This window comes from Cellulomonas pakistanensis (assembly GCF_016862755.1).
In the GTDB taxonomy this organism is placed as follows: domain Bacteria; phylum Actinomycetota; class Actinomycetes; order Actinomycetales; family Cellulomonadaceae; genus Cellulomonas; species Cellulomonas pakistanensis.
This window is the reverse complement of the sequence record NZ_BONO01000029.1, coordinates 1-55,802: the sequence shown is the minus strand read 5'-3', so window position 1 is coordinate 55,802 and position 55,802 is coordinate 1. Positions and strand designations below refer to the sequence as shown.

At 76.6% G+C, this 55,802-nt stretch carries 50 protein-coding genes, 1 other RNA gene and 1 pseudogene (1 of these 52 running past the window's edge); 26 read left to right on the top strand and 26 right to left on the bottom strand.

Annotated features, from left to right (window positions below):
• A protein-coding gene (locus Cpa01nite_RS18760; RefSeq protein ID WP_239068854.1) for a winged helix-turn-helix domain-containing protein crosses the window boundary here: on the top strand, positions 1-1,940 show its 3' portion. The gene continues 592 nt to the left of window position 1, outside the view; only the last 1,940 of its 2,532 coding nucleotides appear in the window; the start codon falls outside the window, past its left edge; it ends in the stop codon at positions 1,938-1,940.
• 75 nt (positions 1,941-2,015) lie between these two features.
• Here Cpa01nite_RS18760 and Cpa01nite_RS16290 read toward each other — a convergent pair whose 3' ends face one another.
• Together Cpa01nite_RS16290 and Cpa01nite_RS16285 are read right to left on the bottom strand one after the other, a co-directional pair.
• Positions 2,016-2,447, bottom strand: a complete 432-nt coding sequence (locus Cpa01nite_RS16290) for a DUF7144 family membrane protein (RefSeq protein WP_203669875.1) — start codon at positions 2,445-2,447, stop codon at positions 2,016-2,018.
• Positions 2,448-2,493: 46 nt separating this feature from the next.
• Positions 2,494-2,991 carry a DUF1269 domain-containing protein gene (locus Cpa01nite_RS16285; RefSeq protein WP_203669873.1) on the bottom strand — a complete coding sequence of 166 codons (498 nt, stop codon included), beginning with the start codon at positions 2,989-2,991 and terminating at the stop codon, positions 2,494-2,496.
• A gap of 200 nt (positions 2,992-3,191) precedes the next feature.
• Here Cpa01nite_RS16285 and Cpa01nite_RS18990 point away from each other — a divergent pair.
• The 6 genes and pseudogenes from Cpa01nite_RS18990 to Cpa01nite_RS16265 form a co-directional block, all read left to right on the top strand.
• Positions 3,192-3,890 (top strand): annotated as a pseudogene (locus Cpa01nite_RS18990) (histidine kinase); the annotation flags it as partial.
• 46 nt (positions 3,891-3,936) lie between these two features.
• Entirely contained in the window at positions 3,937-4,386 is a 450-nt protein-coding gene (locus Cpa01nite_RS18755) for a sensor histidine kinase (RefSeq protein ID WP_239068853.1), read from the top strand.
• Positions 4,383-5,048, top strand: a complete 666-nt coding sequence (locus tag Cpa01nite_RS18750) for a response regulator (protein ID WP_239068852.1) — start codon at positions 4,383-4,385, stop codon at positions 5,046-5,048. Before Cpa01nite_RS18755 ends, Cpa01nite_RS18750 begins: the two co-directional genes overlap by 4 nt.
• Before the next feature lie 147 nt (positions 5,049-5,195).
• Positions 5,196-6,371: a hypothetical protein gene (locus tag Cpa01nite_RS16275; protein WP_203669870.1), complete on the top strand. Its 1,176-nt coding sequence runs from the start codon at positions 5,196-5,198 to the stop codon at positions 6,369-6,371.
• A gap of 58 nt (positions 6,372-6,429) precedes the next feature.
• Complete coding sequence (locus tag Cpa01nite_RS16270) at positions 6,430-6,975, top strand: NUDIX domain-containing protein (RefSeq protein ID WP_203669868.1); 546 nt, start codon at positions 6,430-6,432, stop codon at positions 6,973-6,975.
• A gap of 109 nt (positions 6,976-7,084) precedes the next feature.
• Positions 7,085-7,927: a siderophore-interacting protein gene (locus Cpa01nite_RS16265; RefSeq protein ID WP_203669867.1), complete on the top strand. Its 843-nt coding sequence runs from the start codon at positions 7,085-7,087 to the stop codon at positions 7,925-7,927.
• Positions 7,928-7,936: 9 nt separating this feature from the next.
• Here the strand turns inward: Cpa01nite_RS16265 and Cpa01nite_RS16260 are convergent, their stop codons facing one another.
• Positions 7,937-8,650 carry an SOS response-associated peptidase gene (locus Cpa01nite_RS16260; RefSeq protein WP_203669865.1) on the bottom strand — a complete coding sequence of 238 codons (714 nt, stop codon included), beginning with the start codon at positions 8,648-8,650 and terminating at the stop codon, positions 7,937-7,939.
• 56 nt (positions 8,651-8,706) lie between these two features.
• Positions 8,707-10,701 carry an HNH endonuclease signature motif containing protein gene (locus Cpa01nite_RS18920; protein WP_203669863.1) on the bottom strand — a complete coding sequence of 665 codons (1,995 nt, stop codon included), beginning with the start codon at positions 10,699-10,701 and terminating at the stop codon, positions 8,707-8,709.
• A 278-nt stretch (positions 10,702-10,979) separates the two neighbouring features.
• Between Cpa01nite_RS18920 and Cpa01nite_RS16250 the strand changes: the two genes are divergently transcribed.
• From Cpa01nite_RS16250 to Cpa01nite_RS16235, 4 genes are all read left to right on the top strand, one after another.
• Entirely contained in the window at positions 10,980-12,026 is a 1,047-nt protein-coding gene (locus tag Cpa01nite_RS16250) for a zinc-dependent alcohol dehydrogenase family protein (RefSeq protein ID WP_203669860.1), read from the top strand.
• Positions 12,027-12,107: 81 nt separating this feature from the next.
• A complete protein-coding gene (locus Cpa01nite_RS16245; RefSeq protein ID WP_239068851.1) occupies positions 12,108-13,358 on the top strand; it encodes a Nif3-like dinuclear metal center hexameric protein in 1,251 nt (416 codons plus the stop codon).
• Positions 13,355-14,095: a zinc ribbon domain-containing protein gene (locus Cpa01nite_RS16240; protein WP_203669857.1), complete on the top strand. Its 741-nt coding sequence runs from the start codon at positions 13,355-13,357 to the stop codon at positions 14,093-14,095. The genes Cpa01nite_RS16245 and Cpa01nite_RS16240 overlap by 4 nt, the downstream gene beginning before the upstream one ends.
• The gene (locus Cpa01nite_RS16235; RefSeq protein ID WP_203669855.1) at positions 14,095-14,892 is read left to right on the top strand and encodes a histidine phosphatase family protein; all 798 of its coding nucleotides are present in this window, start codon (positions 14,095-14,097) and stop codon (positions 14,890-14,892) included. Before Cpa01nite_RS16240 ends, Cpa01nite_RS16235 begins: the two co-directional genes overlap by 1 nt.
• Before the next feature lie 27 nt (positions 14,893-14,919).
• Here Cpa01nite_RS16235 and Cpa01nite_RS16230 read toward each other — a convergent pair whose 3' ends face one another.
• A complete protein-coding gene (locus Cpa01nite_RS16230) occupies positions 14,920-16,830 on the bottom strand; it encodes a threonine/serine exporter family protein (protein WP_203669853.1) in 1,911 nt (636 codons plus the stop codon).
• A gap of 132 nt (positions 16,831-16,962) precedes the next feature.
• Positions 16,963-17,748 (bottom strand): YaaA family protein, encoded by a 786-nt coding sequence (locus Cpa01nite_RS16225; protein WP_203669851.1) that lies wholly within the window; start codon positions 17,746-17,748, stop codon positions 16,963-16,965.
• Positions 17,749-17,861: 113 nt separating this feature from the next.
• Here Cpa01nite_RS16225 and rnpB point away from each other — a divergent pair.
• Positions 17,862-18,248, top strand: an RNA gene (gene rnpB / locus Cpa01nite_RS16220) — RNase P RNA component class A.
• A 62-nt stretch (positions 18,249-18,310) separates the two neighbouring features.
• On the opposite strand, the gene Cpa01nite_RS16215 is transcribed toward rnpB, so the two are convergent.
• Positions 18,311-18,817: a CAP domain-containing protein gene (locus tag Cpa01nite_RS16215; RefSeq protein ID WP_203669850.1), complete on the bottom strand. Its 507-nt coding sequence runs from the start codon at positions 18,815-18,817 to the stop codon at positions 18,311-18,313.
• A gap of 305 nt (positions 18,818-19,122) precedes the next feature.
• On the opposite strand from Cpa01nite_RS16215, the gene Cpa01nite_RS16210 reads away from it, so the two are divergent.
• Positions 19,123-19,350, top strand: a complete 228-nt coding sequence (locus Cpa01nite_RS16210) for a hypothetical protein (protein ID WP_203669848.1) — start codon at positions 19,123-19,125, stop codon at positions 19,348-19,350.
• 13 nt (positions 19,351-19,363) lie between these two features.
• Here Cpa01nite_RS16210 and Cpa01nite_RS16205 read toward each other — a convergent pair whose 3' ends face one another.
• Positions 19,364-19,642: a hypothetical protein gene (locus Cpa01nite_RS16205; protein WP_203669846.1), complete on the bottom strand. Its 279-nt coding sequence runs from the start codon at positions 19,640-19,642 to the stop codon at positions 19,364-19,366.
• A gap of 116 nt (positions 19,643-19,758) precedes the next feature.
• Between Cpa01nite_RS16205 and Cpa01nite_RS16200 the strand changes: the two genes are divergently transcribed.
• On the top strand, positions 19,759-20,286 hold the full coding sequence (locus Cpa01nite_RS16200; protein WP_239068850.1) for a GNAT family N-acetyltransferase: 528 nt from the start codon (positions 19,759-19,761) through the stop codon (positions 20,284-20,286).
• Between the two features lie 119 nt (positions 20,287-20,405).
• Positions 20,406-20,726, top strand: coding sequence for a hypothetical protein (locus tag Cpa01nite_RS16195; RefSeq protein ID WP_203669842.1), 321 nt, complete (start codon positions 20,406-20,408; stop codon positions 20,724-20,726).
• Between the two features lie 76 nt (positions 20,727-20,802).
• On the opposite strand, the gene Cpa01nite_RS16190 is transcribed toward Cpa01nite_RS16195, so the two are convergent.
• The 4 genes from Cpa01nite_RS16190 to map all read right to left on the bottom strand — a co-directional run bounded on the left by Cpa01nite_RS16190 (position 20,803) and on the right by map (position 23,201).
• Positions 20,803-20,976 carry a CsbD family protein gene (locus tag Cpa01nite_RS16190; RefSeq protein WP_203669840.1) on the bottom strand — a complete coding sequence of 58 codons (174 nt, stop codon included), beginning with the start codon at positions 20,974-20,976 and terminating at the stop codon, positions 20,803-20,805.
• Positions 20,977-21,068: 92 nt separating this feature from the next.
• Entirely contained in the window at positions 21,069-21,467 is a 399-nt protein-coding gene (locus Cpa01nite_RS16185) for a VOC family protein (RefSeq protein WP_203669838.1), read from the bottom strand.
• Between the two features lie 67 nt (positions 21,468-21,534).
• Complete coding sequence (gene ppgK, locus Cpa01nite_RS16180) at positions 21,535-22,332, bottom strand: polyphosphate--glucose phosphotransferase (protein ID WP_203669836.1); 798 nt, start codon at positions 22,330-22,332, stop codon at positions 21,535-21,537.
• Entirely contained in the window at positions 22,329-23,201 is an 873-nt protein-coding gene (gene map, locus Cpa01nite_RS16175; protein ID WP_203669834.1) for a type I methionyl aminopeptidase, read from the bottom strand. The genes ppgK and map overlap by 4 nt, the downstream gene beginning before the upstream one ends.
• A gap of 33 nt (positions 23,202-23,234) precedes the next feature.
• Here map and Cpa01nite_RS16170 point away from each other — a divergent pair, with 33 nt between their 5' ends.
• Positions 23,235-23,444 carry an SPOR domain-containing protein gene (locus tag Cpa01nite_RS16170; RefSeq protein WP_239068849.1) on the top strand — a complete coding sequence of 70 codons (210 nt, stop codon included), beginning with the start codon at positions 23,235-23,237 and terminating at the stop codon, positions 23,442-23,444.
• Positions 23,445-23,469: 25 nt separating this feature from the next.
• Here the strand turns inward: Cpa01nite_RS16170 and Cpa01nite_RS16165 are convergent, their stop codons facing one another.
• From Cpa01nite_RS16165 to Cpa01nite_RS16150, 4 genes are all read right to left on the bottom strand, one after another.
• A complete protein-coding gene (locus Cpa01nite_RS16165; RefSeq protein ID WP_203669832.1) occupies positions 23,470-24,216 on the bottom strand; it encodes a M15 family metallopeptidase in 747 nt (248 codons plus the stop codon).
• A gap of 89 nt (positions 24,217-24,305) precedes the next feature.
• A complete protein-coding gene (locus Cpa01nite_RS16160) occupies positions 24,306-25,643 on the bottom strand; it encodes an endonuclease/exonuclease/phosphatase family protein (protein ID WP_203669830.1) in 1,338 nt (445 codons plus the stop codon).
• A 56-nt stretch (positions 25,644-25,699) separates the two neighbouring features.
• Positions 25,700-26,551 carry a 3-methyl-2-oxobutanoate hydroxymethyltransferase gene (panB, locus tag Cpa01nite_RS16155; RefSeq protein WP_203669828.1) on the bottom strand — a complete coding sequence of 284 codons (852 nt, stop codon included), beginning with the start codon at positions 26,549-26,551 and terminating at the stop codon, positions 25,700-25,702.
• Positions 26,551-28,287, bottom strand: coding sequence for an NAD+ synthase (locus tag Cpa01nite_RS16150; RefSeq protein WP_203669827.1), 1,737 nt, complete (start codon positions 28,285-28,287; stop codon positions 26,551-26,553). The genes panB and Cpa01nite_RS16150 overlap by 1 nt, the downstream gene beginning before the upstream one ends.
• A 95-nt stretch (positions 28,288-28,382) precedes the next feature.
• Here Cpa01nite_RS16150 and Cpa01nite_RS16145 point away from each other — a divergent pair, with 95 nt between their 5' ends.
• Together Cpa01nite_RS16145 and Cpa01nite_RS16140 are read left to right on the top strand one after the other, a co-directional pair.
• Positions 28,383-29,720, top strand: coding sequence for a glutamine synthetase family protein (locus Cpa01nite_RS16145; RefSeq protein ID WP_203669825.1), 1,338 nt, complete (start codon positions 28,383-28,385; stop codon positions 29,718-29,720).
• A gap of 38 nt (positions 29,721-29,758) precedes the next feature.
• Positions 29,759-32,872 (top strand): bifunctional [glutamine synthetase] adenylyltransferase/[glutamine synthetase]-adenylyl-L-tyrosine phosphorylase, encoded by a 3,114-nt coding sequence (locus Cpa01nite_RS16140; RefSeq protein WP_203669823.1) that lies wholly within the window; start codon positions 29,759-29,761, stop codon positions 32,870-32,872.
• 91 nt (positions 32,873-32,963) lie between these two features.
• Here Cpa01nite_RS16140 and Cpa01nite_RS16135 read toward each other — a convergent pair whose 3' ends face one another.
• Together Cpa01nite_RS16135 and Cpa01nite_RS16130 are read right to left on the bottom strand one after the other, a co-directional pair.
• Positions 32,964-33,149 (bottom strand): hypothetical protein, encoded by a 186-nt coding sequence (locus tag Cpa01nite_RS16135; RefSeq protein WP_203669822.1) that lies wholly within the window; start codon positions 33,147-33,149, stop codon positions 32,964-32,966.
• Between the two features lie 52 nt (positions 33,150-33,201).
• On the bottom strand, positions 33,202-34,434 hold the full coding sequence (locus Cpa01nite_RS16130) for an AI-2E family transporter (protein ID WP_239068848.1): 1,233 nt from the start codon (positions 34,432-34,434) through the stop codon (positions 33,202-33,204).
• A gap of 233 nt (positions 34,435-34,667) precedes the next feature.
• Here Cpa01nite_RS16130 and Cpa01nite_RS16125 point away from each other — a divergent pair, with 233 nt between their 5' ends.
• The 7 genes from Cpa01nite_RS16125 (at position 34,668) to Cpa01nite_RS16095 (ending at position 44,142) form a co-directional block, all read left to right on the top strand.
• Positions 34,668-35,687 (top strand): glycoside hydrolase family 43 protein, encoded by a 1,020-nt coding sequence (locus Cpa01nite_RS16125; RefSeq protein ID WP_203669820.1) that lies wholly within the window; start codon positions 34,668-34,670, stop codon positions 35,685-35,687.
• Positions 35,684-37,027, top strand: coding sequence for an oligosaccharide MFS transporter (locus Cpa01nite_RS16120; protein WP_203669819.1), 1,344 nt, complete (start codon positions 35,684-35,686; stop codon positions 37,025-37,027). The genes Cpa01nite_RS16125 and Cpa01nite_RS16120 overlap by 4 nt, the downstream gene beginning before the upstream one ends.
• Positions 37,028-37,198: 171 nt before the next feature.
• Entirely contained in the window at positions 37,199-39,784 is a 2,586-nt protein-coding gene (locus Cpa01nite_RS16115; RefSeq protein WP_203669817.1) for a SpoIIE family protein phosphatase, read from the top strand.
• A gap of 101 nt (positions 39,785-39,885) precedes the next feature.
• Positions 39,886-40,854: a glycosyltransferase family 2 protein gene (locus Cpa01nite_RS16110; protein ID WP_203669815.1), complete on the top strand. Its 969-nt coding sequence runs from the start codon at positions 39,886-39,888 to the stop codon at positions 40,852-40,854.
• Positions 40,855-41,030: 176 nt separating this feature from the next.
• Positions 41,031-42,434 (top strand): hemolysin family protein, encoded by a 1,404-nt coding sequence (locus tag Cpa01nite_RS16105; protein ID WP_203669813.1) that lies wholly within the window; start codon positions 41,031-41,033, stop codon positions 42,432-42,434.
• On the top strand, positions 42,431-43,468 hold the full coding sequence (locus Cpa01nite_RS16100) for a hemolysin family protein (protein ID WP_203669811.1): 1,038 nt from the start codon (positions 42,431-42,433) through the stop codon (positions 43,466-43,468). The genes Cpa01nite_RS16105 and Cpa01nite_RS16100 overlap by 4 nt, the downstream gene beginning before the upstream one ends.
• Positions 43,469-43,578: 110 nt before the next feature.
• Positions 43,579-44,142 (top strand): dihydrofolate reductase family protein, encoded by a 564-nt coding sequence (locus tag Cpa01nite_RS16095; protein WP_203669809.1) that lies wholly within the window; start codon positions 43,579-43,581, stop codon positions 44,140-44,142.
• Between the two features lie 24 nt (positions 44,143-44,166).
• Here Cpa01nite_RS16095 and solA read toward each other — a convergent pair whose 3' ends face one another.
• The 4 genes from solA to Cpa01nite_RS16075 form a co-directional block, all read right to left on the bottom strand.
• Positions 44,167-45,351 carry an N-methyl-L-tryptophan oxidase gene (solA, locus tag Cpa01nite_RS16090; protein ID WP_203669807.1) on the bottom strand — a complete coding sequence of 395 codons (1,185 nt, stop codon included), beginning with the start codon at positions 45,349-45,351 and terminating at the stop codon, positions 44,167-44,169.
• A gap of 59 nt (positions 45,352-45,410) precedes the next feature.
• Positions 45,411-46,367, bottom strand: coding sequence for a PfkB family carbohydrate kinase (locus Cpa01nite_RS16085; protein ID WP_203669805.1), 957 nt, complete (start codon positions 46,365-46,367; stop codon positions 45,411-45,413).
• A 135-nt stretch (positions 46,368-46,502) separates the two neighbouring features.
• Positions 46,503-47,717 (bottom strand): alpha/beta hydrolase family protein, encoded by a 1,215-nt coding sequence (locus Cpa01nite_RS16080; protein ID WP_203669804.1) that lies wholly within the window; start codon positions 47,715-47,717, stop codon positions 46,503-46,505.
• A gap of 141 nt (positions 47,718-47,858) precedes the next feature.
• A complete protein-coding gene (locus Cpa01nite_RS16075) occupies positions 47,859-49,613 on the bottom strand; it encodes an alpha/beta hydrolase (RefSeq protein ID WP_203669802.1) in 1,755 nt (584 codons plus the stop codon).
• A gap of 199 nt (positions 49,614-49,812) precedes the next feature.
• Between Cpa01nite_RS16075 and Cpa01nite_RS16070 the strand changes: the two genes are divergently transcribed.
• Complete coding sequence (locus Cpa01nite_RS16070) at positions 49,813-50,220, top strand: TIGR03618 family F420-dependent PPOX class oxidoreductase (protein ID WP_203669799.1); 408 nt, start codon at positions 49,813-49,815, stop codon at positions 50,218-50,220.
• A gap of 34 nt (positions 50,221-50,254) precedes the next feature.
• On the opposite strand, the gene Cpa01nite_RS16065 is transcribed toward Cpa01nite_RS16070, so the two are convergent.
• From Cpa01nite_RS16065 to Cpa01nite_RS16050, 4 genes are all read right to left on the bottom strand, one after another.
• The gene (locus Cpa01nite_RS16065; RefSeq protein WP_203669797.1) at positions 50,255-50,875 is read right to left on the bottom strand and encodes a GNAT family N-acetyltransferase; all 621 of its coding nucleotides are present in this window, start codon (positions 50,873-50,875) and stop codon (positions 50,255-50,257) included.
• A gap of 69 nt (positions 50,876-50,944) precedes the next feature.
• Positions 50,945-52,087 carry a GNAT family N-acetyltransferase gene (locus Cpa01nite_RS16060; protein WP_203669796.1) on the bottom strand — a complete coding sequence of 381 codons (1,143 nt, stop codon included), beginning with the start codon at positions 52,085-52,087 and terminating at the stop codon, positions 50,945-50,947.
• 82 nt (positions 52,088-52,169) lie between these two features.
• On the bottom strand, positions 52,170-53,381 hold the full coding sequence (locus tag Cpa01nite_RS16055) for an alpha-hydroxy acid oxidase (protein ID WP_203669794.1): 1,212 nt from the start codon (positions 53,379-53,381) through the stop codon (positions 52,170-52,172).
• Positions 53,382-53,395: 14 nt separating this feature from the next.
• On the bottom strand, positions 53,396-55,447 hold the full coding sequence (locus Cpa01nite_RS16050) for a bifunctional aldolase/short-chain dehydrogenase (RefSeq protein ID WP_203669792.1): 2,052 nt from the start codon (positions 55,445-55,447) through the stop codon (positions 53,396-53,398).
• Between the last annotated feature and the right edge of the window lie 355 nt (positions 55,448-55,802).

Sequence of the window (55,802 nt, the reverse complement as noted above, 5' to 3'; positions counted from 1 at the left end):
TCCGCGCGCTGTGGGAGGTGACGCGCGGCTGGCCCGTGGCGGTCCGCCTCGCGCTGGCCGCGGACGTGCTCGCGTCCTCGGGCGAGCCGCTCGCGCACCTGCGCGACCGCGACGTGCCGATCACCGGCTACCTGGTCGAGGAGGTCATCGGCTCGCTGCCCGACGACGTCGCCGACTTCCTGCTGCGCGCGAGCGTCACCGACCAGGTCGACCCCGAGCTCGCCGAGGCCCTGGTGCCGGGCGGCGCGCGGCTGCTCGACGAGTGCGCCGCCCGGGGCCTGTTCCTGACGGAGGTCGGGAACGGCGCGGACGGCCCGGTCTACCGGTGGCACGCGCTCGTCGCGGCCCACGCCCGCGCGGTGCTGACCCGCCGGGACCCGATGGCCGCGCGGCTGGCGCACCGGGTGGTCGCGGCGCACCTCGGGCCGCGGGACCCGGCCGCGGCGATCCGGCACGCGCTAGACGGGCACGCGCCGGACCTGGCGGCGCAGGTGCTCGGCGAGCGGTGGCCGGACCTCGTGGTGCGCGGCGACGTCGGGCAGGTCCGCGGGCTGCGCGCCGCGCTGCCCCCGCGGTACCGGCGGGACCCGGACGTCCTGCTGGCGCTCGCGGCCGCGCACGCCTCCGACGCGGAGGGCGCCGGCGACGCGGAGGGCCGCCCCGCGCGGGCCGGCGAGCTGGTGCGGACGTTCCTGGGGCCCGGCCGGCTGCCGCTCGAGCAGTCTGTCCGCGTGGGCCGGGCGCTGCTGGACGAGGTGGCGGACGACGCGACCCGCGGCCTCGGCCTCTACCTGGTCGGGCGCGCGGAGCTGCAGCGGTACGGGCCGGACCCGGAGGCGCTCGCGCACCTCGCGGAGGGCGGCGCGCTCGCCGCCGAGCGCGGGTGGGTCGCCCTCGAGCTCGGCTGCCGGGCGGAGGAGGCGCTCGCGGCGGCGCTCCGCGGGGAGCTGGCCGACGCCGTCGATCGCGCCCGGGCCGTGCTGGCCGCGGCGGCGCTGCACGACTGGCAGGGCGCGAGCATCGTCGCCACCGCCCACCTCGCCTGCGGGTTCGCGGCCTACTGGCGCGACGAGCTGTGCGCCGCCGCCGGCCACCTGCGGGCGACGATCGAGGCGGCGGACCGCACGCGCCCCGAGGTCGCCGTGCACGCGGCGGGGATCCTGGCGCTGGTGTGCCTCGCCCAGGGCGACGCGCCCGGCCTGGCCCGGGCCCGCGAGATCACGGACGCGCCGTGGCGGGACGGGGCTGCGGCGCCGGAGTACCTCACGGCGTTCCGCGCCTTCCTCACCGCCGTGCAGCTCGGAGTCGAGGACCGGCCGCGCGAGGCGCTGGCGCTGGTCGACGAGGCGTCGCCGGCGTTCGCCGACCCGCTCGCGCTGGGCTGGCAGAGCGACCTGCGGCTCCGGACCGGCGACATCGACGGCGCGGAGCGCGCGCTGCGGGCGGCCGAGCGCGCCGCGGACGACGCCACGGCGGCGCTCGGCTCGGCGCCGCACCAGCTCCGGGTCGCGAACCTCGCCGCGGCGGCCGCGCTGCGCGCCGACGAGGACGCCGCGGCCGCGCACGTCGCCCTGGAGGGCGCGCTGGCCGCCGCCGCGCCGCACGGGCTGGTGCGCCCCCTGCGGGACCGCGCCGCCGCCCTGCACCCCCTGCTGTCCGCGCACCTGGAGTGGGGCAGCGCGCACGAGCCGCTGGTCACCCGCCTGCTGGTGGCCGAGCACGAGGCGCCGACACCGCGCGCGTCCGCGTGGGACCTCACGCCGCGGGAGCGGGACGTGCTGGCCTGCCTGCGGTCGTCGCTGACCTCGGAGGAGATCGCCGGGTCGCTGTTCCTGTCGGTCAACACGGTGAAGACCCACATGCGGGCGATCTACCGGAAGCTCGGGGTCGACGGCCGGCGGGCCGCGGTCCGCACCGCGGTCCAGCGCGGGCTGCTCTGAGGCCGGCGGGGCGCGCCTCGCGGCCGGCACCTCCCGTGCGGAGGCGGCCGGCCCCGAGGCGGTCCGGAGGGGACGTCAGGTCGACACGGGCCGCAGCTCCCCGCCGTGCACGATCAGCGCCCAGAGCACGGTCACGCACAGGCCGATCGACACCAGCGACCACCACGGCGTGGCGGGCAGGGCCGCGAACTGCAGCAGCAGCTCGAGCCCGACCAGCACGATCGCGGTCACCCGCGCCCACGTCGCGGCGGTCGTGAGCAGCGAGACGCCGACCACGAACACCAGCGCGGACACCACGAGGTGCACCCAGCCCCACGTCGAGATGTCGACCGTCGCCAGCCCGTAGGTGGTCCACGCGACGATCGTGTTCGGGGAGAACACGGCCACCAGGCCGCTGAACATGCCCCACAGGCCCATCAGGATCATCATCAGCGCGCCGAACCAGATCCAGCCGACCCACCCGGTCTGCCGGGGCCGCACCCCGGGCTGCGCGTACGCCTTCGCCATGGCCGTGCTCCTCCCCGCCGGGACCCCGCCCGGCACGTGCGACCGCTCAGGCGTTCTCCTCGAACGCCTCGCGCAGCCGCGCCTCCTCGTCCTCGGACAGGTTGGTCTGGATGAGCTCGGGGTGGATGCCCTGCTCCTTGAGCGCCCCGAACACCTTGTCCGGCACCGCGCCCGACGACAGCAGGAACAGCGCCGAGGTGCCCGGCGTGACCTTGCTGCGCACCGAGTCGATGAAGTCGTCGTCGATGCCGACGTCGGTCAGCGAGCCCGCGAGCGCGCCGGCCGCCGCGCCGATCGCCGCGCCGATCAGCGGGATGAAGAACAGCAGGCCGAAGAGCATGCCCCAGAACGTCCCGCCCAGGGCGCCCGCGGCGGCGAGGCTGTGGGCCTGCCGGGTCTTCGGCTTCGACTTCTCCGGGTCCCAGGACACTGTCGCGGCGTCGTGCACCTGGATGAGCTCCTGCTTCGCGAGCTGCTCGAGCGCCTGCTCGGCCTGCTCGGCTCCGCCGGGGGTCTCGAACTTCCACACGCTGAGAGTGGCCACCGTCGTGCTCCTTCGTCCGGGTTCGCCGACCGGCCGGCCGGTCGGGGCGTCACGTCTGCCAGCGTCCCGGCGGGCTCCGGCGGGCCGCATCGCCCGGGCCGGGTGACCCGCGCGGGGCCGGGTCACCCGCCGCGGACGACGCCCCGCCGACGGCGCGGGGCGACGCTCGTGGCGAGCAGCCACGACCGGGGGGAGCCACCATGCCCGACGACCGCGGCGGCGTGGCACCTGCACGCGCCCCGGCTGTCCGCACCGCTCCGCCCCCGCCGTCGACGGCGACCGGCCGGGCGGGGCGGCCGCTCGGCCGCGCCGACGAACCCTGGCGCCTGGCGCTGTCGGCCGTGACGGCGGCCGGCGGTCTCGCGCTGGTGCTCGCCCGTCTCCGGTCCGGCGTCGCGCTCGACCCGGTGGGGTGGGAGGCCGCCGCGCAGCTGCTCGGCGCCGCCGCGCTCCTGCTGCGCCGGGACGGCGCGGCCCTCGCCGTCTGCCTGCCGCTGTGCCTCGTCACGCCCGTGGTCGCCACGCCGGTCGCGCTCTACCTCGTGGCCCGGTGGGCCGGCTCCCGCACCGCGTGGGTCGGCCTGGTCGCGGCGCTGTCCACGATCTGGCCCGCCTGGCAGCTCACCACGTACCGGTCGGGCGTCGCGGTGCCCCTCGTCCTGCTGCTCGACGTGGTCGTGCCGTGGCTCGCCGGCCGGGGGCAGGCGGCCGCGAGCGCGGCGGCCGCCCTGCGCGCAGACCAGGAGCGCGCCGCGGCGGAGGCGGCGGTCGCGGCCGTGCGCCGCGCCGAGCGCACCCGGCTCGCCGGCGAGCTGCACGACGTCGTGGCGCACCGGATCAGCCTGGTCGTCCTGCACGCCAACCTGCTCGACACCACCTCCGCCGACCCCGCCGTGCACGCCGAGGCGGCCGCGATCCGGGACACCGGGCGCGGCGCTCGACGAGATGCGCGAGGTGCTGCGGCTGCTGCGCCGGGAGCCGGGCGAGGACGGCCTGTCGCAGCACGCGCTGCCGGAGGTCGACGGGCTGGTGTCCGCCGCCCGGGACGTCGGGCAGCCGGTCGCCGCCGTGGTCGCCGCGGCGCACCGGGAGCCGCCCGACCCCGCCGAGCGCACCGCCGTGCGGGTCGTCCGCGAGGGCCTCACCAACGCGGTGCGGCACGCGCCGGGCGCGGACACCCGGGTGCTCGTCGAGGAGAGCGGCGCCGAGCTGCACGTCCAGGTCGTCACCGGGGAGGCCGCTGCCGCCCCGACCGGGCTCACGACCGGCGGCACGGGGCTGGCCGGGCTCCGGGAGCGCGTCGCGCTCGTCGGCGGCCGGCTCGACGCCGGGCCGACCCCGGCCGGCGGGTTCCTGCTGGACGCGCGGCTCCCGCGCCGCGCCGCGCCCGCATGATCCGCGTGCTGGTGGTCGACGACGAGGCGCTGTTCCGGCGGGGGATCGCGCGGCTGGTCGACACCGCCCCGGACCTGGAGGTCGTGGGCGAGGCCGCCGACGGGCGCGCCGCCGTCGAGCAGGTGCGGGCGCACCGGCCGGACGTCGTGCTGCTCGACATGCAGATGCCGGTGATGGACGGGCTCAGCGCGGCGCAGGAGATCCTGCGGGCGGGCACCGGGGCGGCCGTCGTCGTGCTGACGAGCTTCCTGTCCGACCGGTACATCGTCCCGGCCCTCCGGCTCGGGGCGTCGGGGTACCTGCTCAAGGACAGCTCCGTCGAGGAGCTGCACCGCGGCATCCGGGCGGCGGCGGCGGGCGAGGCGATGCTGTCGCCGACGGTGACGCGGCGGCTGCTCGAGGCGGTGGGCCCCGCCCTGTCCGGGACCGCGCAGGCCGCCCGGGATCGGGTCGCGCCGCTGAGCGCCCGGGAGCGCGACGTCCTGGCGTGCGTGGCGCAGGGGCTGTCGAACGCCGAGACCGCGCAGCGGCTCTACCTCGCCGAGCCCACCGTCAAGGCGCACCTGGCGCACGCGATGACCAAGCTCGGCGTCGCGAACCGCACGCAGGCGGCGATCGTCGCGCACGACGCGGGCCTCGTCGCGCCGCCCGCCGGCGGCTGAGGGGCCGGCGTCGTCGTCGAGGAGCATCCGATCGGACCGGGCGGGACGAGCCGGTCGGACGAGGTCGCGGGGGTGCCCGCGGCGGGACCGTGGACGACATCACCGGGGGCGGGCAGGCCGTCCCCGCGGAGCCACCAGGAGCCCGTCATGTCGTCCGCCGCCCTCGTCCTCGCCGCGTCCGTCTCCGGAGCGACGCTCGTCCTCCCGGCCGCCCCCGCGGCGCCGGCGGCGGACCTCGCGGCGGTGCCGGCCGGGCACGGCGTCGTGTGCACCGTCGATGCCCCGACCGCGCCGACCTCCGTGCTGGGGTCCGCCGGCTGGACCGAGCACGTGCCCGGGTGGACCGAGGTCGTCCGCGAGGCGTGGACCGAGGAGCTGCCGGCGTGGACCGAGACCGTCCGCGAGGCGCGGACCGAGGAGGTCCCGGGGTGGACCGAGACGGTGCGCGAGGCGTGGACGGAGACCGTGCTGGTCACGCCGGCGCACACGGTCGAGGAGGTCGTCACGCCCGCGTGGGCGGAGACGGTCGTCGACCGCCCCGCGTGGACCGAGACGATCGAGCACCCCGCCGAGACGCACGCCGTCGAGCACCCGGCCGTCACCCGGACCGAGTGGCTGATGCGGCAGAAGAACGGCAACGGCGAGTCCTGGACCGCGGACCGGTCGACGTTCCCCGGCAACGGCTGGCAGGTGGTGGACCAGCGGGAGGCGGTCGTCACCCCGGCGTGGACCGAGACGGTCGTCGACCGCGCCGCGTGGACCGAGACGGTGGAGCACGCCGCCGAGACCCACGTGGTGGAGCACCCCGCCGAGACCCGGACCGTCGAGGTCCCCGACGAGTGGGGGATCGTCGAGCACCCCGCCGAGACCGTCGAGCACCCGGCGTCCGTGGTGACGCACCTCGCCGAGACGGTCGAGCACCCGGCCCGGGCGGTCGAGCACCCGGCGGAGACCGTCGAGCACCCCGGGCGGACGATCACGCACCCGGCGGTGCTCGACGAGGTGCCCGGGTCGCCGGGCACGGAGTCGTGCGTCGCGGCGGCGGGCGTGGACCCGGCGGGCGGCGACGCGGCGGCCGTGGCCGCGGCGGGCGGCGACCCGGCGGGCGTGCGGCCGGCGCTCGAGGACGCGGCGGGCCCCGCGGGCGCAGCCGGCGTGCCGGGCGCGGACGGCGCAGGGTCGGCCGTGCTCGCCACCACCGGCTCGGACGCCGCCGGCCTGGCCGCGGGCGCGGTCGGTGCGGTCGGCCTGGGGCTGGTCGTGCTCGGCGCCGCCCACCTGGTGGGGTACGGCTCCCGCCGGACCGGCGGCCGGCGGCGCTGACCGGCGCCCGGCGGCCGGGCCGCGGTGCCGCGGTGCCGCGGCTGGCACGATGGCGGGCATGTCCGCCTGGCACGCCCACGACTCCCGCACCGTCTACGAGAACGCCTGGATCCGGGTCCGGGAGGACGCCGTGACCCGGCCCGACGGCGGTGACGGCGCGTACGGCGTCGTCGAGGTCCGGCACCCCGCGGTGTTCGTCGTCCCGGTCACCGACGACGACGAGGTCGTGCTGGTCGAGGTCGAGCGGTACACGACCGGGGCCGTGTCCCTCGAGGTGCCGGCGGGCGGCTCGGACGGCGAGGACCCGCTGGTCGCCGCGCGCCGGGAGCTCCGCGAGGAGACGGGGCTCGCCGCCGACGAGTGGACGCACCTCGGCCCGGTATTCTCGCTGAACGGCGTCGCGCACGCCCCCGGGCACGTGCTGCTCGCCCGGGGCCTGCGGCCCGCCGACGAGGCGCACGCCCAGGACGAGGAGGGCATCGTCGGGCTGCTCCGCGTGCCGTGGCCGCAGCTCCTGCACCTGGTGCGGGAGGGCGCGATCACGGACAACGAGACGCTCGGCGCTCTGCTGCACGCGGCGGTCGCCCTCGGCCGGGTGTCCTGACGGGCCGGCGCCGGCGGCGGTCGGGGATACCGCCCGGGGCGGCCGGGCTGCTACGGTCGCGAGCCGGTAAGGATAGCCTTACCAACGCCGTCGACCCGAGGAGCGCACCGTGGCCCGCAGCACCGCCGAGAGCCGGCGCAAGCCCGAGGTCACCGAGCTGCTGACCCTGGAGGTGCTCCGCACCGAGCGCGTGTCCACCGGCTTCGTCCGGGTCACGCTCGGCGGCGAGGACGCGGCGCGGTTCCGGCCCATGGGCTACGACCAGTGGTTCCGGCTGTTCATCCCGGTCGCCGACGACGCGGTGCTGTCCCGGCTGCCGAACAAGCTCGACACCCTGGCGTACCTCAAGTACCTGGCGATCGCGCGCACCCAGCGGCCGGTCCTGCGGAACTACACGGTGCGCGCGTACCGGCCCGACGGCCCCGAGGGCGCGGAGCTGGACGTCGACTTCGTGCTGCACGGCTCGCCGGAGGACGGCACGTCCGGTCCCGCCGCGACCTGGGCGCAGACCTGCGCGCCGGGCGACGCCGTGGCGATCCTCGACGAGGGCATCACGTTCCCCGCCGCCGCGGCGCACGACCGGGTGCTGCTGGTCGCCGACGAGACCGGGCTGCCCGCCGTCGCCGGGGTGCTCGCGTCGCTCGGCCGGCACGTGACCGGCGTGGCGGTGGTCGAGGTGCCGCACGCCGACGACGTCCGGGAGCTCGACCGACCCGCCGGCGTGGCGGTGCGCTGGGTGGTGCGCGACGACCCGCACGCGCTGCCGGGTCCCGCGGCGCTCGCGACCGTCGAGGCGCTGCCCGTGCCGGCCGGGCCGGTCACGGCCTGGGTCGTGGGGGAGCAGGCGCTCGTCGCCGGGGCGCGGCGGCACTGGGTCGCGGCCGGGGTCCCCAAGCAGGACGTGACGTTCTGCGGGTACTGGAAGGCGGCGAAGGTCCGCGCGGCGGCCTGAGGGCGCCGCTCAGGCGTCGGCGGCCGGCGTCACCGGCTCCACGAGCCCCGGTCCGTCGTTCGCCACGTTGCCGACGGCCCGGCCGACCTCGCGGGGGGTCAGGTGCGGCTCCGGGACGTTCACCAGCATGGCGCCGACCTCGTCCGCGGCGGTGATCGACGGGTCGAGCCACTCGTCCCACAGGTGCCCGGGCAGCAGCACGGGGCAGCGGTCGTGGATGTGGCCGAGGCTGTCGGTCGCGGGCCGCGTGATGATCGTGACGGTCCAGAGCCAGCGCGCCGGGTCGTCGTCGGCCTTCGAGTGGTCGCGCCACAGCTCGTACAGGCCGGCGGCGGCGAGCGGCTCGGCGCCGTGCAGGAAGTACGGCGTCTTGGGGCCGCGCTCGTTGGCCTGCCACTCGTAGTAGCCGTCCATCGGCACCAGCGCGCGCCGCTTGGCCGCGGCCTTCCGGAACGCCGGCTTGTCGAGCACGGTCTCCGAGCGGGCGTTGATCATGCGCGAGCCGATCGACACGTCCTTGGCCCACGACGGCACGAGGCCCCAGCGAGCCTGCCGGAGCTGGCGCTGCGGACCGTCGTCCTCGACGCGCTCCAGCACCACGGGGACGTCCTGGGTCGGGGCGACGTTCCAGGACGGGCCCGGGTGCTCGCCGAGGATCCGGTCGATCGCGAGGTCGCGCTCGAGCTGGTCCTCGGCTCGGGTCTGCGCGTAGCGGCCACACATGGGTGCCAGTGTGCCGTGCGCCACCGACACGGACGAGGGCTGGCGGGCGGGGCCGGTCAGAACGGCGGGGGTGCGTCGTGCGGGTCGGTGGTGGCGTCGTGGGCCTGGCCGGTGCCGGGGCGCACGAGGTAGCGGTGGCCGGTGGGGGTGAGCCACTCGAACAGCCCGGGTTCGATCTGGCGCAGCCGGAAGCCGCCGTCGGTCTTGAGGCGGTGGTGGCGGCGGCACAGGGGGCCGAGGTTGTCGGCGTCGGTGCGGCCTAGGGGCTGGTCCGGGGGCGCGCCGGGTTGTGGGTGGTACTCGACGGTGTGGTCGAGGTCGGCGCGGCGGGCGGGGACCGTGCAGCCGGGAAACGCGCAGGTGCGGTCGCGGGTGCGGACGAGCTCGGCCAGCGCCGCGGTGGGCCGGTAGCGCTCGCGCCCGACGTCGAGGACGCGGCCGGTGCGGGGGTCGGTGACGACCCGCCGCCACACGCCGCCGGCGGCCAGTGCTCGGGCGGCGACGGCATCGATGGGGCCGTAGCCGTCGAGGTCGGCGGGGGCGTCGTCGAGGCCGAGGAGGGTGGCCGCGGAGATGGTGACGCGGACCTCGGCGCCGGGGCGGGCGCAGCCGCAGTGCCCGGCGCGCGGCTGGGCCGGCGTCGTGGCGGGGGACGCGGATGCGGGTGCAGGCGCGGGGGACTCGGATGCGGCGGGCGCGCTCGCCACGGCGGTCAGAGCGCTGGGCGTTGGCACGGCGAATCGCGGTGCCGCGAAGTCGGGTGCCGTGGGCTCCGGCGGGGTGGGCTCGGGTGCCGCGGAGTCGGGTGCGGTGGGCTCGAGTGCGGCGGGCTCCGGCGGGGCGGGCTCGGGTGCTGTGGGCTCCGGCGGGGCGGGCTCGGGTGCGGTGGGCTCCGGAGGGGTGGGCGCGGGGACGGGGACGAGCGTGGCGGGCTCGGGTGCGGCGGGTTCGGGCGTCGCGGGCTCGGGGACGGCGACGGGGATGAGCGTGGCGGTCGGGCGGGGCTCGGTCTGCTCGGGGCGCGCGGACCTCCGGCGGACGGTGGTCACCAGGTCGGGGACCGGGCGTTGCGGCGGCTCCGGCACCGGCACCGGCACCGGAGCCGGTGCGGGTGGGTCGAGGTGCACCTCGACCGCCGGGCCGTCCGCGGGCGGGACGTCCCCGACGACCAGGTCCCGCAGCCCGTCGGCGCGCAGCTGGTCCAGCGTCCGCCCGTCCCCGACGGCCTGGGCGGCCCGTGCGGCGTGGTCCAGGACGCCGTCGACCCGGGTGGCGTCCTCCGCTGCCATGACGACCCACATCGCGGCCATCCCGTGCGGCCGGGCCTGCGGGTGGGTCACCCGGCGCGTGCGTCGGGCGTGCTGGTGCCGACCGGCGGCACCCTCGGCGTCGACCAGCCGGATCTCCCGCGCGACGCGCTGGCGGAACTCGGCCACCGAGCACTGGTCGGCGTCCGGGAGGACCGCGTCCTCCACGGCGTGGGCCGCCTGCCACGGCACGTCCGCCAGCCCGGACGCCAGGACCTCGGCCTTCGCGGCGTCGATGTGCCCGGTCTGCAGCGCCTCGGCGGTGGCGGTGAGCATCCCGTCGAGCACCAGTGCCCGGTGCACGGCCTTGCTCGCGGCACCCCTCGACCACCCGAGCCGCGCCGAGATCTCGTCGCCGGCGACCGACGACTGGACCGGCGGCGCCCCCGCCAGCGGGGACCAGTCCGGGCTCATCTCCGGCCGCGAGGCCAGCTCCGCGATCGCCTCCAGCGTGCCCGCGTGCTGATGCGCCTCCATCCGGGACCGGGCGGCCACGACCTCCATCAAGATCATCGGCGACAGCACCGTCAGGTCCAGCCCGCGCAGCCAGGCGTCGAGCTTCGGCCCGGGCGGGCAGGCAGCGATCGCTTCCGCCTGCCGCTGCTCGCCGGTCCGGGGAGACCCGCCAGCCGCCACCACCGGGTCCGGCCCGTAGTCCGTCAGGCACGTCCCGTCGGCCCCGTAGACCGGCAGCACGGCGGCGGCGGCCTCGTCGCCGTCGGTGCATCGCTGCAGGTCATCCATGGAAAAACCCTACCGACGACCACCGACACGACCCGCCCCGGCGACTCGCGCCTGTGGACCACGCACGCCACCCGCGCCTGTGGTCAGTTCGGTGCCGCCGCGCCGCGGGCGGGCGACCCGGCGCCGCACCGGCGCGCACGCCTGCTCGGCGCCCACGCCGACCCCGCCGACCCCCCCGCCGCCAGCGGTCCGGCACCGGTCCGGCACGCCGCCGAGTGCCCGACCGACGGCCGACCCCCGCACCCGCCCGTCGGCCCACCCCGACGTAGGCTGCCCCCGTGCGAGCGACCCTCATCCACGGCCCCCGCGACGTCCGCCTCGAGCAGGTCCCCGACCCCGCGATCCAGCGCCCGACCGACGCCCTCGTGCGCGTCGTGGCGTCCTGCGTGTGCGGGTCCGACCTGTGGCCCTACCGCGGCGTCCGGCCGACGAAGCAGCCGCGCCGCATCGGGCACGAGTTCGTCGGCGTGGTCGAGGAGGTCGGCGCGGACGTCCGCACGCTGCGCCCGGGCCAGTTCGTCGTCGCGCCGTTCACCGTCTCCGACGGCACGTGCGCGCACTGCCGCAACGGCGTGCACACCTCCTGCGTGCACAGCAGCGGCTGGGGCGGCGACGACGCCGAGGGCGTGTTCACCGACGCCGGCCAGGGCGAGTTCGTCCGGGTCCCGCTCGCCGACGGCACGCTCGTCGCGATGCCCGGCACCCCCGACGCCGACCTGCTGCCGCACGTCCTCACGCTGACCGACGTCATGGGCACCGGCCACCACGCGGCGCTGTCCGCGGGCGTCGGCCCGGGCTCGACGGTCGCGGTCGTCGGCGACGGCGCGGTCGGGCTCTGCGCGGTGATCGCGGCGAAGCGCCTCGGCGCGGAGCGCGTCGTGGCGCTGTCCCGGCACGAGTCCCGGCAGGCGCTGGCGCGCGAGTTCGGCGCGACCGACGTCGTGGCCGAGCGCGGCGACGAGGGCGCCGCGGCGGTGCGCGACCTGCTCGGCGGCGGCCCGGACCAGGTGCTGGAGTGCGTGGGCACCAAGGAGTCGATGCAGCAGGCGCTCGACACGGCGCGCCCGGGCGGGCAGGTCGGGTTCGTCGGCGTCCCGGCGGGCGGGCCGGAGCTCCCGGTGCAGCAGATGTTCGGCACGAACGTCGGCGTGCGCGGCGGGATCGCCCCGGTGCGGGCGTACATCGAGGAGCTGGCCGCCGAGGTGTGGTCGGGCACGATCCAGCCGGGCAGGGTGTTCGACCTGGTGCTGCCGCTGGACGAGGTCGCCGAGGCGTACGCCGCGATGGACGAGCGCCGCGCGATCAAGTCGATGCTGCTGCCCTGACCGCGGCACGACCGGACGGGACGCGACCGGACCGGACGACGGGGCGGCGCGCGGATGACCGGCACGGGTAGGTTCGACGGCGTGAGCCAGCCGACCCCGTCGACCCAGCCGACCCCGCCGTCCGACCCGGTCGCCACCCTCGCCGACGTGGTCGGCGTGCTGGGGCGCCGCTACCCGCCCCGCACCGCGGAGTCCTGGGATCGCGTCGGCCTGGTGACCGGCGACCCCGATCAGCCGGTGCGCCGGATCCTGCTCGCCGTCGATCCGGTCGCCGCGGTCGTCGAGGAGGCCCTCGACTGGGGCGCCGACCTGGTCGTCGTGCACCACCCGCTGCTGCTGCGCGGGATCCACTCGGTCGCCGCCACGTCCGCGAAGGGCGCGCTGCTGCACCGCCTGATCCGCGGCGGGGTCGCCCTGTACACGGCGCACACCAACGCGGACGCGGCCGCGGGCGGGGTCGCCGAGGAGCTCGCCCGGCTGGTCGGCCTCGAGGACCTGCGCCCGCTCGTCCCGGCGCCGGCGGAGCCGCTCGACAAGCACGTCGTGTTCGTCCCGGCCGGCGACGCCGAGCGCCTGGTCGACGCCCTGGCCGCGGCCGGTGCCGGCGCGATCGGCGAGTACAGCCGCTGCGCGTGGACCAGCACCGGCGAGGGCACGTTCACGCCGTCCGACGCCGCGACCCCCGCGATCGGCCGCGCCGGCGAGGCGGCCCGGGTGGTCGAGGCGCGCGTCGAGATGGTCGCCCCGCGCCGGCTCCGCGCCGCCGTGGTCGCCGCGATGCGTGCCGCGCACCCGTACGAGGAGCCCGCGTTCGACGTCCTGGAGCTCGCGACCTGGGACGGCCCGACCGGCACGGGCCGCGTCGGCCACCTGGCCGAGCCGCTCAGCCTGCACGCGTTCGCCGAGCGGGTCGCCGCCGCGCTGCCCGCCACCGCGCAGGGCATCCGCTACGCCGGCCCGCCGGACGCCACGGTGCGGACGGTCGCGGTCGTCGGCGGGTCGGGCGACTCGCTGTTCGACGACGTCCGCGCCGCGGGCGCCGACGCCTACCTGACCGCCGACCTGCGGCACCACCCCGCCTCCGAGCTGCGGGAGCGCGCGGAGTTCGAGGCGCGCGGGGCCGCCACCAGCCCGCCGTACCTGGTCGACGCCGCGCACTTCGCCTCGGAGTGGCCGTGGCTGCGCGGCGCGGAGCGCGACGTGCGCGCCGACCTGGCCGCCCGCGGCACTACGGTGGAGACCCGCGTGAGCACCCTGCGCACCGACCCGTGGACCGGCCGCGTCCCGGCGCCCTCCAGCACCACCGCACCGTCGGAAGGACACCACCCGTGACCAAGGCCTCCCCGCAGGACCAGAAGCGGCTGCTCGACCTCCAGGGGCTCGACACCAAGCTGGACCAGCTCGCGCACAGGCGCACGGCGCTGCCGCAGCACACGCGGATCGCCGAGCTCGACGCGCAGCTGACGGACCTGGACACCGCGATCGCCGCGTCCCGCACCGCGGTCGGCGACATCCAGCGCGAGGTGAGCAAGGCCGAGGCCGACGTGCAGCAGGTCCGCGACCGCGCGGCGCGGGACCAGGCCCGGCTCGACTCCGGGTCCGGCTCCGCCAAGGACCTGCAGGCGCTGCAGAGCGAGCTCGTCTCGCTGGCCCGCCGGCAGGGCGACCTCGAGGAGGTCGAGCTCGAGGCGATGGAGCGCCTGGAGGCGCACGAGGGCACGCTCGGCGAGCTCACCACCGCGCACGCGGCGCTGCTCAACGACCGCGCGGCCGTCGTGGCCGAGCGGGATGCCGAGCTGGCGGTCATCGAGAAGCAGGCCGGCGAGGTCAGGACCCAGCGTGACGCGATGGCGGCGCCGCTGGCCGAGCCGCTGATCGCGCTCTACGACCGGCTGCGCGGGCGGCTCGGCGGCGTGGCCGTCGCGGCGCTGCGGCACGGCCGGTCCGAGGGCTCCGGCCTGCCGGTCCCGGCGACCGAGCTCGCGAAGATCAAGGCGACCCCGGAGGACGAGATCGTGTACTGCGAGGACTCGGGCCGGATCCTGGTCCGCGGCGAGGACGCGTACTGATGGCCGCCGACGGCCCCGAGGGCACCGCGCAGCCGCTGGAGCCCGAGGCGGGGACCCCGGCGCCGCCGGCGACCGCCGAGCGGGCCGAGCCCGCCCGCCGCGGCCGGCCCTCGGGCGCGGCGGTGCGGTTCGACGATGCGCAGCCCGTGACGGTGATCCTGGTCCGGCACGGCGAGACCGAGATGACGGTCTCCCGCGGCTACTCGGGGTCGTCCGAGCCGGGCCCGTCGCTCACGGAGCGCGGCCGCGCGCAGGCTGCCGCCGCGGGGGAGCTGGTCCGCCGGGTCGGCGACGACCTGTGGGGCGACGTCCCGTTCCCGACGGAGCTCATCGCGTCGCCGATGGTGCGCACGCAGGAGACGGCCGCCGTCATCGGCGCGCGGCTCGGGCTCGCCCCGCGGGTGGACGCCGCGTTCCAGGAGGCCGACTTCGGCGCCTGGCAGGGGCTGACCGCCGAGGAGATCGAGCAGCGCTGGCCCGGGCAGCTCGAGCCCTGGCACACCCGCGCCGACGTCCGGCCCGACGGCGGCGGCGAGTCGATCGCCGACGTGGGGGAGCGGATCGGCGCCGGGCTCGACGGGCTGCTCGCCGCAGGCACCGACCGGACCGTCGTCGTCGTGTCGCACGCCGTCGCCATCCGGGCCGCGCTGGGCCGCACGATGGGCGCGCAGCCGGGGTCGTGGAGCCAGCTCCGCGTCGCGCCGGCGTCGGTGAGCATCATCCGGCTGTTCGCGGACAAGCGGGACGAGGTCGCGGTCGCGGGCGCGCCCAGCGAGGGCTGGCCGGCGCGCGGCTGAGGCAGCGTCCGAGCCCGCGGCCGGGGCTCAGACAGGCGGGTCCGCGCGGTGCGGCAGCCGCGGCGGCAGGACGCCGGGCACGCCGCCGAGCGACCACCGGCGCTGCCGACCCGGGAGGCCGCGCGCCGCCGACAGCCCGACGAGCACGCCCAGCGCGATCGCCACCATCGTCCCGCCGGTCGTCACGAGCGTCGACACGCCGTTGCTGTCGCCGTCGAGCAGGCTGGTGACCCCGACGAGGCCGAGCGCCCCGGGCACCAGCAGCCAGAACGCCGGCAGGAACGACACCAGCGGCGACGGCCCGGACGGGAACCGCGCGACCGCCAGCGCCACCGGGGTCATGGCGAGCGCCCCGACGAACGCCGACAGCGCCCCGCCGAGCAGCGCGTCGCCCAGCACCTGCGCGCCGTACGCGACGGCCAGCACGAGGACGACCCAGCCGATCGACCGCGGCCGGCCGCACCGGTAGACCACCGTCCCGGCGCCGAACACCGCGACGCCGACCCACGGCGCGACCGGGCCGAGCGGGTTGCTGCTCGCCGCGAGCTCGACCGCCGGGACGCCCACCAGCGCGGCCGCCGCGACGATGCCGCCCGCCAGCAGCACCAGCTGCATCGCCCCGGCGGCGATCCGCCCCGCGCCCGACAGCATCTGGCCGGTCGCGAGCTCGATGACGCCCGTCGTCAGCAGCCCGCCGGGCAGGAACAGCACCAGCGGCGCGATCAGCGACGGCAGCACCCCCAGGTCGGGCACGACCCGCGCCGCGAGCAGCACGACCGCGGACACGACGAACGCCGACGCGACGGTCACCAGCACCTCGACGCCGGTGGGCATCGGCCCGACGGTCACCTGGACCGCGCCGACCGCGAGACCCAGCCCGGCCGCCACCAGCAGGTCGACCCACGACCCGCCGAGGAGCGCCGCCAGGCCGACCGAGAGCAGCAGGTAGCCGCCGAGCCGGGCGAGCATGCCGAACGGCGGCGACGCGGCGCGCAGCAGGGCGATCCGGGCGGTGACGCCGGCGACGTCCGCGCCGGGCTCGACGGCGTCCCGCAGGACGTCGGTCAGGTCGTCGACCTGGTGCAGCAGCAGCGGCCGGCGCCCGGTCGACACGGCGGCGGTGGCGACGCCGTCGCCGTCGGGGACCGAGACCAGCAGCGCCGTCGGCAGGACGACGGTCTCGGTGCCCGGGACGCCGTGCACGGCGGCGATCTCCTCGAGCGTGTCGCCGACGGACGACACGGTGTGGCCGGCGTCGACCATGGCCTCGCCGGCGACGACCATGAGGCGCAGGACCTCGGCGGGGGTCGCGGGGGCGGGGAGCTCGGCGGTGTCGGCGTCGGCGGCGGTGCCGGTGGACCCGGCCCCGGCGGCCGCCCCGGCCGCGGCGGCGTGGCGCGCCCGGCGGGCCGAGATCGCGACGACCGCGACGGCGCCGGCCACCACGACGGCGAGCGCGCCGATCAGCTCGGTCCACGGGGTCGACGTGGTCGTCACGGCCGGCGGGACGGAGAACCGCGGCGGAGGGCCGGTGGCCTCCTCCTCGTCCGGGGTGGGCGCGGGCGTGGTCGGGGTGGGCGTCGGTGTGCTGGACGGCGCCGGCTCGGCGGTCTCGGTCGGGGCGGGCGCCGGCTGCGGCACGGTCGTCGGCTCGGGGGCCGGGACCTGCTGCGTCGGCGTCGGCGTCGGGACCGGGGATGTCGTCGGGGCGGGCTGCGCGGGGGACGCCGACGGCGAGGGGACCGGGGCGGCGCCGGTGCCCGCCTCCTGGCCGTCGCCGGTCGTCGCGCCCTGCTGCTCGGCGGTGCCCTGCCGGGTCGACCCGCCCGCGTCGGTCGCCGCGCCCGCCGGCCCGCCCGCGGCCGCGACGACGCCGACCAGCGCGAGCAGGAGCACCAGCAGCAGCGCCGCGACCCGCGCGGTGCCCGTGCGTCGCATGCTGCTGCCGTCCCCGTCCTGCCGTGGTGTGCTCGGGCGGTCGCCCGGGTCACCACGCTAACCGGACCGGCCCACCGGCGCGTGCCCCGCCGGTGGGCACGGCGTGGGTGGCGGGTGAAGGCCTCGTGGGGGTCAGGCCACGACGAGCGACAGCGTGGCGGCCCGGCCCGCCGGGGTGTCGAGCTCGACGGCGAGCAGCTCGGTGCCGACGAGTTCCCGCGCGGCGCGGGCGAGCTGCTCGGGCGTCCCGGGCGCCGCGCCGCGGCGGGTGACGAGGTGCCGGGTGAGCACGCCGCGCGTGTGCTTCGCGTGGTGCGAGACGACCGACCGCGTCCCGGCGACCTCCCGCAGCACGCGCACCTGCACCCACGACCCGTGCGCGGCGCGCGGCGGCTTCCACGCGGCCAGGTAGGTGGCCGACCGGCAGTCGACGACGAGCTCGCCGGCCTCCGCCCGCGGGTCCAGCTCGGCGCGCAGGGGCTCGCGCCAGGCCGCGGCGAGCGGGCCGACGCCCGGCAGGTCGACGCCCATCGACAGCCGGTAGGCGGGGATCCGGTCGTCCGGCGCGACGAGCCCCCACAGCCCGGACACGACCCGCACGGACCCGGCGGCGCGGCGCCGCTGCGCGGGCGTGAGCCGGTCGAGCGCCGCGGCGCCGTACAGCACGCCGGTGTACACGGCGCGGGCCTCGGCGGTGGGCGCCGTGCGCAGGTCGACGTTCCGGGCGACCTCGTCGGCGATGCCCGCGCCCACGCCCAGCACCTCGACCGCGTCCGGCCGGCCGCTCGCCGCGACCAGCGCGTCGAGCACGCGCTCCCGCGTCGTCGTCAGGGCGGGGGCGGACAGGTCGGCCAGGTCGAGGGCGGCGCCGCGGACGGGCGCGGTCTTGCCCTCGGACGGGGGGAGCAGGATGAGCACGGGCTGAACTGTAGGTGCCGCCGGCCGGTCGCCAGGGTCGCGGCGGGCGTGGCCAGCGCCACGGTGGGCACACCGGCGCGAGGTCGCGGGCGTAGTAGGCTGACCGGCGCGGATGAGCTGGCCAGGCGGCCGCGTCGAGCCCTCGGGCTCGCCGAGGAACGTCCGGGCTCCACAGGGCAGGGTGGTGGGTAACGCCCACCCGGGGTGACCCGCGGGACAGTGCCACAGAAAGCAGACCGCCACCGCACGGCTCTCGGGCCGGACGGTGGTAAGGGTGAAACGGTGGTGTAAGAGACCACCAGCGTGCCGGGCGACCGGCACGGCTCGGTAAACCCCACCCGGAGCAAGGCCAGACAGGGAGCGCTCGAGGGCTGCCCGCCCGAGCTCCCGGGTAGGCCGCTGGAGGCGCACGGCAACGTGCGTCGTAGATGGATGGTCGCCACCCGCGCGGGGGCAACCGCGCGCGGGGACAGAACCCGGCGTACCGGCCAGCTCATCCGCGCACGAGAGAGCCCCGGCCGGTCGCGGCCGGGGCTCCGTCGTCGTGGCCGGTGCGCGGAGGTCAGTACCCGCCGAACACCTGGACGCCGTAGTACAGGCCGCCGCGCTCGACCACGCCGATGCCGATCTGGTTGAACGCGGGGTTCACCAGGTTGGCGCGGTGCGGCGGCGAGTTCTGCCACTGGGTGTACAGCGCGACCGGGTCGTAGGAGTTCATCGCGATGTTCTCCCCGGCCGTGCGCCAGCCCGCCGGGATCTGCCGGGAGAAGCTCGGGTTGTGCTGGAACTGCCCGGTCGTGGCCATGCGCTCGGCCCACGCCGCCGCGACGGCGTCGATCCGGGCGTTGCGCACCAGGGCCGGCTTGCCCTCGCTCGCCCGCAGGGCGTTCGTGCGGGCCAGGATCGCGCGCTCCGCGGCCTCGACGTCCGGGGCGGCCACGGGTGCCGCGAGCACGCCGGCGCGTGCGGGTCCGGCGCTGGCGGGTGCGTCGGCGGCCAACGCGGGTGCGGCGCCGCCGAGGAGCAGGCCGGCCGTCACGGTGCTGGTGGTCCACAGGCGCTTCGTCATGGGTTCCCTCCTGGGGTCCTCGTCGCGCCGCCGGTGCTGGCGGCGCATCGATCCCGACGACCGTAGGCACGGCCCGCGTGCGGCGGCACATCGGCCGAGCGGTCGGGGCACGGACGGGCCGGTCGTCCCTGCTGGTGGCCGACGGGTTCCACCCGCGGCGGCACGTTCGTGCACGGTCCCTGACGTGACACCACGTTTGTCCCGATCCGCGGCGAACGTCCCGATTGCGCACCGCAAGGGCCTCCGCCGCGCCTGCATCACCCGCTCGTACGCTGGTGCCGTCCGACCGACGACGGGAGGCCGCCATGACCGAGACACGATTCCGGATGACCCGGCTCGCGGCGGACGAGGCCGCCGACAGCCGCAGCCTGACCGAGCTCGCCGAGCGCCTCACCCACGACCCCACCGCGCACTACTCCGGCGCCGTCCCGGCCGAGGTCGGCGCGGTCGCCCAGGGCGTCGTGTCGTGGGGCGCCCGGCCGGGCTCCCCGCGGGAGCACCACGCCGCGGTCCGGGTCGAGCGGCTGGCCTGACGCCCGGCTGGACCTACCCGCAGGCGCGCCGGCGGACGTCCGTCGCCGGCAGCCACACCGCGCCGGTCATCACCCGCAGGTCGGCGATGCGCACCCGCACCAGCGTCGCCGTCCACTCGACCGCGACGGTGTCCAGCCGCTCGGCCCCGGTCTCCCAGCGCAGCGTCACGGTGACCGGCAGCGGGCGGTCGACGTCGTGGTGCACGCCGGGCGGGACGGGCACCGCGTTCAGGAGCGGGACGGCGGACCGCAGCCGGGCGAGCCCGCCCGGGACGGTCTGCGCGAGGTTCATGGCGGCAGTGTGCGCCCCGCCGCGGCGCGACGCGCGGGAGCTCCGGGGTGATGTCACCCACGGCGGCCGGCGGGGCGAGAATGGCCGGCGTGCAGCCGCCCGTGACCGTCCGCCCGATGACCGCCGCGCACGCGGAGGGGGTGCTCGCCGTGTTCGCCGAGGGGATCGCGACGGGCCACGCGACGTTCGAGCCCGCGGCGCCCGCGTGGGAGGCGTTCGACGCGTCGCACCTGCCGGACCACCGGTTCGTCGCGCTGCCGGACGGCGCCGGGGACACGGACGCCCCCGCGCGCCCCGACGACCAGGGCGTCCCCGGCGACCAGGTCCTCGGCTGGGTCGCCGCGTCGCCCGTGTCGCGCCGCGCGGTGTACGCCGGCGTCGTCGAGGCGTCGCTCTACGTCGGTGCCGCGGCGCGCGGGCGGGGGGTCGGCCGCGCGCTCATGGACGCGCTGCTGGACTCGTGCGCGGCGGGCGGGGTGTGGACCGTGCAGTCGTCGGTGTTCCCGGAGAACGCGGGCAGCCTCGCGCTGCACGCGGCGGCGGGGTTCCGGGTGGTCGGCACGCGCGAGCGGATCGCGCGGATGTCGCACGGCCCGCGCGCGGGGGAGTGGCGGGACGTCGTCCTGCTCGAGCGGCGGCTCTGACCCATCCCGATGGGCGCGCCACCAGGGACCGACGTCCTAGCCAAGAGGAGGCGAAGGGGCCCAGTCTGGGCCGCGGGGCTGGGGACGACGGCCCCGCGCACGATCAGCAGGGGGCCCTCATGACTCGGCGACGCCTGCCCCGGATCGCCGCGTTGAGCGGACCCGAGGCGGCCCTGGCGCGCCACGTGGACGTGCACTCGCCGGTGGCCGCGGGCACGGACGCGCTGACCTGGACCCTGACGCTGCTGGACGGCGGCGGCGTGCCGTTGGCGGAGAGCCGCACGACGTCGCCCGACTTCCCGCTGCCGCTGGCGGACATCGCGCAGGTGCACCTCGACGTCGTCGGGCTGGCGCAGGCCGGGGAGTGGGAGCCGGTCCCGACGGCGAGCGGCCGGGCGCGGTTCCGCGCACCCGTGCGGGTCACGGTGCCGCACGACTGACCGTCGGCCGCCCCCGCACAGCGCGACGCCCCGCCCCGGGTGACCCGGGACGGGGCGTGGGCGTCCGTGCGGAGGCTCAGTGCTTGAACGCGTCCTTGACCTTCTCGCCGGCGTCCTTGAAGTCCGCCTTCGACTGGTCGGTGCGGCCCTCGGCCTCGAGGCGCTCGTCGTCCGAGGCGCGTCCCGTGGCCTCCTTGACCTTGCCCGCCGCCTTCTCCGCCGCGTTCGCGATCTTGTCGTCGAGTCCCATGCGTCCTCCTTCTCCGGACCGGTACGTCGTGCTCCCGACGCTAGGCCGGGTCGCGCGCCGCCGCATCCGGAGCGCGGGTGAGGTCGCGCAGGTCAGCTCTCCGCCGCCAGCAGCGCGGCCAGCTCGGCGGGCGTCGACCGCAGCAGGCAGAACTCGTTGCCCTCGGGGTCGGCGAGCACGTGCCAGGTGACGTCCGGACCCTGGCCGACGTCGACCCGCACGGCCCCGAGCGCGAGGAGCCGCTCCAGCTCGGTCGCCTGGTCGGAGCCGTCCGGCGGCCGCACGTCGACGTGCAGCCGGTTCTTCCCGCGCTTGGCGTCCGGCACCCGGAGGAACAGCCACGGGGTCGCGGCGACGCCGGCCGGCGGCTCCAGGTCGACCTCGTCGTCGTCCTCCTCGGCCACGGTCCAGCCGAGCACGTCCGCCCACCACCGGGCGAGCGCCGACGGGTCGTGGGCGTCGACGCACACCTGAGCCACCGCGAGTCCCATGCCGCGACCGTAGACGTGCGGGGGCGCCGCCACCAGACCTCGGCGGCGGCGCCCTCGAGTCGCGGCGTCAGTCGCCCTTGACCCCCGCGACCGGCGTGCCGGCCCGCGACGCCAGCGCGGCGGCACCGACGATCCCGGCGGCGTTCCGCAGCTGCGCGGGCACGATCGGCGCGCGCAGGTGCAGCAGCGGCAGGAACTTCTCGTGGTGCTTCGACACCCCGCCGCCGACGACGATGAGGTCCGGCCAGAACAGGTCCTCGATGACGCCGAAGTACCGCTGCAGGCGCTCGGCCCACTGCGGGAAGTCGAGGTCCTCGCGCTCGCGCGCCGAGTCGGCGGCCCGGCTCTCGGCGTCGAACCCGTCGATCTCCAGGTGCCCCAGCTCGAGGTTCGGGACGAGCACGCCGTCGGCGACGATCGCGGTGCCGATGCCGGTGCCGAGCGTGCAGATGAACGTCACGCCCGAGGTGGACCGCGCGGCGCCGTACAGCGTCTCGGCGTACCCGGCGGCGTCGGCGTCGTTGACGGCGAGCACCGGCCGGCCGAGCGCGTCGCCCAGCACGTGCTCGATGTTGGTGCCGATCCAGGAACCGTCGACGTTCGCGGCGGACCGCGCGACGCCGTGCTGGACGACCGCCGGGAAGGTCACGCCGATGGCGGCGTCGTCCGGCAGGTCGAACCGCTTGACCAGCTCGACGACGGTCGCGGCGACCGCGGCGGGCGTCGCGGGCTGCGGGGTGGGGATGCGGACGCGGTCGGCGCTGAACTCGCCGGTCGCCAGGTCGACCGGGGCACCCTTGATGCCGGACCCGCCGATGTCGATGCCGAACGCCGTGCGCTCGTTCTTGCCGTGGTGGTTGCTCATGGGAGTGTGAGGATCTCCGCTCCGGTGTCGGTGACCAGCAGGGTGTGCTCGAACTGCGCGCTGCGGCGCAGGTCCGCGGTGACCACGGTCCACCCGTCGTCCCACGTCGTCCAGTCGGCGGTGCCCAGGTTGAGCATCGGCTCGATCGTGAACACCATCCCGGGCTCGACGACCCGGTCGTACAGCGGGGCCGCGTCGTAGTGCGGGATGACCAGCCCGGAGTGGAACGCCTCGCCGACGCCGTGGCCGGTGTAGTCCCGCACGACTCCGTAGCCGAACCGCGCCGCGTACTTCTCGATGACGCGGCCGATGACGTTGACCTCGCGGCCCGGCCGGACGGCCTTGATCGCGCGGGTCAGGGCCTCCTGCGTGCGCTCGACCAGGAGGCGGGACTCCTCGTCGACGTCGCCGACCAGGAAGGTCGCGTTGTTGTCGCCGTGCACGCCGCCGATGAAGGCGGTGATGTCCACGTTGACGATGTCGCCGTCCGCCAGGACGGTCGAGTCGGGGATGCCGTGGCAGATCACCTCGTTGACGGACGTGCACACCGACTTCGGGAAGCCGCGGTACCCGAGGGTCGACGGGTAGGCGTGGTGGTCCAGCAGGAACTCGTGGCCGATCCGGTCGAGCTCGTCCGTCGTGACGCCGGGGGCGACGTGCCGGCCGACCTCCTGCAGGGCCTGGGCGGCGATCCGCGCGGCGACGCGGATGCGCTCGACGACCTCGGGGGCGACGACGTCGCTGCCGGCGTACGGCGTGGGCGCCGGCCGGTCGACGTACTCGGGTCGGGGGATCGAGGCGGGCACCGGCCGGCGGGGGCTCACGGTGCCCGGGACCAGCGCCGGCCTCGGCGCGTGCACGGACGTCATGCCTGGCAGTCTACGAAGGAGCGGTCGTGCCGGGTGAGCCGGACGGCCCAGGACGAGGAGGACGGACCCGTGGCCGACGAGTTCTACTACAACACCGAGACCGGGCAGGTCGAGCAGGGCAAGCAGTCGACCTGGTCGCACCTCATGGGGCCGTACCCGACCCGCGAGGCCGCGCAGCACGCGCTGGAGAAGGCGCGCGCCCGCACCGAGGCGTGGGACGAGGAGGACCGCCGGGACCGCTGAGCGCCCGCCCGGCCGGGTCGGCGGCTCAGTCGGCGGGCGGCGCCTCGCCGCGCAGGCGCGCCGCGACCTCGGCGACGGCCGCGGGGTCGCCGACGATCTCGAAGTGCATCTCGTCGCCGCGCGCGAAGTCGCCGCCCCACGCGACGACCGGCGCCACCTCGGCGAGGATCTCGCGGATGGCCGCGACCTGCTCGTCGGTGAACGTGTCCCGCGCGCCGAGCGGGTGCTCCGTCGCGTTGAGGTCGATCGCGGTGCCGGACGAGTGGTTCGACAGCTCGTCGTCGCCCACCTCACCGCGGACGTTCCGGTAGCCCCAGCCCCACGAGGTCGCGGGGTCGACCGGCTCGACCTCGGCGTCGAACCGCGCGGCCACGTGCTCGAGCACCGTCCGCACGTCGCCCCCGAGGAGCCGGCCGGTCACCCAGGGCGAGATCTCGAGCCGCGGGTCGGAGCCGTCCTCGAACGCGGGCCAGCAGTTCAGCGAGGTCGTCGGGTCGGGCACGCAGGAGTCGGGGACGACCGCGACGGGCGCGACGGCCGGCGCGGGCTCCGTCGGGTCGGCCCCGACCAGCCGCACGACGGCGACGACCAGGAGCACCACGAGCACCACCGACACCAGACCCAGCGCCCCGAGCACGACGAGCCCGCGGCGGGTCAGCCGGAGCGCCGGCTGCCGCGCGGGCGGCCGTCGGGGGGCGCGGGGCGCCGACGCGCCGGCGACCTCGGGGGAGCGCGCCGCGCGCGGCTGCTGGACGTCGGAGTCGCGGCGCATGGGACGAGAGTAGGGCGCCGCCGTCGCCGCCCGGGTCAGCGGCGCGCGGCCGAGGGCTGCACCGCGCGCGCCGCGCGCCACGGCGGGCGTCAGCGGCGGGCGAGGTGCGCGACGACCGGCCGGTGGTCGCTCGACCCGACCTGCGGCAGCACGCCGAACCCGGTGACCCGCCACGCCCGCCCGTCGACGAGGACGTGGTCGATCGGCGCCGCGAGCAGGCGCGGGACGTCCGCGGGCCAGGTGCCCAGGCCGGCCGCGCCCGTCGCCGCGGCCGCGTCCACGCACGGGCGCAGGTCGGTCAGACCGGGGTGGTCGAGCGTGGCGTTGAGGTCGCCCGCGACGATCGCGCCCGGGGTGCTGCGGCAGACCTCGGCGATGCCCTCGGCGTGCGCGCGCCAGTCGGGCATGGACGACCCGGCCGAGGGCGCCCGGGTGTGCGCGGCGACGACGACGTCGGGCGCCGGCACGCCGGTCCGCGTGGCGGCGACGCCGACGGTGCGCGGGGCGCCGATCGTGTACGCGGTGTCGCCTGAGGAGGAGGGAGTTTCTCCGGAGTGCGCGTCCACGGTGTACGCATCGTCCACCGTGTACGCGTTGCCGGGCAGGCCTCCGCCTCGCGCGGGGTACGCCGGGTACGCGTCGTCGGAAGCAGGTGCGTCGCCGCCCAGGTGCATGGTGGACGCGGTGGGCACCGCCGAGGCGGTGTCGGTGTGGGAGCCGGCGTCCGCGCCGCGGTCGGCGCCGGCGTCCGCGCCGGGGTCGGTCTCGGCGGTCGTCGCCATGGCCTCGGCGGCTCCGGCGCGGACGGCGGCGAAGGTGCCGAGCTCCGTCGCGGGCAGGCCGGCGGTGGTCTGCGTGTACGCCCCGAGCTCGTCGCGGACCAGCAGCGCCACGCCCTCGACCCGGGTGCCGGTCGCGTCGGCGGCGAGCGCCGTGGTCGGCCGGCCCGCGTCCGTGAGCGCGCGGGCGACCTCGCGGGCCGTCGCGCCGGAGGTCTCGGCGAGCACGGTGACGTCGGCGTCCTGCTGCTCGACCAGGGCGACGAGGTCGCCGGCGGGCACGACGCCGAACGTGTTGAACGAGAGGACGACGAGCTCGCCGTCCGCGGCCGGGCCGGGCCCGGAGCCGTCGACCCCGCGCGCCGCGACGACGGCCGCCTGCGCCGCGCCCCCGAGCGCGAGCAGCGCGGCGAGCGCGAGCGGCAGCGGCCACCCGGGCCGGCGCAGGCCCGCGCGCGTCGCGATCTGCCGCCAGCCGCCGACGACCCCGACCAGCAGCACGCCGGCACCCACGAGCAGCAGCGCCAGCAGGCCGCGCAGGGCGACGAGCTGGGCGACCGGGGTGCGGTCGGCGAGGCCGAGCCGGTCGGGGGCGAGCAGCACGACGAGCACCGCGGCCGCCGCCGCGAGGACGACCGCCGCGAGCACGGCCCGTCCCGCGCGCGCCCGGCGACCGTCCGCCCCGGGGCCCGCCGTGCCGCCGCTCAGCTGAGGAACGAGTGCTCGGCGTCGGGCCACTGCCCGCCGCGCACCTCGGCGGCGTAGGCGCGCGCGGCGTCGCCGAGCAGCTGCCCGACGGGCGCGAACGCCTTGGCGAACCGCGGAGACCACTCGCCCATGCCGGCCATGTCCGTCCAGACGAGCACCTGGCCGTCGCAGTCGGAGCCCGCGCCGATGCCGATCGTCGGCACGCGGAGGATCTCCGTGACGCGCGCGGCGACGGGTGCGGGGACCATCTCGAGCACCACGGCGACCGCTCCGGCCTCCTGCACCGCGAGGGCGTCCTCGGCGAGCCGCTCGGCCGCCTCGTCGCCCCGGCCCTGCACCCGGTGCCCGCCGAGGGTGTTCTCCGACTGCGGGGTGAAGCCCAGGTGCCCGACGACGGGGATGCCGGCGTCGGTCAGCGCGCGGATCTGCGGGGCCACCCGGACGCCGCCCTCGAACTTCACGGCGTGCGCGCCGGCCTCCTTGAGGTACCGGGCGGCGGTGGCGAGCGCCTGCGCCGGGCCGGACTCGTAGGACCCGAACGGCAGGTCGGCGACGACGAGCGCCCGGCGGGCGGCGCGCACCACGGCGCGGGTCGGCGGGATCATCTCGTCGACGGTGACCGGGATCGGCGACGCGTGGCCGAGCATCGTGTTGCCGATCGAGTCGCCGACGAGCAGCAGGTCGATGCCCGCGTCGTCGAAGATGCGCGCCGTCGCGAAGTCGTACGCGGTGAGCATCGTCAGCTTCTCGCCGCGGGCCTTGGCCTCGGCGAGGTGGTGCACGCGCACCCGCCGCGGGGCGGCGGCGGGGGACGCGGGGGTGGCTGCCGGGTTCGGCTGCTCGGACATCAGTGCTGCTCCACGGTGTCGGTGGTCGTGCCGGTCGCGCGCGCGGTGGCCTCCGCCGAGGCGGCGGTGTCCACCGGCTCGCGCCAGCGCGTGGTGATCGGCAGCCTACGGTCCCGGCCGAACGCCAGCGCCGTCACCTTGGGGCCGAGCGGGTACTGCCGGCGCTTCCACTCGGCGCGGTCGACCAGCGACAGCACCTTGTCGACGATCTCCGGGTCGAAGCCGCGGGCCAGCAGCTCGGCGCGGCCCTCGGCGTGCTCGACGTAGGCGTCCAGCACCTGGTCGAGCAGGTCGTACGGCGGCAGCGAGTCCTGGTCGGTCTGGCCCGGGCGGAGCTCGGCCGACGGGGGCTTGGTGATCGAGTTCTCCGGGATCGGGGGGAGGTCGCCGGCGTCGAGGGCGTGGTTGTTCCGCCAGCGCGCCAGCGCCCAGACCCGGGACTTGTCGACGTCCTTGAGCGGGGCGTACCCGCCGACCGCGTCGCCGTAGATCGTCGAGTAGCCGACCGCGAGCTCGGTCTTGTTGCCGGTCGCGAGCACGAGGTGGCCCTCGGCGTTCGACAGCGCCATGAGGATCACGCCGCGCACCCGCGCCTGCAGGTTCTCGGCCGCGACTCCGTCGAGCGCCATCTCGCCCTCGAACGCGTCCACCATCGGCTTGATGGCCTGCACCCGGTAGTCGGCGCCGACGCGCTTCGCCAGGTCGGCCGCGTCGTCCTTCGAGTGGTCCGACGACCAGCGCGACGGCATGGACACGCCGACGACCTTGTCGCCGCCGATGGCGTCGGCCGCGATGGCCGCGACGAGCGCGGAGTCGATGCCCCCGGACATGCCGAGCACGACGGAGCGGAAGCCGTTCTTGCGCACGTACCCGGCCAGGCCGGTGACCAGCGCGCGGTAGATCTCCTCGTCCGGGTCCAGCGGCTGCGCGGTCGTGCCGCGCTCCGGCGCCGTGCCGCGCGGCGGGAGGTCCCAGACCAGCAGGTGCTCGACGAACTGCGGCGCCGACGCCAGGAGCGTGCCGTCCGGGCCGATGACGAACGAGCCGCCGTCGAACACCAGGTCGTCCTGGCCGCCGACCATGTTGACGTAGGCGAGCGGGGCCGCCACCTCGGCGGCGCGGCGCGCGGCCAGGTCCGTGCGGATGTGGCCCTTGCCCTCCTCGAACGGCGAGCCGTTGATGACGAGCAGCAGGTCCAGGTCGTCGTCGGACAGCTCGGCGACGGGGCCGTCCTGCCAGATGTCCTCGCAGATCAGCAGCCCGAGCCGCCGGCCCGCGACGTCGACCGTCGTCGGCTCGCCGCCCGGGGTGAAGATCCGGAACTCGTCGAACACGCCGTAGTTCGGCAGGTGGTGCTTGTCGTACCGCTGGTGCACGGTCCCGCCGCGCAGCACCACGGCCTGGTTGGTCGGGCGGGCCGGGGCGTCGGCGTGCTCCCGCGAGGTGCGCTCGCCGACGGTGCCGACGACGACCGTGAGGTCGCCCAGCCCGGCGTCGTCGAGGGCGCGGGCCAGGTCGGCCAGCGCGCGCTCGGCGCCGCGGCGGAACGAGGCGCGCAGGGCCAGGTCCTCGATCGGGTAGCCGGTGACGGTCATCTCGGGGAACGCCACCACGTCGGCGCCGGCCTCGGCGGCCTTGCGCGCCCAGGTGAGGACGGCGTCGGCGTTCCCGGCGAGGTCGCCCACGCAGGTGTCGATCTGGGCGAGGGCGACGCGGAGTCCGGTCTGGTCGGGCATACCGGTGAGCCTATTCCGGCCGGGAGGGCCCCGGCGCGACGAGGCCCGGCGCGTGCGTCACCTCGCGGACACACGGATCAGGCAGGATGTCCCCCATGGACAGGCAGCAGGAGTTCGTCCTCCGCACCGTGGAGGAGCGCGACATCCGTTTCATCCGCCTCTGGTTCACCGACGTGCTGGGGACGCTGAAGTCCGTGGCCGTCGCGCCGGCGGAGCTCGAGGCGGCGTTCTCGGAGGGCATCGGGTTCGACGGCTCCTCGATCGAGGGCCTGACCCGGGTGTACGAGGCGGACATGATCGCCAAGCCCGACCCGACGACGTTCCAGGTGCTGCCCTGGCGCGGGGAGCGGCACGGCACCGCGCGGATGTTCTGCGACATCCTCACCCCCGAGGGCGAGCCGTCCCTGGCCGACAGCCGCAACGTGCTCAAGCGCGCGCTGGCCCGGGCGAGCGACAAGGGCTTCACCTTCTACACGCACCCCGAGGTCGAGTTCTACCTGTTCGACGCCCCGGCCGACCCGTCGCAGCCGCTGGTCCCCGTCGACCAGGGCGGCTACTTCGACCACGTGCCGCGCGGCACCGCGCACGACTTCCGGCGCGCCGCCATCACGATGCTCGAGTCGATGGGCATCTCGGTGGAGTTCTCGCACCACGAGGCCGGCCCGGGCCAGAACGAGATCGACCTGCGGTACGCCGACGCCCTCACCACCGCGGACAACATCATGACGTTCCGCACCGTGGTGAAGGAGGTCGCGCTGGAGCAGGGCGTGTTCGCGTCCTTCATGCCGAAGCCGCTCGCCGACCAGCCGGGCTCGGGCATGCACACCCACCTGTCGCTGTTCGAGGGCGACCGCAACGCGTTCCACGAGCCGGGCGGCCACCTCGAGCTGTCGAAGACGGCGCGGTCGTTCATCGCCGGCCTGCTCAAGCACGCCGCCGAGATCACGGCCGTGACGAACCAGTTCACGAACTCGTACAAGCGGCTGTGGGGCGGCGCCGAGGCACCGTCGTACATCTGCTGGGGCCACAACAACCGGTCCGCGCTCGTGCGCGTGCCGATGTACAAGCCGGGCAAGTCGAACTCGGCGCGCATCGAGTACCGCGCGGTCGACTCGGCCACGAACCCGTACCTGGCGTTCGCGGTCCTGCTCGCCGCGGGCCTCAAGGGCGTCGAGGAGGGCTACGAGCTGCCCGAGGGCGCCGACGACGACGTGTGGGAGCTGACCGACGCCGAGCGCCGCGCGCTGGGCATCGAGCCGCTGCCGGCGACCCTGGAGAACGCGATCGCGGTCATGGAGCGGTCCGAGCTGGTCGCCGAGACGCTGGGCGAGCACGTCTTCGACTTCGTGCTGCGGAACAAGAAGCAGGAGTGGGAGGAGTACCGCTCGCAGGTCACGCCCTACGAGCTGCGCCGCTTCCTCCCGATGCTCTGAGCGGCGCGGGTGGCGGGACCGGTCGGTAGCGTGGGCGCGTGAGCACGTCGGTCGGTCGGGGCAGCACGCTCGCGGGTCGGCTGACCCGCGCCGGGTTCGCGGACGTCGCGCGCGCGGAGCGGCTGCTGGCCGACGCCGCGCTGCTGCGCCTGGTGGGCGGCGACGGCGCCGACGCCCCGCCGCGCCCCGCCGGCCCCGACGACGCGCCCGGGGCCGCGCGGCTCGCGACCGAGGCGCTCGTCCCGTCGCTCGCGGAGGCCGCCGACCCGGACCAGGCGCTGCTGTCGCTCGCCAAGATCGCCGGCGCCGCGGAGCCGAACCCGGCGCGCTGCCGCCGGCTCGCCGCCGCGCTCGCCGAGGACGGCCCGGCCCGGGACCGGCTGATCTCCGTCGTCGGGGCGTCCGTGGCGCTCGGCGACGACCTGAGCGCGCACCCCGAGCACCTCGACGTCGTGCTGGACGACGCCCCCGGCACCGGCGTGCCGGCCGGCGAGGTCCGGGCGGAGCTGCTCGCGGCGGTCGGTGCCGACCCCGACGCCGCGGTCCCCGTGGCGGCCCTCGCCGGGCCGGACGGCGTCGACGCCATGCGCCGCGCGTACCGCCGCCGGCTGCTGCGGATCGCCGCGACCGACCTCACCTGCGGCGAGCCGCTGACCCGGCTGCCGGGCGTGGCCGCCGCGCTCGCCGACCTGGCCGCCGCCGCGCTGGAGGCGTCGCTGGCGCTGGCCCGCGCGGAGCTCGACGACCACGGCGCGTCCGTCCGGCTCGCCGTGATCGGGATGGGCAAGACGGGCGGGCGCGAGCTCAACTACGTGAGCGACGTGGACGTCGTCTACGTGGCGGAGCCGGTCGACGGCGCCGACGAGGCCGAGGCCCTGGCCGCCGGCACCCGGCTCGCGACCGCCCTGGCGCGGGCGTGCGCCGCGCCGTCGGGCGAGCCGGCGCTCTGGCCGGTCGACGCGGCGCTGCGTCCCGAGGGCAAGGACGGCCCGCTCGTCCGCACGCTCGACTCGCACCGGTCGTACTACGAGCGCTGGGCGAAGACCTGGGAGTTCCAGGCGCTGCTCAAGGCCCGGCCGCTCGCCGGCGACCCGGAGCTCGGGCGCGCGTACGTCGAGGCCACCAACCCGATGGTCTGGCAGGCCGTCCGCCGGGAGAACTTCGTCGCCGACTCGCAGGCCATGCGCCGCCGCGTCGAGAAGAACGTCCCGGCCGCGGAGGCCGACCGGCAGCTCAAGCTCGGCGTCGGCGGCCTGCGGGACGTGGAGTTCACCGTGCAGCTGCTGCAGCTGGTGCACGGCCGCGCCGACCCGGAGATCCGCAGCGGCAACACGCTGACCGCGCTGGCCGCCCTGTCCGCCGCCGGGTACGTCGGGCGGGAGCACGCCGGGCAGCTCGCCGTCTGCTACCGGTTCCTGCGCGCGATCGAGCACCGGATCCAGCTGCACCGGCTACGGCGCACCCACCTGATGCCGACCGCCGAGCCCGACCTGCGCCGGCTCGCCCGGTCGCTCGGCATGCGCGCCGAGGGCGCCGAGGGGCTGCTGGAGCGCTGGCGGCAGGTGAAGCGGGAGGTCCGCGACCTGCACGAGGCGCTGTTCTACCGGCCGCTGCTGCCGGCGACCGCGCAGCTGTCCACCGAGGACGTCGGGCTGGCGCCCGAGGCCGCGCGCGAGCGGCTCGCGGCGATCGGGTACCGCGACCCGGCCGGCGCCGTGCGGCACATCGCGGCCCTGACCGGCGGCGTGACCCGGCGGTCGGCGATCCAGCGGCAGCTGCTGCCGGTGATGCTCGGCTGGTTCGCGGACGGCCCCGACCCCGACGGCGGGCTGCTGGCGTTCCGGCGCCTGTCCGAGGAGCTCGGCGGCACGCACTGGTACCTCAAGATGCTGCGCGACTCCGGCACGGCCGCCGAGCGGCTGGCCCGCGCGCTGTCGACCTCCCGGTACGTCGCGGACGCGCTGGCCCGGTCTCCCGAGTCGGTGGCCTGGCTGGACGACGACGCCGACCTGGAGCCGCGCAGCCAGGAGCGGCTCGCCGCCGAGGCCGACGCGATCCTCACCCGCGCCACCGAGCCGGTGCCCGCGGCGACCGCGTTGCGCGCCCTGCGCCGCCGGGAGCTCGCGCGGACGGCCGTCGCCGACGTGCTCGGCGTGGTCACCGGCACCCGGGCGTCCCGCAGCCTCACCGCGACCGCCGACGTGCTGCTCGCCGGCGCGCTGCGGGTCGCGGCGTGGGAGGAGCGGGCGGCCCGCGGGCTCGACGCCGACCCGACGGCGCTGCTGGTCGTCGCGATGGGGCGGCTCGGCGGCCGCGAGATGGGCTACACCTCGGACGCCGACGTGCTCTTCGTGCACGACCCGGTGCGCGGCGAGGACGGGCCGGCGGACGGGTCCCTGGCGCAGGAGTTCGCCACGGGCGTCGCCACCCGGCTGCGCGCGCTGCTCGGCGCCGTCGGGCCGGAGCCCGCCCTGGAGGTGGACGCCGACCTGCGGCCCGAGGGGCGCAGCGGTCCGCTGGTGCGGTCGTTCGACGCGTACGCCGAGTACTACGCACGCTGGTCGCTCGTCTGGGAGAGCCAGGCGCTGCTCCGGGCCCGGCCCGTCGCCGGCGACGCGACGCTGGGGGAGCGGTTCACGGCGCTCGCCGACCCGCTGCGCTACCCGGCCGGCGGGCTGGACGCGGCCGGCGTGCGCGAGGTGCGCCGGATCAAGGCCCGGGTGGAGGCGGAGCGGCTGCCACGCGGCGTGGACCCGACGCGGCACCTCAAGCTGGGGCGGGGCGGGATCGCCGACGTCGAGTGGACCGCCCAGCTCCTGCAGCTGCGGCACGCGCACGACGTGCCGGCGCTCCGCACGACGTCGACGCTCGACGCCCTGGCCGCCGCCCGGGACGCGGGGCTCGTCCCGGCGGACGACGCCGCGGTGCTCGCCGAGGCGTGGGACCTGGCGTCGCGGCTGCGGGACGCGCTGGTGCTGTGGACCGGCCGGACCGGCGCCGCCGCGGACGTCCTGCCGCACGACCGCCAGGTGCTGACCGGCCTGGCCGCGGTGCTGGGCTACCCGTCCGGCTCCGGCCAGGACCTGGAGGACGCGTGGCTGCGGGCGTCGCGCCGGGCGCGGCAGTCGGTGGAGCAGGTCTTCTACGCCTGACCCGCGCGCGGGGCCGGGGACGAGTGGAAGATCCGGCCCGACACGCATCGGCGTGTCCGGCCAGATCTTCCACTCGGGAGGTGGGGAGGGGTCAGTCCGGGGGCTCGACCGGGTCGGGCTCGGCGGTCATCGCGCCGTCCTCGAGGTTCTCCTCGAGGTCCTGGGCGACGTCGTCCCCGCGGTCCACGCCGCCGAGCTCGCGCTCGGGCTGCGCGTCCACCGCGTCGGGGTCCTCGCCGGGGGTGTCCGGGATCCAGTCGCTGGTCGAGTCGGTCACGCGTCCTCCTCGGGTCGGGGTCGGCGCCCTCGCGGCGCCGGTCCGCCCGACGCTAGGCGCGGTCGACGGGCGGCGCGACCGGGGGCCGGAGCTCGCCCTCGCCGGGGACGTCCCCGGCGGCCGCCGCCTCCGCGGCCTCGGCGTCCTTGCGCCGCCCGACGGCCTCCTCCTGGAGAAGGGCGGAGTCGACGAGCTCGTGCCGGCGGACGTACGTCGACATGACGGCCTGGATCGTCGCCGCGACCGGCAGGGACAGGAACGCCCCGAGCGCCCCGAAGACCGCGCCGAACGCGATGACCGACAGGAACGCCACCGCCGGGTTCAGCGCGAGCGACCGCTGGGACACCTTCGGCGTGAGGACGAGGTTCTCCACCTGCTGGTACCCGATGATGAACGCGAGCACGGCCAGCGCCCGCAGCGGCGACACGGTCAGCGCGACCAGGATCGGCAGCGCGCCGCCGATGTACGTGCCGACGGTGGGGATGAACTGGGACACCAGGCCGGTGAACACCGCGAGCGGGAGCGCGTACGGGATGCCGAGCAGCTGCAGGCACAGCCAGGTCGCCGCGGTCGAGATCGCCGCCAGCACCAGCCGCGAGGTGATGAACCCGGCGACCTTGTCCTGCGACACCTCCCACAGGCGGAGCACCTCGCGCTGCCTGTTCGGGGCTAGGTACCGGCAGACGGCGGCGCGGAACTTCGGCCCGGCGCTCGCCATGTAGTAGACGACCAGCAGCACGGCGGTCGCCGTGAACAGGCCGCCGGCGATGGACGCGCCGACGCCGAGCACCCCGTCCGCGATGTTCCCGGCGTAGTCGCCGGCGTTGGTGAGCAGGTCGCTGGTGCGGGGCAGCTCGATATCGAACCGGTCGGCGGCCATGGCGCGCAGGTCGGCGTAGTAGCCGGGGATCGACTGCACCAGGTCGACGAGCTGGTTGACGAACAGGCCGCCCAGCAGGCCGAGCACGGCGATGCCGAGCACCAGCGAGCCGATCATCGTGAGGCCGGTGGCGAGCGGCCGCTTCACGCCGTGCCGGCCGAGCCACAGGATCATCGGCTCCATCGCCAGGGCGACGAACCAGGAGATCACGATGATCGTGATGACGTTGCCGAGCATCGAGGCCGCGCGCCAGATCAGGATGCCCGCGAACGCCGCGACGACCGCCATCGCCAGCGCGCGCGGCAGCCACCGCGGCGGGATGCGGGAGTCGCGCGCGCCGGGGGCGAGCCGCGAGCCCGAGGCGGCGGGCGCCGGGCGCGGGGCGGGGTCGTCGAGCGCGGGCACGCGGGCCTCCGGGTGTCGTGGTGACGGTGCGCCGGACAGGCTACCGGCGGGCCGACCCCGGGCCACCGGGACGCGCCCCGCGCCGCCGGCACGCGCGCCCCGCCGGGCCGGCCCGCCACCGGGACCTGCGTCCCGGCGCCCGGCTGGACATCCGGGCGTACGCTGTGTGAGCGTTAACATACAACGATGAAGAACCCGCCGGACCTCCCGGCGGTCTCGACGAGGAGACGACAGTGACGGACGGCGTCGACGTCAACCCGATCGTGCTGCAGCGCGCGGACCCCTGCGTGCTCCGGCACGACGGTCAGTACTACTTCACGGGCTCGCACCCGCTCTACGACCGGATCGTGCTGCGCCGGGCCGAGCGCCTGGAGGACCTCCAGGCCGCCGAGGAGGTGACGATCTGGACCCGGCACGCGTCGGGGCCGCAGTCGCACCTCATCTGGGCGCCCGAGATCCACCGGGTCGGCGACGCCTGGTACGTGTACTACGCCGCGGCGCCGGACGACCACGGCACCGTCGACGTGCCGGGCACGGCCGAGACGTTCAACCACCGGGTGTACGTGCTCGAGAACACGGCCGACGACCCGTTCACGGGCGAGTGGGTCGAGCGCGGCCAGGTCGACACCGGCTGGGAGTCGTTCGCGCTCGACGCGACGTCCACGGTGATCGACGGGCAGCAGTACCTCGTCTGGGCGCAGCAGGCGTTCGACGTGCGGGGGCACTCCAACCTGTACATCGCGCCGATGGCGAACCCCTGGACGCTGGCCGGCCCCGCGGTCGAGCTGACCCGTCCGGAGTTCGACTGGGAGACGAAGGGCTTCTGGGTCAACGAGGGCCCGTCGGTGCTGGTGCGCGGCGGCCGGGTGTTCCTCACGTACTCGGGCGCCGCGACCGGCATCGACTACGCCATGGGCGTGCTGACCGCCGAGCTCGGCTCCGACCTGCTCGACCCGGCGTCCTGGACCAAGAGCGAGACGCCGGTGTTCGTCTCGGACCCGGCCGCCGGCCAGTACGGGCCGGGCCACAACTCGTTCACGGAGCTGGCCGACGGCACCCCGGTGCTCGTCTACCACGCCCGCACCTACACCGAGATCGTCGGCGACCCGCTCTGGGACCCGAACCGGCACGCCCGCGCCCAGGTGCTGCCGTTCGACGCCGACGGCAACCCCGTGTGGGGCACGCCCGTGCCCGACACCCGCCCCACCCCGACCTCGACCGAGGTCCTCAGCCCCGCCGGAGAGCCGCAGTGAGCACGAGCACCACCCCCGCCGCCGAGGAGCGCCCCAGCGCGCTCGAGTCGCTGAAGCGCGGCGTGTTCTGGAACTACGGCGGCCTGTTCTTCTTCTACTTCGCCATCTGGCAGCTCGCGTTCACGTTCCTGCCGCTGTGGCTGGCCCGCGAGGGCATGGGCACCGGCGCGATCGGCGTCGTCAGCACCGTCTCGGCGATCACCGCGCTGGTGCTGCAGCCGATCTACGGGTTCCTGCAGGACCGGCTCGGCTTCAAGAAGTACCTGTTCGCGTTCGTCGTGCTCTGCGCGGCGTTCATGGGCCCGTTCTTCGTGTTCGTGTTCCAGCCGCTGATCGGCGTGAACGAGTACCTGGCGGCGGTCGTCGGCGGCATCTTCCTCAGCCTGTGCCTGAACTCGGGCGTGGGCGTCGTCGAGGCGTTCAGCGAGCGCGCCAGCCGCGCCAACGGCTACGAGTACGGCCACGCCCGCCTGTTCGGCTCGCTCGCCGGCGGCACCGCGGCGCTGGTCGGCGGCTTCATCTGGGCCGCGAACCCGGACAGCATCTGGTGGGCCGGCTCCGTGTCGGCGATCGTGCTCGGGACGCTGCTGTTCGTCGCGCGGGTGCCGAAGGGCGACGAGCAGGCCCGCGCCACGGGCGCCGCGGCCGGCGCGGGGGCCGACGCCGGCGCCGGCGGCACGAAGGTGTCGAAGGAGACCGTCCTGGCGCTGCTGCGTGACCGGAACTTCGTCGGCTTCGTCGTGCTGATGTTCGGCACCGCCGCGCTGTACGATGTGTTCGACCAGCAGTTCCCGAACTACTTCGCCACGTTCGTCACCAGCGGCGACCCCGAGGTGCTGTTCTCCCGCGTCGTGGCCGTGCAGATCTTCGCCGAGGCGGCGTTCATGGTCGCCGCGCCGTTCATCATCAACCGGATCGGCGCCCGCAAGGGCCTCATGGTGTTCGCCGCGATCCTGCTGGTCCGCGTGCTCGGCTCGGCGTTCTTCACGCACGAGTACCTGCTGATCGCGTGGCGCCTGCTCGCGGCGATCGAGATGCCGTTCCTGCTGGTGTCGGTCATGAAGTACATCACCCGCATGTTCGACGTCCGGATCTCGGCGACGGCCTACATGCTGGGGTTCAACTTCGCGAAGCAGATCGGCATCGCGATCTTCGCCTCGGTGTTCGGCGCGTCCTACGCCGCGATCGGCTTCGCGAACTCCTACCTGGTCATGGCCGCCGTGATCACCGTGGTCACGGTCGTGGCCTGGTTCCTCATGGCGGACGACCGCGCCCGGGTCGCGCCCGGGGAGACCGGCGACGGTGCCCCCGACGACGCCCGGGTGACCGCGAGCGCCTGACGGCGACCGCCACCACCGCGCACACGGGGCGGTCCCGCACGGGGCCGCCCCGTCGGCGTCCCGGGGAGCGTGCCCGGCGCGGACCCGCGGCGCGCGTGCCCGGCGCGTGCCGCCCGAGCAGCCCGGTCGCCCTATGCTTCAGCCAGGCCACGACCGGATGGAGGGACCTCCGTGCCCGACCACCCGCCGACGTCCGCACCCGCGCCCGACGCGGACCGCGACGCCGCCGTCCAGCGGCTGCTCGCCTCCGTGGGCAACCCCGCGCTGGAGCGCCTGGCGCAGCTCGCGTCCCGGCTGCTCGCGGCCCCGTCCTCGCAGGTCTCGCTGCTGCCCCACGTCCCGGCCGCGGCGGGGACGACCGACGACGGGTCCGTCGCCGGGTCCACCGGCGCCCGCACGATCCTGCAGGACCAGGTCTGCTCGGTGACCGCCCGGCTGGGCGAGCCGCTGGTCGTCACCGACGCCCGGGACGACGCGCGGCTGCGCGACCTCGCCGTCGTCGCCGACGGGCAGGTCCGCGCGTACCTCGGCGTCCCGCTGGTCGGCAAGGACGGCCACGTCGTCGGCGCGCTGTGCGTGTACGACGACCACGTCCGCTCCTGGTCGACCGACGACGTGCTCGTGCTCACCGACCTGGCCGCGTCCGCGGTCGCGGAGCTCGAGCTGTCCGCCCTGGCCGTCGAGTACGAGGCCGACCGGATGCGCTGGCAGCTCGCGGTCACCGCGGGGGAGGTCGGCAGCTTCGACTGGGACCTCGTCACCGGGTCCCTGGCGTGGGACGACGAGCTGCACGCCATCTTCGGGATCCCGCGCGGCGAGTTCGGCGGCACCATCGAGGCGTTCTCCGCCGCCGTGCACCCCGACGACCGCGCCCGCGTCTCCGAGGCGCTGCAGGCCGCCATCGACGGGGTCACGCAGTACACCGCCGAGTACCGGGTGCTGCACCCGGGCGGCGCGGTGCGCTGGGTCAAGGCGAAGGGCATGGCGCTGCCCGGCCCGGACGGCACCGCGGTGCGCGTGCTCGGCGCGGCGTACGACACCACCACCGAGCGCGAGGCCGACGCCCGGATCTCGCGCGTGCTCGAGACGATGCAGACGGCGTTCTTCCTGCTCGACGACGACTGGCGGTTCTCCTACGTCAACGCCGAGGCCGAGCGCGTCCTGGGCCGGACGCGCGGCGAGATGCTCGGCGGCGTCATCTGGGAGCTGTTCCCGCTGTCCGTCGGCTCGGCGTTCGAGGAGCACTACCGCGGCGCGGCGGAGTCCGGCGTCGCCCGGTCGTTCGAGGCGTACTACCCGCCGCCGCTGGACGGCTGGTACGAGGTCCGCGCGCACCCCGGCCCGGACGGGCTGTCGGTGTACTTCCACGACATCACCGACCGCCGCCGGCTCGAGGAGCAGCGGGCCGCCGCGCTCGCCGACGCGGACGCGGCGACCGCGCGCCTGGCCCTGCTCACGACGGTCGGCGACGACCTCACCGCGACCCTCGACACCGAGTACGCCGTCGGTCGCCTCGCGCGGCACGTCGTGCGGCACTTCGGCTCCTGGGCGCTCGTGACGCTGTGGGACGAGGACGAGCAGCTCCGCGACATCGCGGGCTACCACGCCGACCCCGCGCGGCGGCAGGCGGTCGCCCGGTACGCGCAGCTCCGGCTCGGGTCGCTGTCGCCGCAGTCGTTCCTGCACCGCGCCCTGCGCTCGGGGGAGCCGGTGGTGATCCCCGGCGCGACGGCCGCGGTCGTCCCGCTGCTGGAGGGCGAGGCGCGCGACGTGTTCGCCGGGCTGGCCCCGCGCACGGGCTACGCGCTGCCGATGCGCGCCCGCGGCCGGACGGTCGGCGCGATCACGCTGTTCCTCGACGACGGCCACCCCGATCTCGGCGAGGACGACCTGTCGCTGCTGGTGCAGGTCGCCGACCGCGCGGGCCTCGCGCTGGACAACGCCCGGCTGTACGAGGGCCAGCGCCGGATGGCCGAGACGCTGCAGCGCGCGCTGCTGTCCGCGCCGGCGCAGCCGGACGACCTCGAGGTCGCCGTCCGGTACGTGCCCGCCGCGCGCGCGGCCCAGGTCGGCGGCGACTGGTACGACGCGTTCCTGCAGCCGTCGGGGTCGACGGTCGTGGTGATCGGGGACGTCATGGGCCACGACCGGCACGCGGCGGCGGTGATGAGCCAGGTCCGCACCCTGCTGCGCGGCATCGCGGCGACCGGCGGCGGGACGCCGGCCGAGGTGCTGCGGTCGCTGGACGCGGCGCTCGACACGCTGCGCGTCGACGCGATGGCGACCGCCGTCGTCGGCCGGCTGGAGCAGACCCCCGAGGAGCGGGACGCGGGCGTGACCCGGTTCCGCTGGACCAACGCCGGGCACCTGCCGCCCCTGCTGGTCGCGCCGGACGGGACCGTCCGCGAGCTGCGCGCGGGGCGGCCCGAGCTCGTGCTCGGGGTGACCCCGGGCAGCGACCGCACCGACGCCGAGGTCGAGGTGCCGCGCGGGTCGACCGTCGTGCTCTACACGGACGGGCTGGTCGAGCGGCGCGGGACGCACCTGCAGGACGGGATCGACGCGCTGGCCGAGCTGGTCGCGGGGCTGGTGCCGGAGGCGCGGGCGCGGGCGACCGGGTCGGCGACGCTGGACGCGGGGTACCTGGCCGACGCGGTGCTGGAGCGCGGCGTCGCGGGCGAGGCCCCGGACGACGACATCGCGCTGCTGGTGGTGCACCTGGGGCTGCAGGGGGAGCGCGCCGAACCCGGGGCGTGAACCCGGCGCGCGGCGGGGCGCGACGGGCGTAGCATCCGGTGCGGATCGGACATGTCGGGCAGGCGGCGCCGTCGGCCCACCCGCACCGCAGGGAGGCCGCCGTGCCGCAGTCCCACGCCGCCGTGCCCGCCCCCCGTGTGCCCCTCGTCTCCGTCGGGGTGCCCGTCTACAACGGGGACCTCTACCTGGAGGAGGCGCTGACCGCCCTGCGCGACCAGGACCTGCGGGACATCGAGGTGATCGTGTCCGACAACGGGTCCACCGACGAGACCGGCAAGATCGCGCGCGCGTTCGCCGAGGCCGACCCGCGGTTCCGGTACGTGCGCTCCGAGGTGAACCGCGGCGTGCCGTGGAACTTCAACCGGGTGCTCGACCTGGCCCGCGCGCCGCTGTTCCTGTGGAACGCCGCGGACGACGTCGTGGAGCCGCAGCACCTCGTCCGGTGCCGGGAGGCGCTGCTCGCGCACCCCGAGGCCGACATCGCGTTCCCGCGCGTCACGCTGGTGGACGCGGCGGGCGACGTCGTCGGCGGCATGGACGACGAGGGCCTGCGGTACCTGGGGCTGGCGCCGGCCGAGCGGGTCGACCAGCTGCTCCGGCGGCAGTCCTGGCAGGCGATCGCCTGGGGCGGCGTGCTGCGCACCGAGGCGCTGCGGGCGATGGGCGGGCACCCGCGGTTCTTCGGCGGCGACATCGTGCTCGGCATCCGGTCCGCGCTGCGGGCGGAGTGGGTCGTCGTGCCCGAGCCGCTGTTCCGGTGCCGGCGGCACGACAACCAGAACAGCAAGGCCGTCGGCGCGGACCCGATCGTGCAGGTGCGCAGCTACGACCCCGCGTTCCGGCGGCCCGTGGCGTTCCCGCAGTGGTACCTGGCGGCGCGGATGCTCCTCGAGCCGCTGGCCGCGCCCGTCCCGCCCGCCGACCGGGCGCGGGCGCTGGCGTCCGTCGCGCGGCGGTGGACGGTCCCGCAGTGGCGGCTGCTCGCGTACGACGTCAAGCGGAACGCGATCCGGCTGCGGCGCGGGCAGTACCGCGGGGCGTACTCGGCGTCGTCGGGGTACTGGGTCTGACGCGCGCCCGACCCGTCGGCGTCACCGCGAGAACATCCGTCGCAGAAGCCGGGAACTCGCGCGCGCGTCGGCGCGTTGAGGGTGTCGATCGTGACCCCGACCTGGAGAGAGATGGACGGCGACAGTAGTACCAACCCCCTGCGCCCGTGCGAGACGGCGACGGGGGGTGAGATCTGATGTGGGTGCTGTCCCTGCTCCTGGGCGTGCTCGTGGTGCTGGCGATCACCGCCGCGACGGGGTACTTCGTCGCGCAGGAGTTCGCGTACATGGCCGTCGACCGGTCGCGGCTGAACGCCCGCGCGGCCGACGGTGACGCCGGCGCGCGCCGCGCGCTGTCCGTGACCCGGCGGACCTCCTTCATGCTGTCGGGCGCCCAGCTCGGCATCACCGTCACCGGCCTGCTGGTCGGGTACGTGGCGGAGCCGCTGATCGGCGACGCGCTCGGCGAGGCCCTGGGCGGCGTCGGCGTGCCCACCGCGGTCGGCGTGGCCGTCGGCACCGTGTTCGCGCTGCTGCTGTCGACGCTGGTGCAGATGCTGTTCGGCGAGCTGTTCCCCAAGAACCTCGCGATCGCCCGCCCCGAGCCGGTCGCCGTACGGCTGGCCGGCTCGACCACGGCGTACCTCACCGTGTTCGGCTGGCTGATCCGGGTGTTCGACTCCGCGTCGAACGCCCTGCTGCGGCTGCTGCGCATCGAGCCGGTGCACGACGTGGAGCACTCCGCGACCGCGCGCGACCTCGAGCACATCGTGGCGGAGTCCGCCGAGTCGGGGGACCTGCCGCGCGAGCTGTCCGTCCTGCTGGACCGGGTCCTCGACTTCCCGGAGCAGGACGTCGAGCACGCGATGATCCCGCGGTCGCGGGTCGACGTCGTGCGCGCCGGCGCCACCGTCGCCGACGTGCGGGAGCAGATGGCCAGCGGCCACTCGCGCTACCCGGTGCTGTCCGCGGACGACGAGGTGCTGGGCGTCGTGCACCTGCAGGACGTCCTGGTCGCGACCGACCCGGGCGAGCCGGTCGAGCGCCTCATGCGCGCGCCCGAGCTCATGCCGACGTCGATGGTGCTGCCCGACGCGCTGCGGCAGCTCGCCGCTGGGCGCAACCAGCTCGCGTGCGTGCTCGACGAGTACGGCGGCTTCGCGGGCGTGCTGACGTTCGAGGACCTGGCCGAGGAGCTCGTCGGCGAGATCACCGACGAGCACGACACCGGCGTGCACGCCCCGACCCTCGCCGAGGACGACGGCGCCTGGACCATGGCCGGCGACGTGCACGTGGACGAGGTGGAGCGCGCCGTCGGGCGCGACCTGCCCGCCGGCGACTGGGAGACGATCGGCGGCCTCGTGATCGCGGCGCACGGCTCCCTGCCCCCGGCCGGGACCAGCGTCGTGCTGCTGCTGCCGGGCGACCCGGGCGAGCTCGCGCACGCCGGCGACCCCGAGCCCGTGTGGATGCGGGTCGACGTGCTGGAGATCGAGCGGCACGTCCCGGCGCTCGTGCGGGTCACCGTGCCCGCCGACCCGCCGCCCACCGAGGACGAGCGCGCCGCGGCCGTCGAGCGCGACCAGGAGGAGAACCGATGAGCCCCCTCGTCGTCGTGATCGTGACCGTCGCCCTGATCGCCCTGTCGGCGTTCTTCGTGGCCGTGGAGTTCGCGGCGCTCGCCGCCAAGCGGTACCGGCTCGAGGAGGCCGCGCCGCGCAGCCGGTCCGCCCGGGCCGCGCTGCGCAGCTCGACCGAGCTCACGGTGCTGCTCGCGGGCTCCCAGCTCGGCATCACCGCGTGCACCCTGGCGCTCGGCGCCGTGACCAAGCCCGCGGTGCACCACTGGCTGACCCCGCTGTTCGAGGGCTGGGGCGTCGCGCTCTGGCTCGCGGACGTCGCCGGGTTCGTGCTGGCGCTGATCATCGTGACGTTCCTGCACCTGGTCGTCGGCGAGATGGCGCCCAAGTCCTGGGCGATCGCGCACCCGGAGACGTCGGCGATCCTGCTGGCCACCCCGATGCGCGCGTTCATGTGGTTCACCCGGCCGCTGCTGCGCGTGCTGAACGAGGCGGCGAACTGGTGCCTGCGGAAGGTCGGCGTCGAGCCGGCCGACCAGGTCGCCACCGGCCAGAACCCGGACGACCTGCGGCACCTGGTCGAGCACTCGACCAACGTCGGCGCGCTGGACGCGGCCTACTCGCGGCAGCTGACCGGGGCCCTGGAGCTGCAGTCGCTGACCGTGCGGGACCTGGTGCGGGCGGGCGGCGCGCCGACCGCCGTCGCGCCGGACGCCACCATGGCGGACGTGCGCGCGGCCACCCGCGCCTCGGGCCACCTGCGGGTGCTCGTCGGCGCGGGGGAGCGGCTCGACGGCGTCGTGCACGTGCGGGACACGCTCGCGCACCCGGACGACGCGCCGGTCGGGGCGCTCGCGCGGCCCGTGCTGCGGCTCGAGGCCGACGCCCCGGTGTCCGCGGCGCTCGCGCAGATGCGCGAGGGGCGGCAGCACCTGGCGCTCGTCGGGGACGGCGGGACGACGCTCGGCGTCGTGACGCTGGCCGACGTGCTGGCGCGGCTGTTCCCGCTCGCGGAGGCGGCGGCGGCGACCCCGGCGCGCGCGGAGACGCGCTGACCCGCTGACCCGCGCCGAGGTCGAGGGTCTCCGCCGAGGTCGAGGGTGCCGGCCCTCGATCTCCCGCGGAACCCTCGACCTCGGCGCGGTGCGGTCCCTACGGTGGGCGCATGGGGCGGCTGATCTACTCGATGTTCACCTCGCTCGACGGGTACGCGGCGGACGCGTCCGGCAGCAGCGACTGGGGCGGCGCGCTCGACCCGCGGCTGCACGACTTCATCGCGGAGCAGAGCCGGCCCGTCGGCACGTACCTGTACGGCCGCCGCATGTACGAGACGATGTCGTTCTGGGAGACCGCGCTCGACGAGCCCGACGCGCCGCCGTTCGTGCGGACCTACGCCGAGGTGTGGCAGGCGGCGGACAAGGTCGTCTACTCCACGACGCTCGCGGAGCCGACGACCGCGCGCACGCGGCTGGAACGCGCCTTCGACCCCGGGGCGGTGCGCGCGTGGGTCGACGGGCTCGACCACGACGTCACCGTCGACGGCCCCACCCTCGCGGCGCACGCGCTGCGCGCCGGGATCGTCGACGAGGTCCAGCCGTACGTCGCGCCGGTGGCGGTCGGCGGCGGGCTGCGGTTCTGGCCGGACGACCTGGCCCTCGACCTCGAGCTGCGGGAGCAGCGGGCGTTCGGCAACGGGACGCTCTGGCTGCGGTACGCCGTGCGGCGCTGAGGGCGTCGGGGGCCGGGCGCCCCGTCAGGCGTGCAGGCCGAAGTCGGCGGCGTACGCCGGGTCCGTGATCGCCGGGCGGGTCAGCGAGAACAGCCCGATGTCGTGGGGCGTCGACCCGGCGGTGACCAGGTCCGCGAGCACCGACCCGACGAGGCTCGCGAACTTGCCGCCGTGGCCCGCGCCGTTGAACACCGCGACGTGCGGGTGCCCGGGCACGGTGTCCAGCACGAACTCGCGGTCCGGCGGCATGTCGTAGACGCACACGGCGCTGCGCAGCGCGGGGCCCGCGGCCGCGGGCAGGTGCCGGGCGAGGAACTCCCGGGACCGCTCGGTCGTCGCGTGGTCGGGGCGGTGGGTGCGGCCCTCGCTGGTGACGAACGACCCGCGCATGTCGCGCGCGATCTTGGCCCCGGCCTCGCCGTACACCGGGAAGCCGTACATGACCTCGTCGCCGTGCCAGACCCAGATCGGGAACCGGTCGGGCGTGAGCTCGGCCGGCCGCGCGGACGCGACGTAGTCGACCTGCTCCTCGGACAGCGTCAGCCGGAAGTCGAGCCCGAGGTCCGGCATGAGGTCGCCCAGCCAGGACGCCGCCGCGACGATCAGCCCGCCGGCCTCGACGTCGCCCGCCGAGGTGCGCACGGTGACGCCGCCGTCCCGGACGTCGACGCCGGTGACGCGGGTGTGCGGCCGGAACTCGACGCCCGCCGCCAGCGCGAGCGAGGTGTGCGCGGACACCGACCGCCGGATGTCGATCAGGCCGGCGTCCGCCTGGTACAGCGCGGTGGTGCCGTCGGGCACCTGCCACTGGGGGTACCGGGCGCGGAGCTCCGCGGTCGTGAGGTCCTCGTAGCGCGCGCCGCCCGCGTCCATCGCGTCGCGGAACACGGCGAGGCGGTCGGGGCCGTCGGCGCCGTCGGCGGGCGGCGCGAGGTCGAGCCCGCCCGTCCGCACGAGCACCGGCAGGCCGGACTCGCGCTCGACCCGGTCCCAGGCGGCGAACATGGCGTCCGTCAGGTGCACGTACTCCGGCCGGTGGTACGAGCGCCGGATGATCCGGGAGTGGTCGCCCGACGAGCCCAGGGAGTTGACCAGGTCGAACTGCTCGACGACGAGCACGCGCTCCGCGCCGGCGCGGGACAGCCAGTAGGCGGCGGCCGAGCCGACGGCGCCGGCGCCGATGACGACGTGCGAGTAGGTGCGGGTCACGCGCCGCACCGTAGCCCGTGCGGCGGGCAGGGTCGACGGCGCGTCCACGCCGCGCGGCGTCAGGCGGGCGCGCGCGACCCCGCGGCGCGGGCGCGGGCTAGCCGGGCCTCGGCCGCGACCGACGCGCCGTCCAGGTCCGGCCGGCCCCCGGCGTGCCCGACCGCGCGGCGCGCCGCCACCGCGGCCCACCACGCCGCCTCCTCGGGAGCCCGGCCGGCGGCGAGCGCCACCGCCAGCGCCGCCGTCGAGGCGTCGCCCGCGCCGGTCGGGTCCACGGGGTCGTCCCCGAGCAGCGGCGTCACGACGTGCCCGCCCGGCCAGGCGACGACGTCGCCGTCCGCGCCCGCGGCGAGCCGGACGACGCGCGCCCCGCGGGTGACGAGGTCGGTCGCCGCGGCGACGGTGCCCGGGAGCCCGCGCACCGGGCGCCCGGCGAGCGCCTCGGCCTCCGGCGCGTCCGCGCGGAGCACGGCGCGGGCGGCGAGCAGCTCGTCGACCAGCGCGGCGTCCTCCGGCGCCCCGTCGGCGACGACCAGCGCGCGCGGCCCGGCCAGCCGGAGCGCCGCGCGGATCGCCGCGGCCGGCTGCTGGAGCTGGAGCAGCACCGCGTCGGCGCCGCTGAGCGCGTCCGCGGACGCCTCGACGTCGTCCGCGGTCAGGAGGACGGCGGCCTCGACGTGCTCGAGCAGCCGCCGCTCGCCCGGCGGCCCGACGACGTCGACCAGCAGCGCCGTCCGCGCGCCCGCGCGGACCACGACGCCCGTGACGTCGAGCCCCGCGGCCCGTGCCTCGTCGAGCGCCTGCCGCCCCGCGGGGTCGTCGCCGGCCACGCCGACCACGGCGACCCATGCGCCGAGCTGCCGGCACGCCCGCGCCTGGTTCGCGCCCTTGCCGCCGAGCAGCTCCGCCCGCTCGCGCACCGCCGCCGACGCGCCCGCGTCCGGGACGCCGTCGACCGTCAGCACCAGGTCCCGCGCGACCTGCCCGACCACGACCACCCGCACGCCCGTGCCCATGCCGCCAGCCTCACCCACGTGCGCCGCCGTGTCGCGACGACGCCCCGCCGTCCGCCCGGGCAGCGGCGCGGCCGCCCAGGCAGCGGCGCGGCCACCCGGGTGCCGAGGTCGCCGGGCGGGCCCCCGCGGGCGACGTCAGGAGCGCAGGTAGCCGTCCAGCCAGTCGTAGACGCGCTGCTCCGTGAGGGCGCGGGCGAGCGGCTGGCAGTGGCCGTCCGCGCCCTCGGCCGCGGTGAACGGCACCAGCGTCGACACCTCGGGCGTGAGCGCGGCGAGCCGTCGCGACTGCCCGGGCCAGAAGGTCTCGCCCTCGGGGTCGGTGACGAGCAGCGGGGTGGTGATCCGCGCGGCGACGTCGGCGGCGTCGTACCGGCGCACCTCCCGCACCGTCGCGGCGTAGCCCTCGGTGCCGTACGGCCGCGCGCGGAACCGCCAGGTGCGCGCGGTCGCCGGGCTCAGCCTCATGCCGAGCGCCATGTCCCGGTCGAACGCGTGGTCCTCGTCCTTGTCGAGCAGCGTGAGCAGGCTGCCGGGGATCGCGCGCTCCCACGACGCGGCGACGTCCACGACGCCGGGGTCGACGACGGCCGCCACCGGGCGGTGCTCGAAGGCCAGCGCCCGCGCGACCCAGTACCCCGCCTGGCTCACGCCGTAGACGGCCACGTGCTCCGCGTCGACCTCCGGCCGGGCGAGCACGACGTCCAGCACCGGGGTGAGCACCTTCTCCCAGTCCGGGCGGAACGGCACGGCCCGTTCGAACAGCATCGACTGCTGCCCGGGGCCGTCGAAGACCAGCGCGTGGTACCCGCGGCGCAGCGCGCCGGCCACGCACTCGACCCACAGCGACGTCAGCGACCCGTCGCTGCCGTTGACGGCGACCACCGTGGGCTGCGCGCCGCCGCCCGGCGCGCGGAACAGGAACGCCGGCAGCGCGTCGCCCTCGTACGGGACGTCGACGGGCACGACGTCCAGGTCCGAGTGCGCGACCCAGGCGTCCCACGCCCGGCGGTGCGCGCGGAACGTCGGCAGCAGGTCGTCGTCGGACTCGAGCGCCGCGACGGCGTTCACCGCCACCGCCAGGTACGCGGACGCCCGCAGGTACGCCGACGCCGCGCTGGCCCGGTGCCCGCCCGCGGCGGCCGCGTCGCCCTGGGCCGCCACCCGGTCCCCGAGCCCGCGCCAGGCCGCGAACCAGCCGTCGTGGTCCTTGCCGCGCACGCCCTGGACCGCGGCGAGCACCTCGCCGACGTCGGCCGCGCCGGCCGTGGTGCGCCCGAGCGTGCTGCGGATCACCTCGTCGTGGTCCGCCTCGGACGAGAACCGGAACGGGTGCGTGGCGTGGGTGGGCATGGTGGGTCCTCTCCTCGCGCGGGGGCAGGGCGGTCGGCTCGCGGACCACGCTGCCGCGTGCAGCGGGGCGGGCGCCTCATCCGGCGCGGTCGATCCCTCCGGTCGCGGCGGCGTCCGGCGCGGTGCCGGGTCCGCCTCCCGTCAGCCCGCCCGGTCCGCCAGCACGCCGCGCACCCGCGCCGTGTCGGCGTCCGACCAGCCCTCCGGCGCTGCGACCGCCACCCAGCCGTCCAGGGTCAGCGCGTCGTAGTTGTGCCCGTGCCCGTCGGGCACCGCCTTGGAGTTCACCAGGTCGAACGTCAGCTGCCAGAACGTCACCAGCGGGTACCAGGTCATCGTCAGCCCGCCCTCGCCGGTGTGCGGGGCGGCGAGCCAGTCGGGGCGGGTGAGCAGCAGGTCCGGGCCCCACCAGACGATCGGGTCGGAGGCGTGCTGCAGGTACAGCACCCGCGGCTCCTCCCACGCGGTCGGCGGGGTCGCCATCTGGTCGGTGTCGCCGGCGAACCGCACCAGCAGCCCGCTCGCGTACACGGGTGCGCCCGGGGTGGTCCCGGGGTCGCGGCGCTCCATGAGCGCGTGCCAGACCGGGTTCGAGTTCGGCGGGCCGACCCACAGCACGCCGTCGGTGCGGGCGCGGATGTCCGCGAGCGACTCGTAGGCGCGCTCGGAGCCGTACGACCCGAGGCTCTCCCCGTACGCGAGCAGCTGCGGCCGGTCGTCGGCGGGCAGCGCGGCGACGCGCTCCTCGACGGCCGCCGCCAGCGCCTGCGCGTCGTCGGCGGCGCGGGACCGGTCGACGAGGAAGGACAGCCAGCTCGGCAGGTACGAGTACTGGGTGGACACGGTGGCCGTGTCGCCCGCGTGCATGAGCTCCAGCGCCGACACCGCCGAGTCGTTGACCCAGCCGCTGCCGGTCGTGGTGACGACGAGCAGCACCTCGCGGTCGAACGCCCCGGCCCGCTCCAGGTCGGCGACGGCGAGCGCGGCGCGGCCCTCGGCGGAGTCGGCGGAGTCGAGGCCGGCGTAGGCGCGGATCGGCGTGCGAGGCTCGACGCCGTCCGGCGCCGCGGCGGCCAGCTCGTCCGCGGTCGGGCCCTCGGCGACGAACCGGCGACCCTCCCGGCCGAGGGTGTCCCACGGCACGAGCGACGCGGGCGACCCGGAGCGCTCCGGCGCCTCCGGCTGCGTGACGCCCGCGTGGTCCTCCGTGTTGGCCAGCGCGAACGCGCCGTCCGCGGCGGACAGCGCCCGCGAGAGCAGCACGTCGTTCACCAGGACGACGGTGAGGACCGCGACCAGCGCGACGGCCACCGCGCCGGCCAGCAGCCGCGGGAACCGGAGCCACCGCCGCAGCGCGCGCTCGATCCGGAGCCCGACCCAGCGCAGCCCGCGGGCCAGCAGCACGAACGCGACCGCCACCAGAACCAGCAGGGGACCGGCGCGGAGCCAGTCGCCGGTGCTGGGGCCGGGCATGCCGATCGCCGCGGTCATCTCGCGCTGCCACCGGGCGCCGGCGGTCAGCATGAGGGCCAGCGCGACCACCACGGCGACGGCCAGGGCCGGCACCAGCCACGGCCGGACGGCGGTCCGCACGCGGGGCGGGACCCGGTGCCGGGCCGCCGCGACCAGGCGCCGCCACGCCGGGACGTGCCGGAGCGCCCACGCCTGCACGACCCCGATGCCGTAGCCCAGCGCGCCGGAGATGCCGGACACCAGCGCCTGGAACAGCCAGTCGCGGGGGAGGAGCGACGGCGTCATGGCCAGCATCGCGAACACCGTGCCGACGACCACCCCGGCGGCACTCGGCGGGCGCGGGAGCCGGCGGGGGGACCGCGGCGGCGTGCCCGCGTCCGGGGCCGCGTCCGTCGGGGCGGTGGCCGGTGCCGGTCGGGTCATGGCTGCGGTCCCTCTCGTGCCGTGCCGGGGGAGCGCGCGGTGGGCCCGTCGCCGTCGGTCGTCCCCGATCGTCCCAGACCCCGGCTCCCCGCTCACCCCCGACGCGCGGCGTCGCCCGCCCGCGACGCCGGCGCGCCCGCACCCGGCCGGGTGGGCGAGACTGGCCGGGCACACCCGTCCCCGATCCCGGAGGTCCCCCGTGGCCACGCCCCCGCTGCCGTCCGACGCCGTCGAGATGCTCCGCCGCCCCAACCCCGCCGTCATGGCGACGCTGCGCTCCGACGGCACCCCGGTGACCGCCGCGACCTGGTACCTGTGGCGTGAGGACGGCACGGTGCTGCTCAATCTCGACGGCACCCGGGTGCGCCTGAAGCACCTGCGCCGGGACCCGCGCGTCACGCTGACCGCGCTGGACGAGGGCGACTGGTACACGCACGTGACGCTCGTCGGCCGGGTCGTCGACCTGTACGAGGACGTCGACCGCGCCGACATCGACAGCCTGTCCCGGCACTACACCGGCAACCCCTACCCGGACCGGGAGAACCCGCGGTTCTCGGCGGTCGTCGAGGTCGAGCGCTGGCACGGCTGGGGCGCGCACCAGAGCTGACGCGGCGGTGCCGCGGACGCGGTCGCGGGAGCGGTCAGCCCGCGGTGCCCGTGGCCTGCTCGCGGATCATCGCCCACGGCCGCGGGCCGGCGACCGGGACCTGCCCGGTCGCCACGAAGCCGAACCGCTCGTGCAGCCGGCGGCTCGCGTCGGTGGTCGCCTCCAGGTAGGCGGGCAGCCCGGCGCGGTCGACCTCCGCGAGCCGGTGCCGGAGCAGCGCCGACCCGACGCCCAGCCCGCGGGCGTCCGGGCCCACGGCGATCTCCTCGAGGTACCAGTGCGGCCGGCGCGGTCGGTGCCGCTCGTACCGGGCGGACTGCGCGGCCGCCGTCGGCAGGTGCCGGAGTCCGAGCGCGCGGACGACCGCCGGGAGGTTCCGCAGGCGCTCGCGGACGTGCCCGCCGCCGCCGGGACCGTGCCACACCGCGACGCCGACCGGTGCTCCTCCGGGGGCCGTCCGGGCGACGTCGACCGTGCCCGCGGGCAGCGGCCCGGACCGGAGCTGGGCGGCGTGCAGCGCGGTGAGCCGGGCGGGCCGGTCGCGGTCGCCCGGCAGCATCGCCCGGACCACCGGGTCGTCGCCCAGCGCCTCGGCGAGCAGCCGCCCGCAGGCGGTGACCTCGTCGGGGCGGGCGGGCTCGACGACGACGGTCACGGTGCGGGTCCTTCCGGCGGTGCTGCGGGGCTGCGGGGATGCGCGGGCGCGCCCCCAGCATGCCCGGCGTCAGGCCGCGACGCCGAGCCGCCGGGCCAGCGGCACCGCGCGCAGGACGGCGTGCGCCGCCGGGCCGCGCGCCGCCACGAGCAGGTCGACCTGGGGCCGCGCCGCGGGCCACAGCCGGGCGCCGACCGCGTAGTGCGAGCCGAACCCCGGGTCGACGAACGGCGCGTCCGTCGCGCCGAGCAGGTACGTCATGCAGGCGATCCGCCCGACCGACCCGGGGCTGAACCGGCGGAACCGCTCGTCGTACGCGTCGAGCAGCCCGAACCAGCCGCCGCCCGACCGGACCTGGAACCCGGCCCAGACCGTCTCCCCGCCGGCGGTCAGCCGGAGCGCGGCCAGGTCGCCGTCGCGGCGGTAGGCGTCGACCGAGTCGCGGAACCAGCGCTCGTCGGCGGCGTCCAGGCCGAGCGCCGCGCCACCCCGCGCGGCGTCCCCCTTCCACCCCGACGCCTGCAGCGCGACGAACCGGTCGACCGCGGCCGGGTCGGCCGACTCCTCGCGCAGCTCGAGCGGGCCGCCGAGCTCGCGCGCCAGCCCGCGGGCGACCCGCCGGAGGTTGCGCGCGTCGTCCGTGCGCAGGTGGCCGGTCGACAGCGGCGGGTCGACCAGCACGCCGTCCACCAGCGGGGGCACCGGCACGACGTCGAACGCCTCCCGCGGGGCCCAGGCGCCGACGTCGCGGCTGCGCTCGTGCACGCGCATCCCGCGCCGCTCGGCGACCGTCGCCAGCACGTCGGCGAGCGGGCCCTCCGCGGGGAACCGGCGCAGCAGCGCGAGCCCGGGCAGCCCGACGGTCGGCGCGCCGCGCAGCAGGGCGTCCAGCGCCTCGGGCGCGCGGTCCCGGCGGAGCAGCGGGTGGTGCCGGTCGCACTGCGAGGTCATGAACTCGCCGCCCGTGGTCAGCGCGCGCACCGGCAGCCGCGGCGCGACCCGCTTCGTCGTGACGGCGAGCGCCCCCAGCCACGCCCCGCCGTCGCGCGCGGCGAGGACGCGGACCTCGTGCGCGTCCGGCCGGCTGCGGGCGGTCAGGAGGAACCGCGGGTCGAGGCACATGTTCGGCGCGAGCGCGTCGGCGGCGAGGCCGTGCCAGGCGCGCTCGTCGGCCTCGGTGACGTCCGCGAGCGGGATGAGCCGGATGTCCATGGGGCGACGGTACTGAGCCGGATGTCCGTTTTGTCCCGCTTAACGGGTGAAGCGCCGGCGGCTCACCCTGCCGGGGCGGGGCTCACGGCAGCCGCACGTGCCGCGGGCCGAGCTCGCCGACGCTCCGGACCCCGAGCAGCGCCATCGTGCGGCGCACCTCGCGGGTGAGGATCTCCGCCGCCCGGTCGACGCCGCGCTCGCCGCCGGCCATGAGGCCGTACAGGTACGCGCGGCCGACCATCGTCGCGTCGGCGCCCAGGGCGAGCGCGGCGACGACGTCCGCGCCGGACAGGATGCCGGTGTCGAGCCAGACCTCGGCCCGGTCGCCGACGGCGTCCTTGACGTCGGGCAGCAGCCGCAGCGGCACCGGCGCCCGGTCGAGCTGCCGGCCGCCGTGGTTCGACAGCACGATCGCGTCCGCCCCGGCGTCGACCACCCGGCGGGCGTCCTCGACCGTCTGGATGCCCTTGATGACCAGCGGCCCGTCCCAGGACGCGCGCAGCCACTCCAGGTCGGCGATCGTCATCGTCGGGTCGAACAGCTTGTCCAGCAGGTCGGCGACGGTGCCGCCCCAGGACTGCAGCGACGCGAACTCCAGCGGCCGGGTGGTGAGCAGGTTGAGCCACCAGGCGGGGTGCGTGCCGGCGTCCAGGACCGTCTTCACCGACAGGGCCGGCGGGATCGAGAACCCGTTGCGGGTGTCCCGGAGCCGCGCGCCCGCCACGGGCACGTCGACCGTGAGCTGCAGCGCCTCGAACCCCGACGCCCTCGCCCGCGCCATCAGGTCCTCGCCCGCGGCGCGGTCCTTCCACACGTACAGCTGGAACCACTTGCGCGCGTCCGGCGCCGCCGCGGCGACGTCCTCGATCGACGTCGTGCCCATCGTCGACAGCGCGTAGGGGATGCCGCGCCGCTCGGCGACCCGGACGACCGCGCGCTCGCCCTCGTGGTGCATCATCCGCGTGAACCCGGTCGGCGCGAACGAGAACGGCACCGCGGCGGGCTTCCCGAGCATGTCCGTCGTCGTGTCGACCTCCGACACGTCCTGCAGGATCGACGGCCGCAGCTCGAGGTCCCGGAACAGCCGGCGCGCGCGGCGGAGGCTGATCTCGGCCTCGGCGGCGCCGTCCGTGTAGTCGAACACCGACCGCGGCGTGCGGCGGCGGGCCACGGTGCGCAGGTCGGCGATGGTCAGCGCGTCCTCCAGGCGGCGACGCGTGGGGTCGAGGCGGATCGGCTTGGGCCGCAGCAGCGGCTGGAGCTCGGACCACCTCGGCAGCTGGCGCTCGGTCATGGGTCGATCCTCCCTCAGCGCAGGAACGCGGCGGCGACGCCGGAGTCCACGGGCACGTGCAGGCCGGTCGTCTGCACCAGGTCCGGCCCGGTCAGGGCGAACACCGCGGCGGCGACGTGCTCGGGCAGCACCTCCCGCTTCAGCAGCGTGCGCTGCGCGTAGTACGCGCCCAGCTCGGACTCGGGGACGCCGTAGGTCGCCGCGCGCTGCGCGCCCCAGCCGCCGGCGAAGATGCCCGACCCGCGCACGACGCCGTCGGGGTTGACCCCGTTGACCCGGATGCCGTGCGCGCCGAGCTCGGCCGCGAGCAGCCGGACCTGGTGCGCCTGGTCGGCCTTGGTCGCGGAGTAGGCGACGTTGTTCGGGCCGGCGAACAGCGAGTTCTTCGACGCGATGTAGACGATGTCGCCGCCCATGCCCTGCGCGATCATCGCCCGGGCCGCCTCGCGGGAGACCAGGAACGACCCGCGGGCCATGACGTCGTGCTGCAGGTCCCAGTCCCGGGTTGTCGTCTCGAGCAGGGGCTTGGAGATCGACAGCCCGGCGTTGTTCACGACGAGGTCGACGCCGCCGAACGCGAGCGCGGACTCCTGGACCAGGCGCGCCACCGCGTCCTCGTCGGTGACGTCCGCGTGCACGGCGACCGCCACATCGGGGCCGCCGAGCGCGTCCGCGACCTCCTGGGCGCCGTCGAGGTTCACGTCCGCGACCACGACGCACGCGCCCTCGGCCGCGAGCCGCTCCGCGATGGCCCGGCCGATGCCCGACCCGGCGCCGGTGACCAGCGCGACCCGGGTGGCGAGCGGCTTCGGCCTCGGCATCCGCGCGAGCTTGGCCTCCTCCAGCGCCCAGTACTCGATGCGGAACTTCTCCGACTCCGGGATCGGGGCGTAGGTGCTGATCGCCTCGGCGCCGCGCATCACGTTGATCGCGTTGACGTAGAAATCCCCGGCGACGCGGGCCGTCTGCTTGTCCTTGCCGAACGAGAACATCCCCACGCCGGGGACGAGCACGATCGCCGGGTCCGCACCGCGCATGGCGGGGGAGTCGGGCGCCGCGTGCCGCTCGTAGTAGGCGCGGTACTCCTCGCGGTAGGCGGCGTGGCGCTCGCGGAGGTGCGCGACCACGTCGTCCAACGGGGCGTCCGCGGGCAGGTCCACGACGAGCGGCGACACCTTGGTCCGCAGGAAGTGGTCCGGGCACGACGTCCCGAGGGCGGCCAGCGGCGCGAGGCGCTCGCGGGCGACGAAGTCGAGCACCACGTCCGAGTCGGTGTAGTGGCCGACCTGCGGCCGGTCGGTCGAGGCGAGCCCGCGGATCACCGGTGCCAGCGCGGCGGCGCGAGCGCGGCGCTCGGCCTCGGGCAGCGGCGCGTACCCGGGGCGCACGGCGCCGAACGGGTGCCGGCCGTCCGCGGCCAGGGCCTCGGTCCGCTCGGCGATGAACCGCTCGGCGGTCCGGATGATCCGCAGCGACCGCTCCTCCGCCTCGTCCGAGGTGTCGCCCCACGCGGTGATGCCGTGCCCGCCGAGGACGCAGCCGATCGCCTGCGGGTTCTTCTCGTTGATGGCGGCGATGTCCAGACCGAGCTGGAACCCGGGCCGGCGCCACGGCACCCAGACGACGTCGTCGCCGAACACCTCGCGGGTCAGCGCCTCGCCGTCCGCCGCCGTGGCGAGCGCGATGCCCGCGTCGGGGTGCAGGTGGTCGACGTGCGCCGCGTCGACCAGGCCGTGCATCGCGGTGTCGATCGACGGGGCCGCGCCGCCCCGGCCGTGCAGGCAGTAGTCGAAGGCGGCGACCATCTCGTCCTCGCGCTCGACGCCGGGGTAGACGTCGACGAGCGCGCGGAGCCGGTCCAGACGCAGGACGGCGAGATTCTTCTCGGTGAGCGTGCCGAGGTCGCCGCCGGAGCCCTTGACCCACAGCAGCTCGACCGGCCGGCCGGTCGCGGGGTCGGTCGCGGTGCCCTTCGCGGAGGTGTTGCCGCCGGCGTAGTTGGTGGTGCGCGGGTCGGAGCCGAGGCGGTTCGAGCGCGCGATGAGGTCGGCGGCAGGGTGTGACATCGTCGTCTCCGTGTCCGGGGAATGAATCGATTCAGACCGTACGGGTCGCGGCGTGCCGCGTCAACGGCGTGGCGCTCGGAGGCCCGGGCAGCGAGGCGGGGCTCCGGACGACAGCGGTGGCGGTCGGACGGCGCGGGGCTCGGGACGACGGCGGTGGGACGGCGTGCGGCGCGGGACGACGGCGGTGGGACAGCGCGCAGCGCGGGACGACGGCGGTGGCGGCTGGACGGCGTGAGCCTCGGGTCGGGTGGCGCAGCGCGGCGGCGACTCGGAGTCGTGCCCGCTTCGGGCCGTCCCGTCAGAACGGTGGGGGTGCGTCGTGGGGGTCGGTGGTGGCGTCGTGGGTGCGGCCGGT

What these genes read in the sequence shown, in the direction of transcription:
- Cpa01nite_RS16290 (WP_203669875.1), bottom strand. Translation starts at nt 2,447, where the DNA reads ATGGCGAAGGCGTACGCGCAGCCCGGGGTGCGGCCCCGGCAGACCGGG.
- Cpa01nite_RS18755 (WP_239068853.1), top strand. Translation starts at nt 3,937, where the DNA reads ATGCGCGAGGTGCTGCGGCTGCTGCGCCGGGAGCCGGGCGAGGACGGC.
- Cpa01nite_RS18750 (WP_239068852.1), top strand. Translation starts at nt 4,383, where the DNA reads ATGATCCGCGTGCTGGTGGTCGACGACGAGGCGCTGTTCCGGCGGGGG.
- Cpa01nite_RS16275 (WP_203669870.1), top strand. Translation starts at nt 5,196, where the DNA reads ATGTCGTCCGCCGCCCTCGTCCTCGCCGCGTCCGTCTCCGGAGCGACG.
- Cpa01nite_RS16270 (WP_203669868.1), top strand. Translation starts at nt 6,430, where the DNA reads ATGTCCGCCTGGCACGCCCACGACTCCCGCACCGTCTACGAGAACGCC.
- Cpa01nite_RS16260 (WP_203669865.1), bottom strand. Translation starts at nt 8,650, where the DNA reads ATGTGTGGCCGCTACGCGCAGACCCGAGCCGAGGACCAGCTCGAGCGC.
- Cpa01nite_RS18920 (WP_203669863.1), bottom strand. Translation starts at nt 10,701, where the DNA reads ATGGATGACCTGCAGCGATGCACCGACGGCGACGAGGCCGCCGCCGCC.
- Cpa01nite_RS16235 (WP_203669855.1), top strand. Translation starts at nt 14,095, where the DNA reads ATGGCCGCCGACGGCCCCGAGGGCACCGCGCAGCCGCTGGAGCCCGAG.
- Cpa01nite_RS16230 (WP_203669853.1), bottom strand. Translation starts at nt 16,830, where the DNA reads ATGCGACGCACGGGCACCGCGCGGGTCGCGGCGCTGCTGCTGGTGCTC.
- Cpa01nite_RS16215 (WP_203669850.1), bottom strand. Translation starts at nt 18,817, where the DNA reads ATGACGAAGCGCCTGTGGACCACCAGCACCGTGACGGCCGGCCTGCTC.
- Cpa01nite_RS16210 (WP_203669848.1), top strand. Translation starts at nt 19,123, where the DNA reads ATGACCGAGACACGATTCCGGATGACCCGGCTCGCGGCGGACGAGGCC.
- Cpa01nite_RS16205 (WP_203669846.1), bottom strand. Translation starts at nt 19,642, where the DNA reads ATGAACCTCGCGCAGACCGTCCCGGGCGGGCTCGCCCGGCTGCGGTCC.
- Cpa01nite_RS16200 (WP_239068850.1), top strand. Translation starts at nt 19,759, where the DNA reads ATGACCGCCGCGCACGCGGAGGGGGTGCTCGCCGTGTTCGCCGAGGGG.
- Cpa01nite_RS16195 (WP_203669842.1), top strand. Translation starts at nt 20,406, where the DNA reads ATGACTCGGCGACGCCTGCCCCGGATCGCCGCGTTGAGCGGACCCGAG.
- Cpa01nite_RS16190 (WP_203669840.1), bottom strand. Translation starts at nt 20,976, where the DNA reads ATGGGACTCGACGACAAGATCGCGAACGCGGCGGAGAAGGCGGCGGGC.
- Cpa01nite_RS16185 (WP_203669838.1), bottom strand. Translation starts at nt 21,467, where the DNA reads ATGGGACTCGCGGTGGCTCAGGTGTGCGTCGACGCCCACGACCCGTCG.
- ppgK (WP_203669836.1), bottom strand. Translation starts at nt 22,332, where the DNA reads ATGAGCAACCACCACGGCAAGAACGAGCGCACGGCGTTCGGCATCGAC.
- map (WP_203669834.1), bottom strand. Translation starts at nt 23,201, where the DNA reads ATGACGTCCGTGCACGCGCCGAGGCCGGCGCTGGTCCCGGGCACCGTG.
- Cpa01nite_RS16165 (WP_203669832.1), bottom strand. Translation starts at nt 24,216, where the DNA reads ATGCGCCGCGACTCCGACGTCCAGCAGCCGCGCGCGGCGCGCTCCCCC.
- panB (WP_203669828.1), bottom strand. Translation starts at nt 26,551, where the DNA reads ATGTCCGAGCAGCCGAACCCGGCAGCCACCCCCGCGTCCCCCGCCGCC.
- Cpa01nite_RS16150 (WP_203669827.1), bottom strand. Translation starts at nt 28,287, where the DNA reads ATGCCCGACCAGACCGGACTCCGCGTCGCCCTCGCCCAGATCGACACC.
- Cpa01nite_RS16145 (WP_203669825.1), top strand. Translation starts at nt 28,383, where the DNA reads ATGGACAGGCAGCAGGAGTTCGTCCTCCGCACCGTGGAGGAGCGCGAC.
- Cpa01nite_RS16105 (WP_203669813.1), top strand. Translation starts at nt 41,031, where the DNA reads ATGTGGGTGCTGTCCCTGCTCCTGGGCGTGCTCGTGGTGCTGGCGATC.
- Cpa01nite_RS16100 (WP_203669811.1), top strand. Translation starts at nt 42,431, where the DNA reads ATGAGCCCCCTCGTCGTCGTGATCGTGACCGTCGCCCTGATCGCCCTG.
- Cpa01nite_RS16095 (WP_203669809.1), top strand. Translation starts at nt 43,579, where the DNA reads ATGGGGCGGCTGATCTACTCGATGTTCACCTCGCTCGACGGGTACGCG.
- Cpa01nite_RS16085 (WP_203669805.1), bottom strand. Translation starts at nt 46,367, where the DNA reads ATGGGCACGGGCGTGCGGGTGGTCGTGGTCGGGCAGGTCGCGCGGGAC.
- Cpa01nite_RS16080 (WP_203669804.1), bottom strand. Translation starts at nt 47,717, where the DNA reads ATGCCCACCCACGCCACGCACCCGTTCCGGTTCTCGTCCGAGGCGGAC.
- Cpa01nite_RS16075 (WP_203669802.1), bottom strand. Translation starts at nt 49,613, where the DNA reads ATGACCCGACCGGCACCGGCCACCGCCCCGACGGACGCGGCCCCGGAC.
- Cpa01nite_RS16060 (WP_203669796.1), bottom strand. Translation starts at nt 52,087, where the DNA reads ATGGACATCCGGCTCATCCCGCTCGCGGACGTCACCGAGGCCGACGAG.
- Cpa01nite_RS16055 (WP_203669794.1), bottom strand. Translation starts at nt 53,381, where the DNA reads ATGACCGAGCGCCAGCTGCCGAGGTGGTCCGAGCTCCAGCCGCTGCTG.
- Cpa01nite_RS16050 (WP_203669792.1), bottom strand. Translation starts at nt 55,447, where the DNA reads ATGTCACACCCTGCCGCCGACCTCATCGCGCGCTCGAACCGCCTCGGC.